Genomic DNA, 57,671 nt, shown 5'->3' on the forward strand with positions numbered 1-57,671 from the left:
AATGTTTCCAAGTTTTTCCAAATCGATTTTCTGCTAAATCCATAATGCTTCATTTTTATACATAGCAAAAATATAAGAATGAAAAAAGGGCGACAAGATAGAATCGCGGAGACGCTTACCTTTCACGTTTTTTCTTTTTCAAACAGTCCCTTTCAACTACGCTCGCTGCTACAACGAGCAATGTCCGAAAGCTTGTAACTGCCTGCGTCGGGTGGCTGCACTTCTCACTACCGCTGACACGTCCTACATCAGCATCATAAACCCAATGTGTATTCCGGCCACCGGCATTGACTGTCCCCACTTCCAAAACGCAGAAAAGATACATGTGGCATGGGGTATCAGCCACCTGCTGGATAACGTACCTTATAAGGACGGAACAAACTCCGCCTCTACTATACAATATGCAATAAACTCAAAACGTTGCAAATTTCCGTCCTCATTTGCCCTGTTTACATAAATAAAAACTATCTTTGCGTTTCAGAATCCCGAAAGACGAAAAGAAATGGAGCAAATAGACAACCTAAAAGAGCTTATCAATCAGGGGGATGTGGACACAGCGATTAAGCAATTGGACCAGCTTCTCCAGGACAGTTCTGTCGAAAAAGAGAAAGATACTCTTTACTATTTACGGGGAAATGCCTACCGAAAGAAAGGAGATTGGAAGCAGGCACTGGACAACTACCAGTATGCCATCGAGATCAATCCGGACAGTCCTGCCGTTCAGGCCAGGAAGATGGCAATAGATATCCTCAACTTCTACCACAAGGATATGTTCAATCAATAAAAGAGATGTATAATCAATAACCGTACTCAAAGATAACGTAATAAAATAAAGATTATGGCAAAAATCAAAGGAGCAATCGTAGTCGACACGGAGCGTTGCAAAGGATGCAACCTGTGTGTAGTGGCGTGTCCGCTCGATGTAATCGCCCTCAATAAAGAGGTAAACATGAAAGGCTATAACTATGCCTGGCAAGTGAAGGAAGATACCTGTAACGGATGCAGCTCGTGTGCAACGGTTTGTCCGGACGGATGTATTTCAGTGTATAAAGTAAAAGTAGAATAAAAGAAAAGAATATGGCAGAAGAAGTTGTATTAATGAAAGGAAACGAAGCCATCGCCCACGCAGCTATCCGTTGCGGTGCCGACGGTTACTTCGGTTATCCTATTACTCCCCAATCGGAAGTGTTGGAAACGCTTGCCGAACTGAAACCGTGGGAAACAACCGGCATGGTAGTACTCCAGGCGGAAAGTGAAGTGGCAGCTATCAATATGGTATATGGAGGTGCAGGTAGCGGAAAGAAGGTAATGACCTCCTCTTCAAGTCCGGGCGTGAGCTTGAAACAAGAGGGAATCTCTTATTTGGCCGGTGCCGAACTTCCTTGTCTGATTGTGAATGTAATGCGTGGCGGTCCCGGATTGGGAACTATCCAACCCAGCCAGGCTGACTACTTCCAGACAGTAAAAGGTGGTGGTCATGGAGACTACAAACTGATTGCCCTCGCTCCGGCATCCGTACAAGAAATGGCGGATTTCGTAGCATTAGGATTCGAACTGGCCTTCAAATACCGTAATCCGGCTATTATCCTTGCCGACGGTGTGATCGGTCAGATGATGGAAAAGGTTGTTCTTCCTGCACAAAAGCCACGCCGCACGGAAGCAGAAGTAATTGAACAATGTCCATGGGCTGCTACCGGAAAAGCAAAAGACCGCAAACCGAATATTATCACTTCCCTTGAATTGAAACCGGAAGCAATGGAAATCAACAACCTCCGTTTTCAAGCTAAATATCGTGAAATTGAAGAAAATGAAGTACGCTTCGAAGAGATCAACTGCGAAGATGCAGAGTATTTGATTATCGCTTTCGGTTCAATGGCACGTATTGGCCAGAAAGCAATGGAACTAGCTCGTGAAAAAGGAATTAAAGTAGGTATCCTTCGCCCGATTACACTGTGGCCGTTCCCAACCAAAGCAATTGCTGCATACGCTGATAAAGTAAAAGGTATGCTCGTTACGGAACTAAATGCCGGACAGATGATTGAAGATGTCCGTCTCGCTGTTAACGGTAAAGTAAAGGTAGAACATTTCGGACGTCTAGGTGGCATCGTTCCCGATCCGGATGAAATTGTAACTGCCTTGAAAGAAAAAATAATCAAATAACGAAACAATGAATCCCGATAAAATAAGAAACGTACTGAACATCCTATTTATGATATTGGCTGTTGCAGCCATCATCACCTACTTTGTAGCAAAAGATGATTTCAAAATGTTTATCTACGTATGCGGCGCGGCAATCTTTGTCAAGCTGATGGAGTTTTTTATACGGTTCACCAACAGATAAGGAGATGAAGTTATGACTAAAGAAGAAATAATCAAACCCGAGAATCTGGTTTACAAAAAACCGACTCTGATGAACGATAACGCCATGCACTACTGCCCGGGTTGCAGTCACGGTGTGGTACACAAACTCATTGCCGAAGTCATTGAGGAAATGGGTATGGAAGATAAAACTGTAGGAATCTCTCCGGTGGGATGTGCAGTGTTTGCCTACAACTATCTCGATATTGACTGGCAGGAAGCAGCACACGGACGTGCTCCTGCTGTGGCAACTGCTGTGAAACGCCTGTGGCCGGACCGCCTTGTTTTCACTTATCAGGGTGACGGTGACTTGGCTTGTATCGGTACAGCCGAAACAATCCACGCTTTGAACCGTGGTGAGAACATCACGATTATCTTTATCAATAATGCGATCTACGGTATGACAGGCGGCCAGATGGCTCCGACTACACTAGTAGGCATGAAGAGTTCGACTTGTCCTTACGGACGTGACGTTGAACTTCACGGTTACCCATTGAAGATTACTGAAATCGCAGCCCAACTGGAAGGAACTGCTTACGTAACCCGTCAGTCCGTACAATCCGTACCGGCTATCCGCAAGGCTAAGAAGGCAATCCGCAAGGCTTTTGAGAACTCCATGAACGGTAAAGGTTCCAACCTGGTAGAAATCGTTTCCACTTGTAGTTCAGGCTGGAAGATGACTCCGGAGAAGGCGAACAAATGGATGGAAGAACACATGTTCCCATTCTATCCGCTGGGTGATTTAAAAGATAAAGAATAACGCTAAAAGTCAACAGAACAATGAAAGAAGAAATAATTATAGCAGGATTCGGTGGACAAGGCGTATTGTCTATGGGTAAGATTCTGGCATATTCCGGTTTGATGGAAGGCAAAGAAGTGACCTGGATGCCGGCATACGGTCCCGAACAACGAGGTGGAACAGCCAACGTTACAGTTATTGTAAGCGATGACAAAATATCCTCACCGATTCTTAGTAAATACGACGCTGCCATCATTCTGAATCAGCCTTCACTCGAAAAGTTTGAAAGCAAAGTGAAACCCGGCGGTATCCTGATTTATGACGGTTACGGAATTATCAACCCTCCTACCCGTAAGGATATTAAGGTATATCGTATCGACGCAATGGATGCAGCCAACGAGATGAACAATGCCAAAGCATTCAACATGATCGTACTTGGCGGATTATTGAAGCTTCGCCCCATCGTAACGTTGGAGAATGTTATCAAAGGATTGAAGAAAACCCTGCCGGAACGCCACCATCACTTGATTCCTATGAACGAGGAAGCTATCAAGAAAGGGATGGAGTTAATCCGTGAGGTTTAATAAATTAAAAATTGAGAATTGAGAATTAAGAAATAATTGCTCGCCAAGTAAAGGATGCAACATATTTTTCAATTCTCAATTCTCAATTCTCAATTAAAGTAAGTATCTTTGCCTCCAATTATGAGACGAATCTTACTATTATATATATTACTTTCCGTTATAGGTTTGACGACTGTTCACGCACAGTTCGATAATGGTCGCCAGAGAGTAGACGAAAACGGATACGACCAATACGGAAATCAGGTAGACCCTGCCATGATTCCGGACAGATTGGATAGTGCAAATGTCGAAGTACAGGGATTGCCTCCAAAGTTGTATATGTGGCGTATCAAGAACCAGTTGGGCGACCGGACTATCATCCCGGCAGATACAGCCTTTCATCATTTCCAGAATTCAAACCTGACTGAAGGACTTACCGGACATTATAATTATCTGGCCAATATGGGTTCTCCCCGTATGTCACGCATCTTCTTTGACCGCCGTGACCCAGAGCCGACTATTTTCATGGAGCCTTTCTCCAGTTTCTTCATTCGTCCTACGGAATTTAATTTCACTAACAGTAACGTACCTTATACGAATCTGACGTATCACAAAGCCGGTAATAAAGTGAATGGGGAAGAGCGTTTCAAATCTTACTTCTCTGTCAATGTAAACAAGAAACTGGCTTTCGGATTTAATGTAGACTACCTATACGGACGAGGATATTACAATAATCAGAATACGGCGTACTTTAATGCAGCAGTTTTCGGTAGCTATATCGGCGACAAATATCAGATGCAGGCTATATACAGCAATAATTACCTGAAAACAAATGAAAACGGAGGTATTGAGGACGACCGCTATATCACTGCACCGGAAGAAATGGCGCAAGGTCAAAGAGAATATGAATCAACCAATATTCCTACCGTACTAAGTGCAACGACCAACCGCAACCATGACTTTTATGTCTTCCTGACCCAACGATATAATCTCGGATTCAGTCGTGACATACCACAGGCTGAAAATGACACCACTCCCGTCAAACAGGAGTTTGTCCCCGTTACCAGTTTTATACACACCATCCAAGTGGAACGGGCACGGCATAGCTTTAATTCTAATGACGACATGCGTGAAAAAAATTATTATCAGAATACTTACTTTGATACGGATAATCCTAATGTCAGAGACAGTACCACCTACGTCGGAATCAAAAACACCATAGGTATTGCGTTACTTGAGGGATTCAATAAATATGCCAAAGCCGGATTGACTGCATTTGCTTCCTATAAAATCAGCAAGTATACACTGATGAATATGGAAGGAAATCCGTTGCCTGATAAATACAACGAAAATGAAATATTTGTTGGAGGCGAATTATCCAAACGTGAAGGGAATGTGCTTCATTACCACGCTATCGGTGAAGTGGGATTGGCAGGAAAAGCAATCGGACAATTCAATGTAAAAGGAGATATTGACCTGAACTTCCCGTTGTGGAAAGACACCGTCAGTCTTATAGCCCGTGGTGAAGTCAGCAATAAACTTGCTCCTTTCTATATGCGCCATTATCATTCCAAGCATTTCATGTGGGACGACGATATGGACAAGGAATTCCGTACCCGTATTGAAGGGGAATTGAGCATTGCACGTTGGAGGACACGCCTGAAAGCAGGAGTTGAAAATATCAAGAACTATACTTACTTCAACCAGGAAGCAAAACCGGAACAGAACAGCGGAAGTATACAGGTATTATCTGCTAGCCTTAATCAGGACTTCAAGCTAGGAATCTTCCATCTGGACAATGAGGTGACCTGGCAGAAATCCAGTGACCAGACTGTACTTCCTTTACCTGATCTCTCGCTATATCATAACTTCTATATGCAGTTCAAACTGGCGAAGAAAGTACTTAGTGTGCAATTGGGAGCCGACGTGCGTTATTTCAGCAAATACAATGCACCTGCCTATATGCCGGCCATTCAGAATTTCCACCTGCAACCGACAGACGATCAGGTACAGATAGGAGGTTATCCGATTGTGAATGTATATGCAAACTTACATTTAAAGCGTACACGTTTCTATGTAATGATGTATCACGTGAACCAGGGCATGAGCAGTCCGAATTACTTTCTGTCTCCTCACTACCCCATCAACCCACGTGTGCTGAAATTCGGTCTTTCATGGAATTTCTATGATTAACAAAAACTATACGACTTATGGTATCACGCCCCAAATTGAGACTGTTCAGATATTTAGTGCCAGTGATTATTGTATTGGCATTTATCTTCTCTTTCCGTCAATGCGGTAAGCAAGAAAAACCTGCGGGACATCCGCGTGATTATGCTGCCATTGCCAAGGAGGGTATCATACGTGTAGCTACCGAATATAATTCCATCAGTTTTTATGTAGACAGTGACACCGTTTCCGGTTTTCATTACGAACTGATACAGGCATTCGCCCGGGACAAAGGACTCAAAACCGAAATAACACCTATTATGAGTTTCGAAGAGCGGTTGGAAGGATTAAGCGAGGGACGTTATGACGTGATTGCTTATGGCATATTAGCCACCAGCAAGTTAAAAGACTCTCTGCTTCTCACCTCTCCCATTTTCCTCAACAAGCAAGTGCTGGTGCAACGCAAAGAAATTGGAGAGAATGATTCACTCTATATCCGCACCCAACTGGATTTAGCCCAGCGAACACTTCATGTCGTAAAAGGCTCCCCCTCTATTTTGCGTATTCAGAATCTAGGCAATGAGATCGGAGATACTATCTACATCAAGGAGATTGATAAATACGGTTCCGAACAATTGATATCAATGGTAGCGCATGGAGACATCGACTATGCCGTTTGCGACGAAAGTATCGCACTGGCGGCAGCAGATTCGTTGCCGCAAATAGATATTAATACAGCCATCAGCTTCACGCAGTTCTACTCATGGGCAGTCAGCAAACAATCACCCGTTTTACTCGATAGTTTGAATACATGGCTGGATAAATTCCAAAAAGAGAAAGAATACCAGAAGATTTATAAAAAATACTATGACAAAGAATAACCTCATCACTTTACAGGTCAGAAGAAAACAATCAAAAACAGAATGTAAGATGGATATATTCATGTCTATTTCCAGAAATAAACTCCCAAAGACTTGACTTTCGCTTTCGAATGTCGTATCTTTACAGAGTTAATGATAAAGTAGTTTCAATTAAACTACACGCAAAGGAGGGAATCGCGATTCTCTCCTTTCTTTTTATCCATCCGGGAAAAACCTCTCCCCGCCCCGGCTTTTCTTTTCGCTTAGCCTGGTGGTTACGGTTCTTCAGCCGGAGGATCAGCAGTGTTCACCTTACTTCTTACCGAAATGGAGTATATATCCGCCCCCAACGGACGTTCTGTTTGCCAGAAACAGAGCCTCTGTTCAGGTAAAACAGAGCCTCTATTGAAATAAAACGTAATGTCTGTTTTACCACTGTCTCTGCTAAGTTAATAATCAATAAAGTTGCTCTTGACAAAAAATAGCTTTATCTTTGGGGTTTGTTTAAGCAGACACAATAGGTATATATTATGAGTGAAAAGATTATCAAATGGGGCTTCATTGGTTGTGGAGAAGTAACCAAGACCAAAAGCGGTCCCGCTTTCCAGAAAGTAGAACATTCGGAAGTCGTAGCCGTGATGAGTCGTGACGGTGCGAAAGCGAAAGCGTATGCCAAAGAGAGAGGAATCAAAAAATGGTATGACGATGCACAAGAACTGATCGATGATCCGGAAGTAAATGCCATCTACATTGCCACTCCTCCTTCCTCACATGCTACGTATGCCATTATGTCCATGAAAGCAGGCAAACCTGCCTATATTGAGAAACCAATGGCTGTGACGTACGAAGAATGCACGCGCATCAACCGCATATCCAATGAAACGGGAGTTCCCTGTTTCGTTGCTTACTATCGCCGTTATCTCCCCTATTTCCAGAAAGTAAAGGAACTGGTAGAGAACGGTACTATCGGTAATATTATCAATGTGCAAATTCGTTTTGCCCAGCCGCCACGCGATCTGGATTACAATCGTGACAACCTTCCCTGGCGTGTGCAGGCTGACATTGCCGGAGGTGGCTACTTCTACGACCTTGCTCCGCATCAAATTGATTTGTTGCAGGATATGTTCGGTTGTATCCTCGAAGCAAGCGGTTATAAGAGCAATCGGGGTGGACTTTATCCTGCTGAAGATACATTAAGCGCCTGTTTCCAATTTGATAGCGGATTGGTTGGTAGCGGTTCCTGGTGTTTCGTAGCCCATGACTCTGCCCGCGAAGACCGTATTGAAATTATCGGTGACAAGGGAATGATTTGTTTCTCTGTCTTTACTTATGAGCCTATCGGCTTACATACCGAAAAAGGACGGGAAGAAATCTGTATCGGTAACCCGGAACATGTGCAACAACCTCTTATTCAGGCAGTGGTCGATCACTTGTTAGGTAAGTCCGTTTGCTCCTGCGACGGAGAAAGTGCAACGCTCACTAACTGGGTAATGGACAAGATATTAGGTAAACTATAACCCGAAAAAAAGCAAAAAAAAGTATCATTTTCTTGCGAAGTTTACTGATACTGTTAAAAAATTAATAGGAATATTCCATTGTATATTGTTAGTTTTTTCTATCTTTGTAAAAAGAAGCAAAGGGAAAATGAAACTAACAATATATTTTTTGTGCCATGACTAGAGAAGACTTAATGCGGAAAGCAATCGAGCTCTCCAAAGAAAATGTTGAAAATGGTGGAGGTCCTTTCGGTGCTGTGATTGCCACGAAAGAGGGGGAAATAGTTGCAACAGGAGTAAATCGTGTTACGGCATCTTGTGACCCCACTGCTCATGCCGAAGTGAGTGCGATACGTGCCGCAGCTGCCAAACTCGGTACTTTTAATCTTAGCGGATACGAAATCTATACTTCCTGCGAACCTTGTCCCATGTGTCTCGGTGCGATTTACTGGGCGCGATTGGATAAAATGTACTATGGAAACAATAAGACCGATGCCAAGAATATTGGCTTCGACGACTCTTTTATCTATGACGAACTGGAACTGAAGCCTGAAGACAGAAAGCTTCCTTCCGAAATCTTATTGCATAATGAAGCCCTTACTGCCTTCAAAGCCTGGGCGGCCAAAGAAGACAGAGTAGAATATTAAAAAACCTCTCACTATTATTAACCTATTAATTACCCCTCAAATGAAAAGAAAAAGCCTTTTATTTGTTATGGCATCAGTATGCCTGTTCAGTTGTCAACAGCAAGAAGAACTGCAAGATCCCAGTAAAGAAGTGATCGACTTTTCTACTTCTATTGACCAAAGTATCAACAATGCTCTTACTCGTAACAGCAGTAGTTTGACACTTCCGTTAAAGAACAATTTCGCTGCCGGAGATGTCATCTCAATGTCCGTTGCCGAGCAGGATTATCATCCATTTGCCATAGGTATGGATAGCCAGACCTGGAACGAGGCAGGCACCGATTCGGAAACGGTTACTTTCTATGCTCATTATCCTGAATTGACCGACGAAGCAGCTACTACCAGATCATTGAGCAGCCGCTATCGTGAAATCAAGGGTGGCTTAGAATATTTGTTCGGTACAGCCCAAGCCAACAAAGGTTCTAAGAATGTTGCTCTTGCATTCAAGAGAATGACAACGCCCGTCGTTCTGCTCGACGAGAACAACCAGCCGTACGAAGGTAGAGCAATCGTTAAACTGTTCTTGAAGAACAAAGGTGTACAGGACTTGTTCAGCGGCAAAATCGAAGCTGACCCCAATGCAAAACCGGAATACATTGATATTCGGAAAGTATCTGAAGGTATCTTGACTAACTTGATTCCACAGATCATCAAAGCCGGCGAGAAAATAGGAACGGTTATCCTGGAGGACGGTAAAGAAGAACCTATCATCGCAGAGGAGGACATTACCATAGAAGCCGGAACTCCTGTTGCGGTAAAAATGTACGCAAGACGCGGAATCATTGACGAACGAACTCCACTATTCAGATAAGACTAAAGAATAAAAAGTGATACTAATAAAAATCCCCGGAACCGCTGTAGACACTCAGCATTCCAGGGATTTTTTACACACAAAAGTTATTATTGAAATTGAAAACTGTCTCTTTATTAGATTAGAAGCGCATACCTACGGTAAACAACACTTGACTGCGTGTATTCGTAACTTTCGTTGCTTCTGGTGAACCAATGATTGTACTACCATCTTCATCTGTAAATCCATTCACAAACGGATAGAAGTTTTCTTTATATGTAGAGTATTTATAAGCTAAATCAGCATAAAACATTGATCCGCGATAACCAATACCCAATGTATAATTACTCATTGATTTAGAATTGGCAAAGTCTGTATCTGTCTGAATAGAGTTAATAGCCAAATCTTTGAAAGCATCTTGATGGAAAGCCGCAGTACTATAATTATATCCTGCCCTAAAAGCAAACTGTGGAATCACTTTATACTCCAAACCAAGACGAACAGTACTAACCCCTTTCAACATAGATGTCGTACTATTTTCAAATTCATAAGCAGAAGAATTACCTTCGGTATCTTTAAATTTCATGGAAGAATAATCTTGATACTCATACTCTGCTCCCAAAGCCAAACTCTTACCCACCGTATATCCTAAACTTACATTATAAGTCCAAGGAGTTTGAAAATCGAAAGGAAGAATCATATCCCCTTTTCCCGGAAGATTATCCCATGATCTCACGTCATATCCTTTTATTTCTCCAGTTACAACATCCATCACATCCGATATAACTTGTGCACTCGTTTTATAATCCAAACTATAGAATATTGGCGTATGTATAGCTAATCCAACTCGAAAAGGCGAATATTCAAAAGGACGAATAATAGCCCCCAACTTCACGTCAAAGCCAGACCCCTTTATTCTATTCCAACTCTGCAAACTATATCCTTCATCGTTTCCATAATCCTCATCATAAAAAGTATACTTATTATAATCTACAGAATAAGCACCCAGCGTCAACCCTAAATATACCCGATCATTAAAATTAAACGATACATTAAAATCATATTGGTCAATTCCTCCGCGTTCTTCCGAACGAAAATTTGCATATCCATTATCTAACATTCCTTCAAAATGTCCAGGAGAGATATAAAGAGGATTACCATTTATATCCTTATACTGTACCTCCTTCCCTTGTTCATCCTTATAGGTATAAGGAATATTGTTTACCCCTCCTGTTTTGTCATGTATTGTAATATCTCTAATCAGCCCAGCATCAGCTCCAAGAATAGAAAGCCACCCAATACCATTATCCGTATAAGGCGAATCTCCCCATTTTTCAATGCCAGCTGCTTGAGATGCCATTAGATAGGTTTGGGAGTAAAGCCCCAAATTACCTTCCATGCGCATGTTGTTATTAAATGATTTCGCTTTATGATAGTTAAAACCGAAATTCACAAAACGCAGCGGAGTTTCATTACCAATCTTCGAAGAAAACACAAACCCGATGTTATTAAAATCTCCTTTAGTTAAATCGGAATTAAACTTTTTCCCCAAATACTGACTTTCATTCCCATAAAGAGAAAACCCAAATGAAGTCATTACATCACTACTACGATAAAGACCAATACCTGCCGGATTAGTCCCCATTGTAGATATGTCTCCTCCAAGAGCTCCCATAGCTCCACCCATACCCACAAATCGAGCAGTTCCATTTAAATCTTTTCCTGTTAATTTGGCACCATCATATATCGTTTGTGCCATTCCCCAAGGCGCTATCATCAACATCCCTAGAGCAATTAAAACACTTATCTTTTTCATTCTTGTAAAACCGTTTAATTAATACTTATCTTCTGGCACTGCCACTACGAGAGGAGCCTCCACCTGATGATGACCTAGAAGAACCACCACTCGAATAACTGCCCCGAGAACTACTACCACCTGACGAAGCTGGAGAATAACTACGTGAAGAAGAACGAGAAGTACCATAGGAAGAAGAACGGGTATTACTATTATTCGCTGGAGAATAACTACGCGGTGCTTCTGAACTACCACGACTATAAGTTGATCTTGCACTACTGCTCCTAGTAGTGGTTCCGGACGAACGCGAATAACCAGAAGAACCAGTCGAACGGGAAGATGAAGAACTTCCGCTACTTCTAGTACTACTTGGACGAGAATAAGTAGCACTGCTACGACTACTTGAGCCACTGCGTTCACCTGAAGTCCGTGTACCCACTACACGCCTGGAAGTAGTTCCCCTGCTATAAGTAGAACCAGAAGAACGAACAGAACTACCTTCTGAACGAACTGCAGAGCCTCCCCGAACAGAAGAACCACTGGAACGAACTGCACTCGAACCATAACGACGAACAGTGGAAGGATTCCTGTAACTGCTTTGTCCGGAAGAACGACGGTTTGTATAGGTAGGACCTGTCCAATGACCGCTTCCACCTCCGCCCCAGCCCCAGCTAGGACCACCGTGCCAGTGGTGATGATGTCCCCAATAGCCACCGCCATACCAGCCACCCCAGTGGCCGCCATACCAGCCGCCCCAATAACCCGGAGAATATCCCCAAGCGTAGTAAGGACGATTCCATCCCCAGCCATAGTTCCATCCCCAGCCGTAAGAGCCATAACGCCAATCCCACCAGAGTGGATTACTGAATGTCGGGAACGCATAAGCATACATACCGTCGGTATATACATTCCAGTCCCATGAATTCGGACCGTAAACTACATCCCAATACAACGGGCTGCTGATGCTGATAGCAAAACGAGGATTGCGGAAACGGATGATACGTTCAGCGTATTCATAGTCGTCTTCCGTACCATTGAATTCGCCTGTCACCCATTCTCCGTCCAAATCCGGATTAGATTTTTCTTTTATATATAAGGTATCATTATCCATTACGAATTCATTATCACGTGCATCGTAACGGCGGTTATATTCATCCACATCCCGTGTTCTTCCCTTACGGTCCTGAACCACTACTGTAGTACCCGGTGAAGTATAGATGTTGGTCACCTGTTTCTTCGTTTCCTTCTTAACCGGAGTTTCTTTCTTCTCCTGTTTGTCTTTTGAAGGAATGAAGTAAAGGTCGTCATCAACGCTTTGTGCCATCAAGCCTATCGGGAGGCACAAGGCAAATAGCAAGAAATAAACAATCTTTTTCATATCATCTCGGTTTATGTAATTACTTAAACTTATTCATGTTACAAAGATAAGGAAGAGATTTTTCGTCCGAGGGAGATTTTCCCCAAAGGATAATAGGGAAATCCCTATTTCTAACTATCTTTGTCCATTATTCACCAGAATTAAAAACAACTATGAAGTATTTTGAGTTCACATTCCGCACCCACCCTTGCACAGAAATCGTCACTGACGTACTGGCTGCCGTACTGGGTGAAGTCGGGTTTGAAAGTTTTGTTGAGTGTGAAGGCGGACTGACCGCATATATCCAACAGACAATCTGTGATGAAAACGCCATCAAGATTGCCATCACCGAGTTCCCCCTACCCGATACGGATATTACTTATACATACACCGAAGCGGAAGATAAGGACTGGAATGAAGAATGGGAAAAGAATTTCTTTCAACCCATCATTATCGGAAACCGATGTGTGATTCACAGCACTTTCCACCAAGATATTCCCAAAGCGGAATATGACATTGTCATCAATCCTCAAATGGCCTTCGGAACAGGACACCACGAGACTACCAGCCTCATCATTGAAGAATTGTTGGACAGCGAATTGAAAGATAAATCTCTGCTCGATATGGGCTGCGGAACTTCAATTCTTGCCATCCTCGCACGTATGCGGGGCGCACGCCCCTGTACAGCCATCGACATTGATGAATGGTGTGTACGAAACTCCATCGAAAATATCGAATTGAACCACGTAGACGATATTGCCGTTTCACAAGGAGATGCCTCGTCGCTTACAGGAAAAGGACCTTTCGACGTTATCATCGCCAACATCAACCGGAATATATTACTGAATGATATGAAGCAATATGTTGCCTCCATGCATACGGATTCCGAACTCTATATGAGTGGATTTTACGTAGACGATATTACCGCCATCCGCGAAGAAGCGGAAAAGAACGGATTGACTTTCGTTCATTATAAAGAGAAGAATCGCTGGGCAGAGGTGAAGTTTGTTTATAAAGGATAAGAGTCCTGATGGATGTAGAAAAAATAGTGACGGTATATGCTTGGGATAGTGACGCTATCCCAAGCATATACCGTCACTATTTGTATCGGATAGCGTCACTATCTTATAAGGAGAAACAAAGTTGTTACGCGAACTCTTTCTTTAGCTGTTGACACCATGCTTTTATTTTCTTTTCCGCCTGCTCGGACTGATTATCCAAATCGACAACTAAACCGCACCACTGCTCACCACGCAAAGCTTTGGAACGTTCGAAAGTATAACCTTCGGAAGAAGTAAAACCAACTAAAGTAGCCTCATCTTCTTCAAATACCTCCGCCAACAGACCGATTCCATCTGCAAAATTCTCCGGATAGCGTATCTGATCTCCCAGACCGAAAATAGCAACCTTCTTACCTTTTAATTTCATTGTCCGGAGTTCCGGCAACAGTTCATCCCAATAAGTAGGAAGTTCTCCATCAAACCAAGTGGAAGCACCCACAATGAAGCAGTCATAAGCAGCAAAGTCATTTTGCCAAGCCTGTTCAATAGGCACTGTCTCTATCTTTTCCTTACCGAATTCTTTCTGTATTTTCTCTGCCACCCAACTCGTTCTTTCGGCTTTGGTAGCATAAAATAAACCTATCTTTTTCATAATCCACACTATTTAATATTCCAATAATCTCCGGGCAGCCTCGTATATCTTGGCCTCATCCGGCAAAATTTCCTTTTCCAAAATCGGATTAAAACCGACAGGAGTAAAAGTAGAACCGACACGCTGCACCGGTCCATCGAGATAGCGGAACATCTCTCCACTAATCATAGCAGCAAGCTCCGCACCAAAACCGGAGAATACTTTATCTTCATGAACCACCAATGCCTTGCTCGTTTTCTTGACCGATTCGAATATCGCCTCTTTATCCAACGGAATCAAGGAGCGAATATCAATGACTTCCACTTTCCAGCCACCTTCTTTTTCCAATCGTTCTGCTGCGTGCAGACAGAAATGGGTGGTATTGCCATAGGTAATAATGCTTAAATCTGATCCCTCACGACGAATACGTGCTTTTCCGAAAGGTACTTCAAAATCTTCCGGCACTACTGCCGCTGCTTCTACCGAATTATACAATGCTTTCGGTTCAAGGAACAGCGTGAAGCCTTTGGATCGCATACTGGTACGAAGTAATCCGGCAGCATCATCCGCAAAAGACGGGCAGACAATACGTGCCCCCGGTAAAGTGGTCAAAGCTCCCTCCAGGTTTTGAGAATGATACAAGCCTCCACCGATATAGCCACCGGAAGCCAGACGCAGAGTTATATTCGGAGCGAATTTCCCATTGCTACGCCAGTACTCATGTGTACACTCCACATATTGTTCTACGGCAGGCCAGAAATAATCGGCAAACTCCGCTCCCTCAATCACCACATGAATTTTAGGATCAAAGCGACTCATTCCATTGGCGGTGCCTACAATATAATCTTCCGCAATCGGTGCACTGAATACACGGGCTTCGCCGAATTCCTGCTGCATACCTTTGGTTACATTAAACACGCCTCCTTTTTCCCTGTTTGCCACATCCTGTCCCCAAATAAAGGTATCGGGATTATAGCGGAATTCAGCTTTCAATGTTTCATTAATGGCATTGACCAGAAAAGTCTTCTCCCCTTCCGCCTCATGTGTACCATCTTTATATTTCTGTGGCTGATAAGGTTCGGGCATTACAAAATCATAAATGCTTTTAGGATCGGGATCGGGAGCAGCCAAAGCCTTCCGGTTGGCAGCAGACAATTCTTTCTTTGCATCAGCTTCTATTTGTTGCAGTTCTTCCTCGGTCAGACGTTTATAACGCAGCAGCATCCGGCGGAACTTCATCAAGGGATCAGCATCTTTCACATATTCCAATTCATTCTCATCCCGATACAAGGTGTGTTTATCTGAATTGGAGTGCGAACCGATCCGGACACAATTCGCCTGCACAATAACCGGATTACGGGTACTGATAGCATATTCCCGCGCTTCGGTCATAGCATTCATCGAATCGAATACATCCTTTCCGTTACAATAGATAATCTTCAGGTTCTTGAAGCCCGAGAAGTTTTCGGCTACTTTACGGTTGGCAGTCTGTTCCGATTTGGGTACGGAAATACCATACCCATTATCTTGTATTACAAAAATCACCGGAAGACGTTCGAGGCTGGCACCATTGATAGCTTCGTAAACGAATCCTTCGGAAGTAGCCGACTCTCCGTGAGAAGTGATAGCTACGCCTTTATGTCCATAATATACCATTGCTCTGGCCACACCTGCTGCGTGAAGGTCGTGTGTACCAGTAGCAGAGGAGATGTTTTCAATGTGCCATTCCGGTTTGGCGAAATGGTTCGACATGTGACGTCCTCCGCTACCCGGGTCCGTTGCTTTGGAAATACCGTTCAGGATAACTTCTTCAGCGGTCATTCCGGCGGAAAGCACGGTTAACATATCCCGGTAGTATGGGAACAGGAAATCTTCACCGAGGGTGAATACCTGACCGACAGCAAGTTGAATACCATCATGCCCTGCATAGGGAGCATGATAAGACCAACCCAAAGATTGCAACAGGTAAGACGGTGCCTTTTCGTCCAAGGCACGCCCCAATGTCATCAGATGATACCACTTTTTCAGGGTTTCTACATCTGTAGTTTTTATATCATATTTCTTTTTCATGAGTAATGAAGTTCTTAATGAATGAAACAATCAGTTATCAGCCTTTCCAATTTTCGAGATAGTCGGCTATAAAATGCAGGAAGTTACCTCCCAACATTCCATCTACTACCCGATGATCGTAGGACAAAGACAAGTACATTTTATGCCGGATTGCAATCGTATCACCCTCCGGAGTTTCTACAACAGCAGGTTTCTTCTCAATATATCCTACTCCCAGGATAGCTACTTGCGGCTGATTAATGATTGGCGTACCGAACAGGCTCTTGAATGTACCAAAATTGGTTATCGTAAATGTACCCCCATCAATATCTTCCGGCATTAATTTGTTATCCCTTGCTTTCAAGGCCAGAGAATCGATGGCAACAGCCAACCCGTTCAGATTCAGATGATCGGCATCATGCACCACAGGAACAATCAGATTTCCATCATTCAAAGAGACGGCAATACCGACATTAATATGCTTTTTGAAAAGAATATTGTATCCATCTACCGATACATTCACCTGTGGATAGGCAGCCAATGCTTTTGCCACGGCTTCCGTTATCACAGGCATATAAGTCAGTCTCACTCCTTCGCGACGGAAGAAAGCGTCTTTATTCTTTTCACGCCAACGTACCAATTTGGTAACGTCTACTTCTACTACATTGGTCACGTGAGGAGATACTTTCTTAGACATAACCATGTGGTCGGCAATAATCCGGCGGACACGATCCATCTCTTTTACTTCGACTCCAGGCATTGCTACAGGAGCAACCTTCGGACTTGCCTGTTCAGAAGAAACAGCAACTGATGTTTTGCTTGCGGCCGGGGCAGCAACAACAGATGCCGGCTTCGGTTCAACACTACCTCCTCTTTTCTTCTTTTCAATATAATCTTTTATATCTTTCTTACTCAATCGCCCTTCATAACCAGTTCCTTGTATAGCATCCAGCTCTTCTTTCGGAATTTTAGCTTCCCGCGCCAACTGAATCACAACAGGAGAGTACCAACGTTCTTCCTCTGCAACAACAGGTTTCGATGCAGTATTCGCTGATTCGTTTTTAGCAGTTTCCGCTGATGATGGTGATGATGGTGATGTTTCAGAAACATTTGCAGCAACCTGACCAGCATCGGCTTCCTCTCTTACAACTCCTTCGCTTACCGGCTCCGTTCCTGAAGATTCTTCTCCATCCAAATCAATTATAGCGACTACTGTTCCTACAGCAACCGTATCGCCCTCCTTATATAAAATCTCCACCACTTTTCCCGCTACGGGAGAAGGGATCTCCGCACTTACTTTGGCAGTATTCACTTCAAAAAGCACATCGTCTTCCTGAATCATATCACCTACCTTTACAGACCAAGAGACGATTGTCCCTTCGGTTATACTCTCGCCCAACTTAGGCATTTTTATTTCGAATTTTGACATAGACAGTAAATTTATTATTCAACCTTGATATATTACAACAACGGGCTGAAATAGAAAGTTTTAAGTTAAGTAAATTTTAACCGGATGCTGACAAAGCCAGCCCGGACATCAACGACTATATATCCACTCTTTCTGAATATATTTCCCTTCCCGGAGCTGATTAACAGCCTCTATTTCCTTCCCGGTAAAAGCACTGACAGATTGGGACTTACTGAAATACTGAAAAGCCTTCTCTTTAAAATCAGTTACAGTTCCCTCCGGTAAATAACTCCGAATATTGGTTACCTCACTCCGAACGGAAGGAACGGCATATACTGACGATAAAGTTTCATCATCAACCATCGGTTCCGGATTCAAAGCTTTATGCAATGCTGTCAGATCCGTATCATACAATAAAGTGCAATGATACAACACCCGATTCTTATGTACGCATTGCGCACTCCCTGATATTTTCAATCCATTCAGATAAATCCCCAGTCGTTCGCCTCCTTTTGCCATCAGGCCTATAGAGTTCAGGAAATCCAATGTCCGTTGCAAGTACGTAACAAATTCCGGCAATCGGGGAGCCGTTTCTATAAAAGTCAGATTGATATTGCCCAAATCATGGTACACCGCTCCCCCACCCGAAAAACGACGGGCAATATGTACTTGTTCCTGTTCCGCCCATTTCTTATCGACTTCCGACCGCAACCGCTGATGCTTACCTATTACCACAGAAGGAGTATCCTGCCAAAGCATGAAAATATTTTCATTTCCCTGCTTCAACAGATACTCTTCTGCTGCCAAGTGAAAGTAAATATCAGTAAACGGACTATAGATACATCGAATCATAGATCAAGCGGAATAAGAGTTAAAACATAATTTCGTGATAAATCTCTCCAACCGTAGGATGTGGAAACACAGTCTTCTGGAATTCCTCCACCGTGTACCCTCTCTGAATAGCAATACCTGCTATCACAATAAGTTCTGATGCCGGATTTCCCAACATGTGACAACCGATAATCTTCCCATCTTCATCCTGAATCAGCTTACAGAGTCCGTTTCCCTGTTCATTCTCCGCAACGAACCGTCCGGAATAAGCCATCGGTAATTTTGAAACACGGTAAGGAACTCCTGATTTTACCAGTTCTTCTTCCGTCTTTCCCACTCCCGCCACTTCAGGGTTGGTATAAACGACTCCCGGAACACAATCGTAATTCATCCGGTCTTCCACTCCTAAAATATGATTGATGGCGACTTCCGCTTCACGGATAGCAGTATGCGCCAATAAAGAGTAGCCTGTAATATCACCACACGCATATACACGAGGATGTGAAGTCAACAGATGTTCGTCTACTTTCACTCCATTCCGATGCAGTTCTATATTCAGCTTGTCCAGTCCTACCTTGGATAGATTTGCCTTACGTCCTACACTAAGCAAGATCTTCTCCGCTTCAATAGTAGACGTCTTGCCTTCTTTTTCTATCACAACTCCATGAGGATTTACTTCCACCACTTTCGTATTCAAATAGAAAGTGACTCCCCGTTTGGCATATTCGGCACGAAGCATACCACTGGTTTCCTTATCCATCGCTCCCAGAATCTCCGGCATCATTTCTACCACATGTACTTTCACGCCCATACTGTTGAAGAAAGAAGCAAACTCCATCCCGATCACTCCGCCACCAATAATGACCAGTGTCTTAGGGAGTTCCTTTATCTCCAAGGCCTCCTTGGAAGTCCAATAGCTGATTTCTGACAGCCCCGGTATGGGAGGAATCACTGTATCAGAGCCGGTACATACCAGCAAATATTTCACGGAATAGGTTTCTCCGTCACAAGTGATTTGTATTTTCCCCTCTTTCTCTCCTTCTATCAGAGCTTCCTTTTCTATAATAGCCACTCCGTAAGAACTCACAGTCATCTTCACACCGCCCGTCAACATTTTTACTGTTTTATCTTTACGGCTCATAATCTTGGATAAATCGAACGAAGGAGATTCGGCAGAAACGCCGTATTTGGAAGCACTCTTGATGCTATCCAGTATTTTAGCAGAATATAACAAAGTTTTAGTAGGAATACACCCCTCATTGAGACATACTCCCCCCATTGCCTTTTTCTCAAAAAGAACGGCCTTTAATCCGTTGGCCCCTGCCCGTTCGGCAGCTGTGTACCCGGCCGGACCACCACCAATAATAGCTATATCAAAGTTCATAATCGTTTTTTTTTAGTAATAATACGATTATAACAAATATGAGAAGAGATAAGTTGTAGGGAAAAGAAATACCCGTTACTTAATTGTCAGCTTTTTAAGTTCCTCTAACGAGCCATTGAACACATTCAAATCTACGTCTTCTTTAATGCCGGGGACACTTCCTACATCCGTATGTTGCCAAAAGTGCCATTTTCCCTGATACCGCACAGAGTCCACATAATAATGGGCAATCCAGTAAGGGTATGCATTGAAGATAGAGTCGTCCAGATAACGGGTTTTAAATTTATAAGAGGTATAAAGAATAGGCTTCACTCCATAATGAGATTCCACCCGGTCGAGCCAGCGTTTGATGCCTTGCTGTAATTCCTTTTTTTCCTTCCGCCCGGTCACTTCTACATCAAGTACGGGAGGTAAATCACCGGAAACAAGTTTTACCGTGCGAATAAAGAAGTCCGCCTGTTTCAAAGCATCCGTGCTTGGAATATAAAAATGATAAGCGCCACGGATAAATCCATGATTACGGGCATTGGCAAAATTTGCCTCAAATGTGGTATCGTTATGATCTCCTCCTTCTGTTGCCTTCATAAAGACAAAATGCAAAGGAGTAGCCGTCTCTTTATTCTGCAACAGCTTCTTCCAGTCAATCTTTCCCTGATAGTGAGAAATGTCAATACCATGAATATCATATCCGTCAGGGATGCAGACACCATATTCCTTTAAGCCATGGCAAGGTTTCCATCGATAAGCATAAGGGCGGATAAAGAAATAATAGAAAGCGACGGAGAAACAACCGACAATTATCACTGCCAGAATATTACGAAGCCAGGTAGGCATCACAGTTCGATGCTTCACCTGTTCCTTTTTTGAGGTACGGGAAGTCTTGGAAGAAGAAGTCGTTCCCTTTCTTTTGGTAGTGGAAACAGTTCTTTTCTTCTGTACGGCAGACATCGGGTTGTTGCGTTGCGGCATTTACTTTAAACGATCAATGTTTTTAGAGATAGGCACGGATTACACGGAATACAGGGTTATAAGAAATAACTAAAAACCGTATTAATCCGCGTAATCCGTGCCTGAAAGAACCCTTCATTGCAACTGTTGTATCAACAACTGCTCTGAAGTGTATTTATTTAGCTTGTTCCAGTTGCAAAGTCTTAGTTGCCTGGTCGCAAACTTCTGTAGGACCGAAGTATTGGATCGGACCCGGATATACATAATCCGTTTCGATAGCCCAACGTTCGCGCTGTGAAGCAAATGCTTTGAAAGGAGCACCATCCAGTTTTACCAATGCTTTCTGGATAACCGGCTTCATTTCACCGTGACGACGTTCCATGTTCATCATCATAGTAATAGGCACACCACCAGCAATCCATTCGGCAGCAGGAGCTGTTGTGTTACGTACAGAAGACATATAACCAGTCTTACCGTTAGCAATCAACATAGAAGCTGTGTAACCCAAAGAGTAGCAATAGTCAGCGTCAAAGTTTGACGGAGCAGCACAACGTCCTTCATAACCGAAGAAGTGGTGTTGAGCAGCAAATTTACCAACATACTTGCCTTCTTCTTTCCATGCAGCCAACTTAGTAGCTACCATTTCAGACAACAGTTTTTCAGTTTCGATCAATGATACCTGAACGTTTCCGTGCGGGTCACGATCCAAAGTCAACTGACGGGCAACACCTTCCGGCAGACTAGCATAAATAGCAGAGTTTTCCGGAGAAAGTTTGCGGATGATATAATCACGTTGGTGAGATTTCTTAATCTGACCGAATTCTTCAGCATTAGCAGCCAGGAAGTCATTCAATTCAGCAATCAGACGTTTCATGGCAGGAATGAACTCTACCAATCCTTCCGGAATCAAAACTGTACCGAAGTTGTGTCCTTGTGCTGCACGGTCTGCTACCACTTTAGCGATAGATGTTACTACATCGTCCAAAGACATATCTTTTGCTTCCACTTCTTCTGAAATGATACATACGTTAGGCTGTACTTGCAAAGCACATTCCAGTGCGATGTGAGAAGCCGAACGACCCATCAATTTGATGAAGTGCCAGTATTTACGTGCAGAGTTACAGTCACGTTGGATGTTACCGATTACTTCAGCATAAGTCTTACAAGCTGTATCGAAACCGAAAGAAGTTTCAATCATATCGTTCTTCAAGTCACCGTCAATTGTTTTCGGGCAACCGATTACCTGTACACCATACTTCTTAGCAGCATAGTATTCAGCCAATACACAAGCATTTGTATTAGAGTCGTCCCCACCAATAATAACCAGTGCCTTGATGCCCAGTTGTTTGATGATTTCAAGTCCTTTTTCAAACTGGCTTTCAGCTTCCAGCTTCGTACGTCCGGAACCGATGATATCGAAACCACCTGTGTTACGGTATTCGTCGATGATATCAGCAGTCAGCTCCATATAGTTGTGATCTACCAGACCACCAGGACCCAGAATAAAACCATATAATTTGTTTTCCGGGTTCAATTTCTTGATACCATCGAACAAACCGGAGATTACATTGTGTCCGCCCGGAGCCTGACCACCGGAAAGAATTACACCTACATTCATAGCGGGAAGAGCAACAGCTTCACCAGCTTCGAATGTAATCAACGGCATTCCATACGTGTTCGGGAATAATGCTTTGATAGCTTCCTGATCGGCTACAGATTGAGTAGCAGCACCTGCTACAGCCTTAACAGCTCCTGATGCCAATGCTTTCGGAAGTTTGGGCTGGTAAGCAGCCCTTGCGATTTGCAATGCACTTTTAGTCATTTTCTTTAATTTTTTATTTAAAGGTGTTAGTAAGTTTCTTGTCAAACTTGAAAAGCGTTGCAAATTTCGCATTTTTTTCCGAATTATAAAAATTCTTCTTCTGTTGTTTTTAAGACAAAAGAAAGAAGAAAGAAAAATTAAGGCTATCTCCCGACGTAGGAGATAGCCTTTACGTTTTCTTCAGCGAGCTAATTTATAATATAATTCTAGGGATTCTGCTCCCAGCCTCCGCCAAGAGCCTTATAAAGTTGAACCACCGCAATCAACTCGTCACGAATGGCATTACTCAATCCGATTTGGGCATCAAAGTATCCACGTTGGGCATCCAACACATCCAGATAGTTGATGACTCCATTGATGTACTGTAATTGTGCCAGGTCCATGTAGCTCTTGGCTGAACGTTCCAGATTGGCACGAAGTTCGTACACTTCCTTAATCTTGTTGAAGTTGACAATCGCATTACGTGTTTCCTTGAAAGCTTCCAGTACGGATTTCTCATAACTATGTACTTCAGCCTCATAAGCAGCCTTTTTCGCTTTCAATGCCGCACGGTTCTTTCCCCAACCAAAGATAGGAGTTAATAAAGCTCCTTCCATAACTGCATAGGGAGATTTCAAGAGTTCCGACAAAGAAGTACTTTCACTACCGAAACCACCTGTCAGGGCAAGACGCGGGAACATATTCGTATAGGCCACTCCTACTTTTGCATTGGCAGCAATCAATTTCTGCTCTGCCTGACGAATGTCGGGACGGCGTTCCAACAAAGTAGACGGCAACCCTACAGGAAGTGTTTCCGGAGAATTAAACTCCTGAAGCAAACGGGAACGGGCTATCTTATTAGGATATTCACCCGCAAGATAAGCAATATCGTTCTCTTTCAGGGAGATTTTACGTTCCAAGTCAGGAACCAAAGTGGCCGTACGTGCCAACTCCACTTGTGCCTGTCGATAGGAAGTCTCGGAAGTCAATCCACCGGCAAACCGGATACGCGCCAGGCGCACCCCTTCTTCACGGGCTTTCAATGTCTGTTTGACAATATCAAGCTCTGTATCCAAAGCTACCAGTTCATAGTAAGCCTGTGCCACTTCAGCCACAATCGTCATCTGCAATGCACGTTGTGCTTCAATAGATTGCAGATACTCGGCAATGCTGGCCGAACGCGCCCAACGCAGATTTCCCCAAAGATCGACTTCCCACGAAACGAGGAATTGTGCTTCAAAGGTATCCGATCTCTTGAAAGCATCTCCTCCATGATTCTCGAGTTCGCGTTCCCCTGTCACTTTTCCTTTAATATCCGGAAGCAATGCAGCCGTAGAAATTCGTTTCTGCGCAGCCATTTCTTTCACACGGGCAGCAGCAATCAGCATATCTTTATTATGATCCAATGCACGCTCTATCAGACTTCTCAATGTAGCATCTGTATAAATATCCCTCCAGTCCTGGTCACCGAAGCTAACCGAATCCTGTGATCTTTCCAAGCTGTCGGGTAAATGAAGATCAGGACGGACATAGCTTTTCCCTACCTTGCAGGAAGTCAGTACTCCGGCAAGTAACAGGATAGCAATATATAGTTTCTTTCGTTTCATTATTTCTTATGTTTTAAGATTTTCGACTTTGTTTTATACACCATCACAAAGAAGAACGGCACAAGAATGATACCAAATACGATGGCAAATATCATTCCGAAAAATACACCTGTACCGATTGCCTGCCGGCTTGCCGAACCCGGACCACTTGCCAGTACCATCGGAAGCATACCGAGCACAAAGGCAAGAGAGGTCATCAGAATCGGACGGAAACGCAATTTGGCTGCGTATATGGCCGATTGCACCAAGTCTTCACCTTTATCTACCTGCACCTTTGCGAACTCTACAATCAAAATTGCATTCTTAGCGGCAAGTCCGACCAACATAACCAAGCCAATCTGGAAATAGACATCGTTTTCCAATCCGCAAACCCATACTCCCAAATAGGCTCCCAAAGCAGCCACAGGTAAAGAAAGCAACACAGCAATAGGCACTGTCCAACTTTCGTATTGTGCAGCAAGGAAGAGGAAAACGAACAAGAATACCAGTGCCATCACCATACCCGTCTGACCTCCCGCCTGCTTCTCCTGATAGGAAAGGCCGCTCCATTCCAGTCCGATATTATCGGGAAGATGATCGCGGGCAATCTGTTCCATGATCTCCATCGCCTGTCCGGAACTATATCCTTGCGCAGCTGCTCCACGAATAACGGCCGTAGTAAACATATTGAAACGTTTGATACTTCCCGGTCCTGTGGTATATGATGCATTTCCCAGAGAAGTCAATGGTACCATCGCTCCATTGGAGGCTTTCACAAAAAACAAATTAATATTGTCTTTGTGTTCGCGATAAGGAGCTTCTGCCTGAATATAAACCTTATATATACGGTTGAACATATTAAAGTCGTTCACATAAACCGAACCGGTATAAGCCTTCATGGTAGAAAACACATCAGCCAAAGGTACACCCAGCATCTTCACTTTGTCTCGATCCACATCAAAATAGAGTTGTGGGATTTCCGACTGCAAAGAAGATGACAAGCCCGCCAACTCTTTGCGTTTGGATGCGTAGTACATTAATGTATCTGTCGCGTCTACCAAATTATCAAAAGTGGCTTCTCCACGAGCTTCCAGCTGCATCTCAAAACCTCCCGAACTACCGAGCCCCGGAATAACCGGAGGAGTGGACAGATAGACTTTACATTCCGGATATTCCTCAAGATGTTTCTCTACCGTATGCATGATCTTCTCAATAGTGGTACTCTTCCGTTCCTCCCAAGGTTTCAGGATCACCGTCAGTTCTGCACGTCCCTGGTTACTTCCGACACGAGGACTACTTCCCGTTACATTCTGTATATACTCAATGTACGGGTTCTTTTCCAGATAAGCAATGGCACGCTCTGTCACGATACGGGTACGTTCCAGAGTAGCCCCTTCCGGCAGTTCCAATTCAATCTTGAAATATCCCTGATCTTCCACAGGTAAGAAACTGGTCGGAATAATGCGATGAATCAACATGATAGCAATCAACACCATACCAAAAGCACTCAAAACTCGACGAGGATGCTTAATTGTACGAGTTACGGCAGCTACATACTTATTACTACCGATACCCAGCCATTCATTAATCTTCCGGAAAACGATATTCTTTTTCTTCCCGCTATCCGGTTTCAGAATCAGCGAACACATCACCGGACTCAATGTCAGAGCCACGACCGTAGAAATAAGCACGGATACTACAATTGTCACCGTAAACTGGCGATACAACTGTCCTGTAATCCCACTTAAAAAGCTAACCGGGACGAACACAGCCGCCAATACCAGCGAAGTGGCAATCAAAGCACTGGCAAGTCCGTTCATCGCTTTTTTCGTAGCTTCATAAGGACTTAGGTGCTCCGTTTCCATGATATGTTCCACACCTTCCACCACCACAATCGCATCATCCACCACAATACCGATCGCAAGGATCAATCCGAGCAATGTCAGGATATTCAATGAGAAACCGAAAATCAACATGAATCCGAAAGTACCGATCAATGAAATAGGCACCGCCACTACCGGAATCAACGTTGCACGCCAGCTCTGCAAGGATAAATAAACTACCAGAACCACCAATACCAACGCTTCAAACAACGTCTTATATACTTCATGGATAGATTCGGAAATATAAGTCGTCATATCGAACGGAATCTCATAGCTCAATCCCTCCGGAAAGTTCTTACTAATCTCATCCATTGCCTCTTTTACTCTCTCGGCCACTTCCATCGCATTAGCACCCGGTAACATATAAATACCAAGCACGGCAGCATTTTCACCGTTGATACCACTCTCTGTATTATACGAAGAAGCTTCCAGCGATACACGTGCCACATCTTTCAATCGAATGATAGAACCATTCGCATTGGCACGTACTACGATATCTTCAAATTGTCCTACAGTGGAAAGACGTCCCTGTGTCGTGATAGGAATCGTGATATCCAATCCTTGTACAGGCTGTTGTCCCAGCACACCCGCTGCTGATTCACGATTCTGATCTTTCAATGCATTCTGCAAATCCTGTACGGTCAGTCCGAAGTTTGCCAGCTTATCCGGCTGCGCCCATATCTGCATGGCATAATAACGGCTACCGATATTGGATACACGTCCCACTCCGGGAATACGGCGAATCACATCGAGCACATTGATGGTAGCAAAGTTACTCAAGTAAATCTCATCGAACTTTGGGTCGGTAGAAGTCAAACAAAGCGTCATCAACTGACTGGGAGCCTGTTTTTCTACCGAAATACCATTCTGAATCACTTCCGCCGGCAAACGGGATTCTGCCAGTTTCACACGATTCTGAATCTCAACAGCTGCCAAATCCGGATCAGCAGATACATCAAAAGTAACTGTTGCCGAAAAACCTCCGGAGTTAGAACTATTTGATTCCATATAAAGCATCCCCGGAGTACCATTGATTTCCTGCTCAATCGGGGTAGCTACTGCCTGTGATACAGTAAGTGCACTCGCACCCGGATAAGAAGCACTAATCTTCACCACCGGAGGAGTAATCTGCGGGTATTGATCCACCGGAAGCATCGTCAGACCAATAATACCGACAATCACAATCACGATGGAGATTACAGCCGAAAAGACCGGCCTATCTATAAAAAAAGTAACTTTCATCGTTTATTCTCCTTTCGCGTTATCCTTCGTTCCGGTAACATTTTCTTTCGCCCCGGCCACTTCATTTTTTGTCGCAGTTATACTATCCTGGGCTTCTGCATCCGGTTGGCTCACCCGTACTTTCATACCCGGAGTCAACTTATGGAACCCTTCTACAACTACCATTTCTCCTTCTGCCAATCCTCTTTCTACCACCACATTATTCCCGACTTCCGGTCCTAATTCGATAAAACGTTTCTCTACTGCATTATCCCTGCGCATGGTATAAATATATGCTCCACCCTTTTCGATGGTAACGGCTTTCATTGGAACAACGAGTGCTCCTTCACGAACATCCAGCAACAATTTCACCTTTGTAAACTGTCCCGGCAACAATACTTGTTTCGGATTAGGCATTTCTGCACGTACAGAGAAAGTGCCGGTTTGAGGATCCACCTGGGGTTCGGCAAAATCCACGTATCCTTTGAATGGATAGACTGTGTTATCTGCCAATGTTATGGTAATATTGGGCTGCCAGGAACGGGTAGAATCCTGCTGTCCCAAATTAATATTTCTTTCTTTACTCTTCAGATAATCGAGTGCCGTCATACTAAAATCAACCAACACCGTATCACTCTTCACAATAGTAGCAAGCAATGATTTTCCCCCGGGTCCCACTAACGTACCCAAATCCACATTTCTTTCACTAATGTGTCCCGACAAAGGCGAACGGACAATGGTGTAGCCCAGCTCCAATTCAGCCTGTGCCAAATCCGCCTCACTCATGGCTACCGTTGCCTCAGCACTTTCATAAGCAGCTTCCGCATTATCCAAATCCAACTGGCTTGCAGCATTCTGCTCAAACAACGGACGGATACGTTTTAAATCACGCTCCGCCTTCAAAGCCTGCGCTTCGTCTTTTTTCAACTGCGCTCTGGCCTTATCAGCTTTGGCACGATACTGGTCCTGATTAATGACAAACAAAACCTGATTCTTATTGACATATGTACCTTCGGCAAAAAGCATATTTTCCAGATAGCCTTCCACCCGGGCACGGACTTCGACGAACTGTTGGGCACGAATACGCCCTACATACTCCCCGTATATCTCTACATCATCTTTCACTACCGGTTCTACAATGACTGTCGGCATTTCCGGCGCAGCCTTCTGAGGTCGGGTCAGTATCCAATACACACCCAACACAAGTACCACACATATAATAGCAGCAATGGTTCTCTTTCTCCTCAGTTTCAACTCATGTTTCGAAAAGAATAATCTCATATCGAATCTTATTATTTAATTTAACTTATGTTTGTTCTATACTCTTTCTTGCAATTAGTATGCCAAAATTCATTACACCTATTATTTACTGGTATTCAGTCTATTATATTTTGCCTTAAGAAATGTAGAAATGTAGAATCCACCAGATAAAATGTAGAAATTATCCACATTTCCGACTTTTGGAACATTTTTTTTAATTCCCATTTCAACAACTAAACAAATTATGCTCTACATTTGTATTATATTAAACATCAATACTAGACCATGTCCTAATGAAAAAACAAATCTTTTCAACATTAGTTTTATCAATTGGCATCTTATTGCCTTTTTCTTTGCATTCTCAGGAACAAAGAAAAAAGGTAGGTGTCGTTCTAAGCGGCGGCGGTGCTAAAGGAATGGCACACATCAAAGCACTGCAAGTGATCGAAGAAGCCGGAATTCCTATTGATTATATAGCCGGCACCAGCATGGGAGCTATCGTAGGCGGTCTTTATGCCATCGGTTATACTCCGGAACAATTGGATAGCATGGTACGAAAACAAGATTGGACATTCCTATTGAGTGACCGTATCAAAAGAAGTGCCATGTCATTAACAGATCGTGAGCGATCTGAAAAATATACAGTCTCTATTCCTTTCACCAAAACTCCCAAAGATGCCGCTACCGGAGGAATCATGAAAGGACAGAATCTGGCTAATCTATTTTCAGACCTTACCGTAGGGTATCATGACTCTATCGACTTTAATAAACTTCCCATTCCTTTTGCCTGTGTAGCAGCCAATGTTGTTAATGGAGAACAAATTGTATTCCATGACGGAATACTCTCTACTGCCATGCGTGCCAGTATGGCTATCCCCGGTGTATTTACTCCGGTACGGCAAGACAGTATGGTATTAGTGGACGGTGGCATTGTAAACAACTATCCGGCAGATGTTGTGAAAGCCATGGGGGCCGATATTATTATCGGAGTAGACGTACAGAATGCTCTGAAGAAGGCTGACAAGCTCAATAGCGTCCCCGACATTCTGGGACAAATTGTAGATATCACCTGTCAGTCTAACCATGAAAAAAATGTAGATCTCACAGATACCTATATCCGTGTCAATGTAGATGGATATTCATCCGCCAGTTTTACTCCAGCCGCCATTGATACCCTGATGCGTAGAGGCGAAGAAGCAGCAAAAGCCCAATGGGGTTCATTGCTTGCTTTGAAAAAGAAAATAGGAATAGCCGAAGATTATACCCCGAAACAACATGGTCCTTATTCTTCTCTTTCTAATGCGCGTACGGTTTATGTGACGGACATCTCATTTTCCGGTGTAGAGGTGGATGATAAAAAATGGTTGATGAAGAAATGTAATCTGAAAGAAAACAGCGATATTTCCACTCAACAAATAGAACAGGCCCTGTATCAGTTACGTGGCAGTCAGTCCTACTCCAGTGCCAGTTATACGTTGAAAGAGACACCTGAAGGTTATCACCTCAACTTCCTGTTACAGGAAAAATATGAAAGAAGAATCAACCTGGGCATCCGTTTCGATTCGGAAGAGATCGCATCTTTGTTGGTCAATGCAACAGCAGACCTCAAAACTCGTATTCCTTCCCGCCTGGCTCTTACCGGTCGGTTGGGTAAACGATATGCTGCCCGCATAGACTATACGCTGGAACCAATGCAACAGCGTAATTTCAACTTCTCGTATATGTTCCAATACAATGATATCAATATTTACGAGGAAGGCGACCGTGCCTATAATACAACTTACAAATATCATCTGGCCGAATTCGGCTTCTCTGATGTATGGTACAAGAATTTCCGTTTCGGACTCGGTCTTCGTTTTGAATATTACAAATACAAAGATTTCTTGTTCAAGAAACCTGAAATTTCCGACCTGAAAGTAGAATCCGAACACTTTCTAAGTTATTTTGCCCAAGTGCAATATAATACCTATGATAAAGGACGTTTCCCTTCTAAAGGAAGTGACTTCAGAGCCGCCTATTCACTCTATACGGATAATATGGCACAATACAACGAACACGCTCCATTTTCAGCACTGAATGCTTCGTGGGCAAGCGTCATTCCTGTAACCCGCCGTTTCTCTATCATTCCTTCCATTTATGGACGTATCCTGATCGGAAGAGATTTTCCCTACCCGCTGCAAAATGCCATTGGCGGTGACGTACCTGGTTTCTATATTCCACAGCAATTACCATTTGCCGGGGTTACCAATCTGGAATTGATGGATAACACCATTATGATTGCATCTATTAAGTTCAGACAACGCATGGGAGCCATTCATTATCTTACACTGACGGGTAACTACGGACTAACAGATAGTAATTTCTTCGATATATTGAAAGGCAAGCAATTATTCGGTATCAGTGCAGGCTATGGAATGGACAGTATCTTCGGGCCATTGGAAATATCATTGGGATATTCCAATCAGACGGACAAAGGAAGTTGCTTTGTGAATTTAGGGTATTACTTCTAATGTAATACAGTATTTTCGAAAAGCAAAAGAGGAGACCGCTTCACAGTGACCTCCTCCTTCTATACTCTATATGAACATGCCCCAAAGGGTTTATTGGAAAAGGAGCATATTCAAAAGGGTTTTATCTTAAAATGAATAATTAAAAACTTATTATACTGCCATCAACTTGACAAACGGTATCAAAGTCATATCAACGATCTTCACAGACAGTTGATATTTGGGGAAATGTGCATCAAAATAAAATCTGATGCATGGGGCCAATTAGGTAAAGAAGTACCTCTGTACTTTTTTCTAATCGACTAAGGCAGGGATTCAATGCTACAAATGAATCTAAGCCCCTTACTATAAAACATCTTAGATACTACCACCCTTACCACCGCTATGTGTCGGATTATAAGTAACCGTTTTATATTGATGGTCCGTACCGGTATAACGAGTTGCTGTAATCGAAACAGACTTTGCAGTACCCTTAAACTTTACATTAGCCGTCAACGTGGTAGTACGGACTTTTGCATAGCAAGTATAACTCATGGTAGTATATCCGTTTACATTTACAGTGTTATAAACACGTTCAGTTTCCGTAATGCCAGATACCGATCCCATTAATGAGAACATACGAGTTTTCATAAAAGCAACCATTGCATTCACCGTTTTTGTATCTTCAGCACTAGCACCAGCTCCTAATTGCGATTTAACTTCAGCAACAAGACCAGCATCATTCTTATCATAGTCCCAACCAGACTTTTCCTTATATTTCAGTTCAATGCCAGCCACCGCTTTAGCATTCTCGCTATTATCACGACTAGCTTGTCCTAGAATATTAGTTGTCACAGTTTCATTACTAATCTTGCTATATACTTTATTCTCTATAGCATAAGCAGAGAAGTGATCGACTTCGGCTGTATATGCAGTGACAGCTCCACTTTCTGTAGTAGAAGATATATTTTTAATTACATTTCCATTATTATCTTTTGCATCCCCCCATTCTCCTGTATTTGGATTCTGATAAGTAAGTATCATATCAGCATCAGCGAATGTTATTCCAGGGATAGGATTAGGAATAGAAATCGTAACAGACTTCTTAAATTTCAAACCAGACGGTTCAAATTTAGCAGCAGCTAAAGGTATGCTTTTAGGTACATCTCTATTCACGTCCTCTGCCTTTACTTCAGTAGTTACTTCTTCAGGAGCAGGAACAAAGGTTGTCACACTAATGTTGACTTTACCATCTTCAACAATTCCTGCTTGTTGTTGAGATGCCTCAATTGCATCTTCCGGTATTGTCAGTTCGACTTTCACGAGCGGTTTATCCTCTACCACTTCTTCCGGAGCAACTTCTCCCGGCTTTTCAATTGCCTGATTCGATTCACTATTATCCTCTACTTTAGTTTCTCCTGTAGCCTCTATTGACACAGCAGTTTTCGGACTCTCCTTTGTCAAAGCCAGAGCTACCGTTACCACACTACGATTCTCTGCATTATTTGCAATGACAACTGACGTTTTCTGTGAAAGATATCCATTAGAAGACGCTTCAATACTATAAGTACCTGTAGCACTTTCTGTAACAGAGAACTTACCATTCGAGTCGGTTGTGTAATTTTTACTACCCACTTTTACCTTTGCCCCATCCATTGCTGCTCCTCCGGAAGTCACCGTCCCCATAATGTAATACTCTACAACCGGTTTCGGAGTTTCAACAACTTCCCCTTCTGCCGGTTTCGGATCGTCATCATCATCGTGACAGGCTACTGTCGCAAAAGTTAACATACCCAAGGCTATCGCCATGGCACCCACATAAAACCATTTTACACTTTTCATAATGTTCAAATTTGTTAAAAATACTAGTTTAAATATCAATCATGTTTCACTTCTCACTCGTTCTAATCAAATAATATCGAATATAATCCGGCTGCCAGAAGTGTGAATTCTCTGCCGACTTAGGTTCAACACTATAACTTTCGCCCAATGAACGATGAGCGTATTCATTCCCGCTACGCATATCATACTGAAAAGCAAAATATTCGGGAAGCATCACCCGTAGCAGATGTCGCCTGCGTTTCTTTCCCGGTAATGGAATAGAGAAATTAAACCCTGCATTCGTTGCTCCATCTGTGTACATACCATATATACCTACAATATATTCGCCGAAATAGCGTGAAAGAGTTCCGCGTACTCCATAATCTCCATAAATAAAGCGGGCCCCTTCTACTTTCACCAAGGTATTCACTTCCGGCACATAATATCCTACGCTAATCTGTCCATTGACTCTTTTCCACTTACTCATTTTCCAGTCACTGCCATAGAAATGGGAAGAACCGGTAATTCCTCCTCCACCTTCTACCGTCCACCTGCCGTTTGCTGAAAAATAGCCGATTCCTGCAGCAAGTCCCTGACGGTCATTAGAGAAACTACCGCCAGTGAGGTATCCTTTCCAATGGTTAGCCAAGCGAAAATCCTGACGCAAAGCCATGAATCCCAAGCGAACGCAGTTCCACTTACCATCTTCATTACTTACAATAGGCAAAGAAACCTGCATCCGTAGCGAAGCTCCTTTCCATAATTGCATTTCCAGGGCAGGTTGCAACTCGAGTGCCGCCTTATACAACTTATAAGTTACATTATTGACTAACATCACGTTGGGATATATCACAAAATCTACCTTACCGAAAGAACTTTCTTTTCGTTTTACACCTTTCAGCTGACGCACAGCAGTTCCGGTAGAAGTAGTCATCCCCATCTTACGATACACTTCATCCAACGTACATTCACCGGACTGACATTTTTGAATCAAATCTGCAGGGATAGTTATACATAATTGTGGTAGGGCATTATCTAATATAAGTAGCTGCAAAGTCGGTATTTCCGGTATAGCAACCAAATGGCGTATAGCAATACCGATTCCATTATAAATACCTCTATAGGCAGAGGTCTCAAAAGCCGCAGTTATCGTGTCCCTTTTCTCCACAACTGAAATATTCTCCATTTCCAATTCTTTCAGTGTCTCACTCACACGAACTGGCTGTGCCTGTAACAAAGAAATACCACAGAGAAAAACAGCAGTCACACTAACAATCCTTTTCATCTTCTTTTAATGTATTAATGTACATTCATACCGCAGACCAGCGGAAACACACGTAAATTCACGAGTAAACACATTGACGGACAAATGCTTCCAAAAGCGCATGGCAGCCCCCATATTCCATCCATGCGTATCATATTCCACCATCAATTTCAATTCTTTGCAAAAAGAAGGCGTGTAACGGACACCTCCGAAAGGTCCTTTATTAAATACCCGGCAATCGCCTTGATGAATATACCATCCGGCTGTGACAGCCAATTGATCTCCTGAACGAAATCCGATAGTCTTTGTCAACACACCATAATAAGCTCCCCAATATGGAGTCTTCTTCTCAGTCAAAAGATCATCTCCACCAATCACAACAGCCGGAAAATAGCGGCTTTCTTTTATTGGACGAATGCGAATCGTATTAGAACGGTCCTGATTATGATAACCCGTTCTGCCTGTGCCGGTTGTCATTTTGAGTAATGTCATCCGATAAGTGAATTCGATAAAAGAGAAAAGAGTCATATCTACAAAATAGTTCATGGTAGGGAAACTGAAAACCGATGGAGTAACCTGTTCTGGTAAGAAATTGACTCCTCCCGTAAATGTACCGGTCTCTTGCATTTCAGCGGTAGGTATCATCAACTGCCCCGTTGTTCCCATGGAATATTGCGCATGAATCAGACCGCTCATCGGAATGAGTATCAGAAATAGAATACTACCTTTTAACGAAATAAATGGCTTATTCCTAAAAGCCGCTTTAGTTTGTTTCATCTTTATTTGTATGTTATACTTTTAAATAGAGATATTCTCAAAACTTTTTTGATTAATCCACTATTTTTACCTTATATAATTCTGTTACTTCTTAGGTAACAGTAAACACACAATCGAGACCAACCGGAATGAGAACAGAGAAAAACATCGACAATTACAGTGAGAGAAGAGCTTTTGCCTTTAGCGAAGGGGAAAATTCTTTTTAAAACAGGACATATAAATCATTGGGCATGAAGATATAATTATTTCATGTTCGGATTTTTTTTTGCCGTATGCATCAGATAAAACGAAAAAAAATGGGAGAATATTTGTTTGCTATTTATATTTTTGTCTATCTTTGCGTCATATTTGATTCCGTTACCTAAGAAGTAACAGATACATTTAAATGCTGATTATTAAAGTTTTGTCTATATATCACCTGCCTGCATTGCAATCTCTAACGTAAGATAAATTCTTTCTATTTACTTCTGTACGTTCTCTTAATCCAAAGCCTTTCAGATATATTTGTGTGGTTTTAATAGATTTGTGCCCCAACGATTCACTTATCATTTCAATAGAAACTCCGCGGTATTTGGCAGTAGTGGCCCAAGAATGTCGGAAAGTATATGAAGTGACAGGCGAATTTAAGCGCAACGCTCTCGCCAAATCCTTCAAACAATTATTAAATCTACGAAGAGCAGACTGATATTCCTTATATGCTTTTTCATCTTTTCGCTTCTTATCACTATGTAAAATATCGAATAAATAGTCGGGACAATCAGGAAGAGCAGGTTTATTGCTTCGAAGCTGATTCATCATCTCCTTTGCACTTTCGAGAATTTCCAGGCTCATTGGTGTTTTAGTCTTGATACGATTATATTGAAGCACATTCCGGTCTAAAGCCGACTTCTCTAAATGCGCCAAATCTGCGAATGACATTCCACAAAACTGAAACATTAAAGCGGCAATCGTCTGCGTACGACGCAAACGTTCGGATTTCGGATCCTCATATAGAAGTTTGTGTAACTCGGTCACAGACAATGCTTTCTTTTGCCGGATATCCACGCCTGTATAAACATCATGAAACAACCGGGGAACATAAGGGGCACTTCCCGCTTCTACTCCCCGATTGTAGATACTACGAAGCATACGCATATAAGTAGAAATCGTATTGAGCTTTAATCCGGACTCGTAAAGATGCTGTCCATAGCAACGTAAACATTCTCGCGTGACTTGCCTGAACGATATGTTCAATGTTCCACAAAACTTACTAAAAGAAAAAAGAGCATTCTTATAAACATGAGCGGTAGAATATCGCCCTTCTTTCCGCAAACGCTCAATGTACGCTCCGGCACATTGGCTAAATCCATTTTTATTAATTTTTTGCATCATTAGTTATTTTAGATTATACAATAAATTAAGAGAAAGAACAAAAATAACCTACTTTATGATTGCAGCTATTATAAAAAAGAAAAATAAGAGAAACACCGTCATTCACGTGAAAGTTATTCTTGTACTTCGGTGAGAAAACAAGTGAAACCGATACAAAAACGAGGGTATCCAAAGAGGGCTGTACAAAGCGCTGAAACGCCTGCCAGTAAAGGGGGAAAAGCCAACGAAAACCAGTAGAGTAAAGTAGAGAAGAGAAAAGTATTATTTCTGTTATAAATAATAGCAATAATATAGGGCAGAGAAAATGGCTTTGGTTGCTACCGCTGTCGGTCCGGATCACTTTGTCGGTGCCGTTTCTATTCCCGTGTCCCTCATGAGTTGTTCGTCCGGCAGATGACCGACTCTCGTCCGGCAGGTTGTTGATGCTCGTCCGGTGGGTAACGGATATTCACACGGTAGATAACGTACGTTTGTCCGTTAGGTAAATTCTATATTATTTCTCGGGCTACCGCTTCACTAAAAATAACATTTGGCTCATACATAACCAACATTGGTTAAGTAAGTGACTTACCCTATCAACTGTTGAACTAAATAAATTACTCATTAGTGATCCGAAATGAACTAAATAGGAATTTATTGAAACGCAGATTAACAAGTAAATCATATAAATACTATTCAGGATCACAATCAAACCGTTATTCCATCAATAATAGCCTGTGAAATTATTTAAATGAAGAGATAGAGTTAAGAAGATGAAGGCCTGAATAATGTTTTTCCCTATATTATTCGCTAGAATCAAAGAAAGTGCCTATCTTTACCGCAAGTATTTTTATTATTCACCATTAAATGTAAAGATTATGGCAAGTAGAAGAGAACTCAAAAAGAACGTAAACTATATCGCAGGAGAATTATTCACCGAGTGTTTAATCAACAGTATGTTTATCCCTGGCACAGACAAGGTAAAAGCAGATGAACTGATGGCAGAGGTACTGAAGATGCAGGATGAGTTTGTCACTCGCATCAGCCACACAGAACCGGGCAACGTGAAAGGTTTTTATAAGAAATTCCGTGCTGATTTTAATGCAAAGGTAAACGAGATTATTGAAGCTATAGGGAAATTGAACTAACAACAGAATGAAAAAAGCAATTTATAGCTTTATCTATTACCGCCTGTTAGGATGGAAGACAAACGTTACGGTGCCTAATTATGATAAATGCGTGATATGTGCCGCTCCACACACAACAAACCTTGATTTATTTATTGGAAAACTATTTTATGGTGCTATAGGCCGTAAGACAAGTTTCATGATGAAAAAAGAATGGTTTTTCTTTCCACTTGGAGTTTTTTTCAAAGCAGTTGGCGGAATTCCCGTCAACCGTAGCCGAAAAACTTCGCTAGTAGATCAGATGGTTCATAATTTTGCTAAATATAAAAAGTTTAATTTGGCTATCACTCCCGAAGGAACCCGCAAAGCGAATCCAAACTGGAAAAAAGGTTTTTATTTTATAGCTTTGAAAGCACAGGTTCCTATCGTCCTGATTGGTATTGATTACAGCAAGAAAACGATTTCGGCAACGAAAGCTATCATGCCGTCAGGAGATATTAATAAGGACATGAGAGAAATCAAACTTTATTTCAAGGATTTCAAAGGAAAACATCCGGAGAATTTTGCTCTTGGAGAAATATGATTTAAGTATTAGGTATTAAGTATTAATCGTAGCTTTTGATATACTTATCCGCACGGCTTAATACTTAATACTTAATACTTATTACTTAATACTTAGTTATCATGGAGTCTATCCGTATTTCTATCATACAAACCGATATTGTTTGGGAAAATAAACAAGAAAATCTCCGTTTGCTCCACGAAAAGCTGCAAAGTCTTCGTGGAATAACGGAGATTGTTGTTTTACCGGAGATGTTTTCCACCGGATTCAGCATGCAGAGTAAAATGCTGGCAGAGCCGAACTCCGGAGCAACCATTACAATACTCAAACAATGGGCTGCCCAATTTCAGCTAGCCATTTGTGGAAGTTATATAGCAACTGAAAACGACCAGTTCTATAATCGGGCCTTCTTCCTGACACCGGAAGGAGAAGAATTCTATTATGACAAACGTCACCTGTTTCGTATGGGAAGGGAAGCCGAACATTTTTCGGTCGGTGACAAACGACTTATCATCCCCTATCGTGGATGGAATATCTGCCTGTTGGTTTGCTATGATCTCCGTTTTCCTGTATGGAGCCGGAACGTAAACAACGAGTACGACCTTTTAATATATGTAGCCAACTGGCCTATCCCCCGCCGTCTGGTTTGGGACACTCTGCTCCGGGCGCGTGCTTTGGAAAATCAATGCTATGTATGCGGTGTCAACAGGGTGGGTATAGACGGATATCAGCTTACATATAATGGAGGAAGTAGAGTTTATTCTGCTTTCGGAGAAGAAATCGGCTCATTTCCAGATGAAAAGGAAGGAATAGCTACTGTGAGTCTTAATCTGAACACTCTCAACCAATTCAGAGAGAAGTTCCCGGTATGGAAAGATGCAGACGAATTCCATCTGTAACATTGGCAAAATAACAAATGTTAAAAACAGATTCTTGCAGCAACAATACCTAGAACTCGGTAGTTAATTATATAGACTTCTTTTGTATCTTTGTCGTGAAAATACAGTCGTAAGGACGCTAATCTTACATAACTTAATTAACAACTTTATGAAAACAAATCTTAGTTCTCAAATCAGTCTCCACCGGGTCTCCCCCAGATACTACAGACCGGAGAATGCATTTGAAAAATCAGTCTTGACAAGACTCGAAAAAATCCCTACGGACATCTACGAATCCGTAGAAGAAGGTGCTAACTATATTGCGCGCGAAATAGCACAAACCATCCGCGAGAAACAAAAGGCAGGACGTTTCTGTGTATTGGCTCTTCCCGGAGGAGATTCACCCAGCCACGTATATACCGAGCTTATCCGTATGCATAAGGAAGAGGGACTTAGCTTCCGCAATGTGATCGTATTTAATATGTATGAGTATTATCCGTTGTCTCCCGATGCAATCAACAGTAACTTCAATGCTTTGAAGAGTATGCTGCTGGATCACATCGACATTGACAAGCAGAATATATTCACTCCCGATGGAAGCATTGCCAAAGATACCATCTTCGAATATTGCCGTCTGTATGAACAACGCATTGAAAGCTTCGGAGGTATTGATATTGCTTTGTTAGGGATTGGTCGTGTAGGTAACATTGCGTTCAACGAACCGGGTTCCCGACTGAATTCTACCACTCGTCTGATTTTGTTAGATAATGCATCACGAAACGAGGCATCCAAGATTTTCGGAACGCTGGATAATACGCCGATCAGCTCCATTACAATGGGAGTAGCTACTATTCTTGGCGCAAAGAAAGTTTATCTGCTTGCATGGGGTGAAAACAAAGCAGCTATGATTAAAGAGTGTGTGGAAGGTCCGATCACTGACACAATTCCTGCTTCTTATCTGCAAACTCACAATAATGCACATGTAGCTCTTGATCTTTCAGCCGCTATGAACCTGACACGTATCCAACGTCCATGGTTAGTCACTTCTTGCGAATGGAATGATAAATTAATCCGCAGTGCAATCGTTTGGTTGTGTCAGTTGACCGGCAAACCGATTTTGAAGTTGACAAATAAAGACTATAACGAAAACGGTTTGAGTGAACTTCTGGCACTTTACGGTTCTGCGTACAATGTAAATATCAAAATCTTCAATGATTTGCAGCACACCATTACCGGATGGCCGGGCGGTAAGCCTAATGCTGATGATACCTATCGTCCGGAACGCGCAAAACCGTATCCGAAACGTGTGGTCATCTTCTCTCCGCATCCGGATGATGATGTTATTTCAATGGGTGGTACGCTTCGCCGTTTGGTAGAACAAAAGCACGAAGTACACGTAGCTTACGAAACTTCCGGTAATATCGCCGTAGGTGACGAAGAAGTAGTTCGTTTCATGCATTTTATCAATGGATTCAATCAGCTCTTCAATAATAGCGAAGATTTGGTTATCAATGAAAAATATATAGAAATACGCAATTTCCTGAAGGAGAAGAAAGACGGTGATATGGACAGTCGTGATATTCTGACTATCAAAGGTCTGATTCGTCGTGGTGAAGCCCGTACAGCTTGTACTTATAATAATATACCGCTGGAACGTTGCCACTTCCTCGATCTGCCATTCTATGAAACAGGTAAGATTCAGAAAAACCCAATCAGTGAAGCAGACGTAGAAATTGTACGCAACTTGCTCCGTGAAATAAAACCTCACCAGATTTTTGTTGCTGGTGATTTAGCCGACCCACATGGAACTCACCGTGTATGTACAGACGCTGTATTTGCTGCTGTCGATCTTGAAAAAGAAGAAGGTGCCAAATGGCTAAAAGACTGTCGTATCTGGATGTACCGTGGTGCGTGGGCTGAATGGGAAATCGAGAATATTGAAATGGCAGTGCCTATCAGTCCGGAAGAACTTCGTGCAAAACGTAACTCTATCCTGAAACATCAGTCGCAAATGGAAAGTGCTCCGTTCCTGGGTAACGACGAACGTTTGTTCTGGCAACGTAGCGAAGATCGTAACCGTGGTACAGCTACTTTGTACGATCAATTGGGATTGGCTTCTTACGAAGCAATGGAAGCATTTGTAGAATATGTTCCATTATAAGAGTAATCATTCTTAATTAAGAGAATATAAAACAATGAAAGAAGAGTGGGAAGTTTCGATACTTCTCGCTCTTTTTTGTTTATTTTTGCGGGGAGAATTAAACGCGGATTAACGCAGATTTTCGCAAAGAAAAATAGAATAAAACAATCTGCGATAATCCGTGATAATCTGCATTTAGCAAAAAAGCAACAAGTATGAAGAAAATAATAGTATTTTTTCTAGGCCTTACATTCTGTGCAACTTTTCTTTTTGCGCAGGATATTGAAAGAAATGTAAAAGAGCGGCTGACGGATTACTTCAACCAATATACCGCAACAGCCAAAATCAGCACTCCTAAACTGAATAGCTTCGATATTAATTACGACCGTAAGACGATTGCAATCTATGCATCGGAGAGTTTCGCCTACCAGCCTTTCCGTCCGGAAACTGTAGAAAACATTTATAATCAAGTTAAAGAATTGCTTCCGGGTCCCGTTCATTATTACCAACTCACCATTTATGCGGATGGGAAACCCATTGAAGATTTGGTACCTAATTTCTACCGGAATAAGAAAAAGGATAAGGAGCGGTTATCCTTAAATGTAGATTATAAAGGAGCTCCCTGGGTGAAAAACACTTCACGTCCTAATGAAATCTCACGCGGACTACAAGACCGCCACATTGCAATCTGGCAAAGCCACGGCAACTATTTCAAAAATGATAAAAACGAATGGGGATGGCAACGTCCCCGATTATTCTGCACCACAGAAGACATGTTCACTCAATCTTTTGTCCTTCCTTATGTAATTCCAATGCTGGAAAATGCAGGAGCGATTGTCTATACTCCCCGCGAACGAGATACACAAAAGAATGAAATCATTGTAGATAATGATACCCCCAATGCTTCCCTTTATTTGGAAATGGGGGGTAAAAAGATTAATTGGGCAAATGCTCCGGTAAAAGGATTTGCTCAGAAGAAAACAATCTATAAAGATGGAGAAAATCCTTTCACTGACGGAACCTGTCGTTTTATTCCGACAGAGAGAAAGAAAAAGAAGAATAAAGACCAGGTATTTGCCGAATGGGTGCCTACTCTGCCGGCAACAGGCAAGTATGCTGTTTATGTTTCCTACCAGACATTACCCAACAGTGTAAGCGACGCCAAATATCTGGTATTTCATAACGGTGGAGTTACCGAATTCAAAGTAAACCAAAAGATAGGTGGAGGCACATGGGTTTATCTCGGCACTTTTGAATTCGACAAAGGGAACAATGACTACGGTATGGTGGTTCTTAGTAACGAGAGCAGCGAACATGGAGTTGTATGTGCCGATGCAGTACGTTTTGGAGGAGGAATGGGAAACATTGCCCGCGGAGGAAGAATCAGTGGGCTACCGCGTTACTTGGAAGGAGCACGCTATTCTGCTCAATGGGCGGGAATGCCATACGAAGTATATGCCGGACGAAAAGGTGAAAACGACTATACAGACGATATTAACACACGCTCTAACGTTATCAATTATTTATCGGGCAGTTCCGTCTATAACCCACAACAGTCGGGTCTGGGCATACCTTTGGAAATGACGATGGCATTACACAGTGACGCCGGATGCAGCAAAACAGACGAACTGATCGGATCACTCGGCATTTACACCACCGATTTCAATAATGGCAAACTGAATGCAGGAACAGACCGGTATGCCTCACGTGATCTGGCAGACATTCTGCTGACACAGATTCAGAAAGATATTTATTCAAGCTACAGCTTGCCGTGGACACGCCGCAGCATGTGGAACCGGAATTATAGCGAAACACGTCTTCCGGCTACACCTTCCACGATTATTGAATTACTCTCCCACCAGAACTTCGCAGATATGCAGTTAGGACATGATCCGAACTTCAAGTTTACAGTGGGGCGTGCCATTTACAAAGGTATTTTGCAGTTCATTACCAACCAGCACGATAAAGAATACATTGTTCAGCCTCTGCCTGTGAGCAATTTCGCCATTCAATTTGGAAAGAAAAAGAATACATTAGAACTTTCATGGAAAGGCGAAGACGATCCGCAAGAACCGACTGCACGACCACGGGAATACATTGTATATACCCGCATCGGTTATGGAGGTTTTGACAATGGCACTTTAGTCAGCAAAACGTCCCACACCGTTAAGATAGAACCGGGACTTGTTTATTCATTCAAAGTAACTGCTGTAAACCGGGGTGGGGAAAGTTTTCCTTCTGAAATCCTTTCTGTCTATAAAGCCAAACGTGAACAGGGAAAAGTAATCATCATCAATGGCTTTGACAGAATCAGCGGTCCGGCGGTCGTTAACACTTCTGATAAAGCTGGATTCGATCTAATGCAAGATCCCGGCGTTCCGTATATATCGAATATTTCATTTTGCGGAGCACAAACCGGCTTCGACCGTACACAAGCCGGTAAAGAAGGAAAAGGAAGTCTGGGACATAGCGGAAACGAATTAGAAGGAATGAAAATTGCAGGAAACACGTTCGACTATCCTTTTATTCACGGAAAAGCAATTCAGGCAGCCGGAAAATATAGTTTCGTATCATGCAGCGACGAAGCAGTAGAGAACGGATTGGTTACATTAGAAGATTATCCAGTAGTAGATTATATTTTGGGACTGGAAAAAGAAGATCCTGCAAGTAAAGCATATTACAAGACATTCTCTTCGGCTATGCAACGGATTATGACCAGTTATTGCCAAGCGGGAGGTAACCTGTTTGTCAGTGGTGCTTATGTAGGAAGTGATATGAGTGGAACACAAGGAAACCGGGAGTTTACGGAGAAAATACTGAAATATGGTTATCAAGGTAGCCTGACGGATAAGAGTTCGAATCAGATTAAAGGATTGGGCCGTACTATTACAATCCCACGTCTGCCTAATGAAAGCAGTTATGCTGTACCTGCTGCCGATTGTATTGTTCCCGTAGATACTGCCTTCCCCGTATTTACGTATGCACCCGGCAATCAGAGTGCAGGTATTGCCTACAAAGGGAACTACCGCACTTTTGTATTGGGCTTTCCTTTTGAAAGCATCCAGTCGGAAGCGGATCGGGCAACCATTATGGCAGGCATCTTGGGATTCTTTACTCAAAAATAAAAAATATCCTTTTTTTTAATCCGTTTCTCATTTTAAATTCTATCTTTGCTACTATAATAACCTTTAAAACTAAAAAACAATGTATACTATACAAGCAAATCCCAGCGGTACACGCAGCATAGAAGTATCTAATGAAAACTTGAGAACGATTGAAAAATATGCCCTGTTCCGTCATCTTATCGACAGTACCGGTATTGTAGATGAAGCAGTTCTGGATAAGTTGAAACTAAATATCCGCTCCCTTATCGCCAGTCAGGAGGAAGACAGTAAAGACTTGCTGGACCTTTGTATTGACGTGATTTATCACAATAATATGAAGGCATTCGGCTTGCAACAGCTCATCAAGCTTTATCTTACCTGGCTCTCCAGTCCGGAAGCGGAAGAAGAGGAGGAATAATGATTACGGTAGATACCTGCGGAATAACAGCATACAGTCCGCTGATTCCTGCAATAAAAGCGATGTGCACTGCCTCTCCGGGTGAAACAATAGAGATTATCATGAACCATGCTGATGCGTTTCAGGATCTAAAGGAATATCTGTCCGAGCAAGGTATCGGCTTCCGTGAAATCTATGACGGAGAACAAATGACATTACAGTTCACAATCAACGGGAAGTTTTAAGAAAACACTCCAATGATTGGAAGAAAACATCCTGATGATTGAAGTTAAACATCTCAATGAATAAAAAAATCATTGGGATGTTTTTTATTATCCGTATCTTTGCAGCATGAAAGAATATCGATTGACCGACTGGTTACCCACTACCAAAAAAGAAGTTGAACTTCGCGGATGGAATGAATTGGATGTCGTTCTATTCAGTGCTGATGCTTATGTGGATCATCCTTCTTTTGGTGCTGCCGTTATCGGACGCATTCTCGAAGCGGAAGGTTTGAAAATAGCCATCGTTCCCCAACCTAACTGGCGTGACGACCTGCGCGACTTCAAGAAGTTGGGACGTCCACGGCTATTCTTCGGTATCTCCGGCGGATGCATGGACTCAATGGTTAATAAATATACCGCCAACAAACGCCTACGCAGTGAAGATGCTTATACTCCGGACGGCCGACCGGATATGCGCCCGGACTATCCTTCTACAGTTTACAGCCAGATACTAAAGAAACTTTTTCCGGATGTTCCGGTAGTCATTGGAGGAATCGAAGCTAGTTTAAGGCGATTGAGTCATTACGATTATTGGCAGGACAAAGTACAAAAGAGTATTTTGTGCGACAGCGGAGCAGATCTGCTCATCTACGGAATGGGAGAAAAGCCTCTTGCAGACCTGGTGAAAAATATGAAAAGCCTGCTCACCACTGAAGAACCTGTACTGACAAGTAGCAAATTTAGAACAATTATCGGATCTGTGCCCCAGACAGCCTATCTTTGTCGTGCAACAGAATGGACATCTGCCGAAGATGACCTTCAACTTTATTCACACGAAGAATGTTTGGCAGATAAAAAGAAACAGGCTAGTAACTTCCGACATATCGAAGAAGAATCCAACAAATATTCGGCTTCACGAATCACACAAGCAGTAGGGAATAAGATAGTCGTAGTCAATCCTCCCTATCCTCCGATGAGCCAGAAAGACCTCGATCATTCGTTTGATTTACCATATACCCGTCTGCCTCACCCCAAATATAAAGGAAAACGGATTCCGGCATACGATATGATTAAATTTTCCATCAACATTCATCGGGGATGTTTTGGTGGTTGTGCATTCTGTACCATTTCCGCCCATCAGGGAAAGTTTATTGTCAGTCGAAGCAAAGAGTCTATACTGAAAGAGGTAAAAGAGGTTATTCAATTACCCGATTTCAAAGGATATTTAAGTGATTTGGGCGGTCCTTCCGCTAATATGTATCAGATGAAAGGGAAAGATGAAGCTATTTGCAAGAAGTGCAAACGACCGTCATGTATTCACCCGAAAGTTTGCCCGAATCTAAATACAGATCATCGTCCCCTACTGGATATTTACCGTGCAGTAGATGCCTTGTCCGGAATCAAAAAATCGTTTATCGGTAGCGGTGTACGCTATGACCTGTTACTTCATCAAAGCAAAGATGAAACTACCAACCGTAGCACTGCCGAATATACCCGTGAATTGATAGTCAATCATGTGAGTGGCCGGTTAAAAGTGGCTCCGGAGCATACCAGTGACCGGGTATTATCTATAATGCGCAAACCTTCTTTTGAGCAATTTGAAACATTCAAAAAGATATTCGACCGCATTAACCGGGAAGAAAATCTGCGTCAACAACTGATTCCGTATTTTATCTCTTCGCATCCCGGATGCAATGAAGAAGACATGGCGGAACTTGCCGTTATCACCAAACGTCTGGACTTCCACCTGGAACAAGTGCAGGACTTCACTCCTACTCCGATGACAGTGGCTACCGAAGCCTGGTATAGCGGATTCCATCCATACACGCTAGAACCGATATTCAGTGCCAAAACCCAACGGGAGAAACTTGCACAACGCCAATTCTTTTTCTGGTACAAACCGGAAGAACGAAAAAACATCATCAATGAGTTGAGACGTATCGGACGTTCAGATTTGATAGACAAGTTATACGGAAAAAGAAAGGACATGGAAAGAGGGAAAGGAAAAAGATAGAATGAAATAAATTATAAATCAAGCATAAGGCATGATTATGAATCAATTATAACTTGTGATCTTATTGGCTACTTTTAAGTTAGCGCTCTCCAATTGATATGTATTTGATTACCTAGTAAGTTTTCGTTTGACAATAGTCAAACGATAGTTCAACAACTGTCAAACGAAAACTCATTAGTCAATCGAAAAAATAATATAGGTAAGAGAAAGAAATAAAAGCTACATAGTAATGAGTTGTTGCCAATGATAGCATCTTCAACTCATTTATGCTTCCTTTACCGGCAAAGCCACAATCTCCTGCAACACACTGACCGCCGTTTCCACATTAGTAACATCCTTAATCAGCATACTCCGTCTGCCGTTCTGTTCACGCAAATCACAACGACGAGTATATTTCATCATATAGTCTATCACTTTACCAAAAGCCTTACTTTGATAGAACGGACTATCCGGATTGGAAACAAAAAACAAGGTCATCCGCCCACCTTTCAGGAAGATTTTCTCTGCACCCAAACGGGCTGCAAGACGGCGTAGAGGCACAATACGGAGTAGTTCTTCCGTTTCCCGGGGAACCGGTCCGAAGCGGTCTTCCAGACGAGCACGGAAAGCTTCCACATCTTTGTCCAATGTCAGTCCATCCAGTTCGCGATAGAGCAACATACGTTCGCTGCTGCCTGTTACGTAGTTGGCAGGCAACAATAGTTCGAGGTCGCTTTCTACCTGACACTCGTCTACAAACTCTTCTCCACTAATTTGTCCTTCGCCCTTGATTTCATCCGCATACAGTTCTGCAAACTCGTCTGTCTTTAACTCATGGACAGCTTCAGTAAGAATTTTCTGATATGTCTCATATCCCAAATCGGCAACAAATCCGCTTTGTTCGGCTCCAAGCAGATTTCCGGCTCCACGAATATCCAAATCCTGCATGGCGATATGAATGCCACTTCCCAAATCACTAAAGTTTTCAATTGCTTGAAGACGTCGCCTTCCTTCGGCTGTCAAACTACCTAACGGAGGAGCCAGCAGATAACAAAAAGCTTTTTTATTACTACGTCCTACCCGTCCACGCATCTGATGGAGATCACTCAATCCAAAGTTTTGCGCCTGATTGATAATGATAGTGTTGGCATTCGGAATATCAATACCACTTTCGATGATTGTAGTTGCCAAGAGTACATCATAGTCGTAGTTGACAAAATCCAGAATAATCTTCTCCAGCTCTGTCGGTTCCATCTGTCCATGTCCAATCGCTACACGGCAATCCGGGATATGACGTTCGATCATCGCTTTCAATTCCGGCAAGTTCGCAATCCGGTTATTGACAAAGAAGACTTGACCGTTGCGGCTCATCTCAAAATTGATGGCATCCGTTATCACTTCTTCATTAAAAGTATGCACTTCGGTCTGAATCGGATAGCGGTTGGGTGGCGGAGTAGAAATCACACTCAAGTCGCGTGCACCCATCAATGAAAATTGAAGGGTACGGGGAATTGGAGTAGCAGTCATAGTCAGTGTATCCACATTCACTTTCAACTGGCGCAGCTTTTCTTTGACAGAGACACCGAATTTCTGTTCTTCGTCCACAATCAACAATCCCAAGTCTTTAAACTGGACATCTTTTCCCAAGATACGGTGGGTACCTATCAGAATACCGACATCTCCATCTTTCAATCCCTTCAATACAGCTTTGGTCTGTGCGGCAGTACGTGCGCGGCTTAAATATTCCACCCGACACGGCAAGCCTTTCAGACGTTCACGGAAAGTCTGAAAATGCTGGTAAGCAAGTACTGTTGTCGGAACCAGAACGGCTACTTGTTTATTATCGGCAACAGCTTTGAAAGCCGCACGAATCGCAACTTCTGTTTTTCCAAATCCTACATCGCCACAGACTAGACGGTCCATCGGGCGGTCACTTTCCATATCTGCCTTGACATCAATCGTCGCCTTACTCTGATCCGGTGTATCTTCATAAATAAAGGATGCTTCCAGCTCACGCTGCAAGAAACTATCGGGACTGTAAGAGAAACCTTTTTCCTGACGACGCTGCGAATACAATTTTATCAAATCGCGGGCAATGTCCTTGATTTTACTCTTCGTACGTTCTTTCAGTTTCTCCCATGCACCTGTACCTAATTTGTTAAGCCGGGGAGCCTCTCCTTCTTTACCTTTATATTTGGAAACCTTATGCAGGGAATGAATAGAGACGAACACCACATCTTCATTTTGAAACACCAGTTTCAAAACCTCTTGCGTAGTGTCACCATTCGGAATACGTACCAAGCCGGAAAAACGTCCGATACCATGATCCGTATGCACCACATAGTCTCCCGGAGTGAACTGATTCAGTTCTTTCAAGGATAGTGCCACTTTTCCCGAACGGGCTTTATCACTTTTCAGATTATATTTATGAAAACGATCAAACAACTGATGGTCTGTGAAGATACAGAGCCGCAGTGTGTTATCTACAAAACCTTCGTGAATGGTACGTTCTACGGGAGTAAAATTAATCTTATCACCCCGATCTTCAAAAATAGCTTTGATACGATCTGTTTGCTTCATGCTGTCACTGCAGATATAAAGCGAATAGCCTTTTTCCAGATAATCCTTAAAAGAAGAAGCTACCAGATCGAAATTCTTATGAAAGATAGGCTGGGCAGATGTATTGAAAGTAACGCTGGCATTGGGCGTTCCGGTCGGTTTATTACCAAATTCCAACCGGCGGAAATCGAGTGCCCGTACAGTAAACTCGCTGCCGTCTATCAATTTCCCTTCCAATGTAATGCCACCATTCTCTTCGGCCTCCTGAACGGCTATTGCCTGTGGAGTCAGCGCCTCATCGTGTACCACCTGGATTCGCTCGCGCAACCAAAGAAAATCGCGCATCGCCAAGGTAGTCTCTTTCGGGATAAAATCCAGAAAAGAAGTCGTTACATCTCCTGTCACCGCCAAATCGGGAACGATAGACACTCCATCTTTCTTCTCACGGGATAATTGAGACTCCACTTCAAAGGTACGAACACTTTCCACTTCATCACCAAAGAAATCGATGCGATAAGGATATTCCGAAGCAAAAGAGAAAACGTCGATAATACTACCGCGAACAGCATATTGTCCCGGCTCATATACGTAGTCTACATATTCAAAACCATAACTATGCAACACATCGGTGATGAAAGTGGTATCCACTTTCTCTCCTACATTCAGCTTCAGCGTTTTATTACTCAATTCCTTGCGCGACACCACTTTCTCCGCCAATGCATCCGGGTACGTAACGATACATAATCCCTCTTCCCCCTTTTGCAAGCGGCTAAGTACTTCTGTACGCAAAATCTCATTGGCCGCATCTTTTTGTCCATACTTGATGGAGCGACGGAATGAAGATGGAAAGAACAATACTCTTTCCGTACCCAATATCTGCGTCAAGTCGTGATAGAAATATCCGGCTTCTTCAAGATCACCTAAAATAAATACAAACGGGCAACCACCCTCTTGCACCAGTACAGAAGAAAAAAGAGAAGCGGCGGATGCACACAGTCCTCCGCAAAAAACAGTCTGAACGGAAGTGTCCTTCAACAAGCGCTTCATTACTGCCATATTGGGATGGGCAGCATATTGTTGTTGCAACTCAGTTATTGTCATACCTATAAAATTTCCCCGCAAAATTACAAAAAAGATTGGGAGTATGCACCCAAAGAACAGAAGTATTATAATAAGGTATCTGCCGTCTTATTCCGCATGGGGCATGAAACACGTTAAATTTTCCTTAGTTCAGCTATAACTAAAGGAAAAAGAACTACTTTTGTTTCTAAATTTTATAGTATCTATATGCAGACATCGGATAGCATTGTAATTATCCCCACCTATAATGAACGGGAGAACATAGAAAATATCATCCGTGCCGTTTTCGGCCTTCCCCAAGTATTCCATATTCTGGTCATAGAAGACGGCTCTCCGGACGGAACGGCAGCCATCGTAAGAAAACTGCAACAAGAATTTCCCGAACAGCTTTTCATGATAGAACGTAAAGGAAAACTGGGACTGGGTACTGCCTACATTACTGGATTTAAATGGGCACTGGAACACGCATACGAGTATATTTTTGAAATGGATGCAGACTTCAGTCATAATCCGAATGATTTACCCCGTTTGTATCAGGCTTGTTCGGAACAAGGAGGAGATGTATCCATCGGTTCCCGTTATGTCAGCGGAGTGAATGTAGTGAATTGGCCGATGGGACGGGTATTGATGTCATACTTTGCCTCTAAATATGTGCGGTTTATCACCGGAATACCTGTACATGACACCACTGCCGGATTTGTTTGCTACCGCCGCCAGGTGTTGGAAACAATCGATTTAGATCATATTCGCTTCAAAGGATATGCCTTTCAGATTGAAATGAAATTCACTGCTTACAAGTGTGGTTTCAAAATTATCGAGGTTCCCGTTATCTTCATTAATCGTGAATTAGGGACTTCTAAAATGAATAGCAGCATCTTTGGAGAAGCCATATTTGGTGTGATAAAATTAAAAGTAAATAGTTGGTTCCATAAATTCCCACAAAAGAAATGAAACGTACACTGATTCAAAACGCCGTTGTTGTCAACGAAGGAAGAAAAGTTCTGGGTTCAGTAGTAATCGAGAATGAAAAGATAGCCGAAATATTGGTTGGCGGAGAAAACGCAACTGCCCCCTGCGACGAGATAATAGACGCAACCGGGTGTTATCTTTTGCCGGGTGCCATCGACGAACATGTGCATTTCCGCGATCCCGGACTGACTCATAAGGCAGATATCACCACAGAAAGTCGTGCTGCGGCAGCAGGAGGTGTCACCTCTATCATGGATATGCCCAATACCAATCCGCAAACTACCACATTGGAGGCTTTGGAGGAAAAATTTGTTCTGTTGGGTGAAAAGTCAGCAGTCAACTATTCCTGCTATTTCGGAGCAACGAATAATAACTATACCCAGTTTGCACAACTGGATAAACACCGGGTTTGTGGAGTGAAGTTATTTATGGGTTCAAGCACCGGCAATATGCTGGTAGACCGGATGGCCAGTCTGCGTAATATATTCGGTGGAACCGATCTGCTCATCGCTGCTCATTGCGAAGATCAGGGAATTATCAAAGAAAACACGGATAAATATAAGAAAGAATACGGAGACGACGTACCTTTGGCTCTTCATCCGCTCCTTCGTTCGGAAGAAGCTTGCTATCGTTCATCCGAACTGGCAGTGCAGTTGGCACGTGAGACAAACGCCCGCCTGCACATCATGCATATTTCCACAGCTAAAGAGTTGAGCCTGTTTTCTAATGTACCTTTGGTACAAAAAAAGATCACGGCAGAAGCCTGTGTTTCTCATCTGCTCTTTACGGAAGAGGACTACCAGACACTGGGTGCCCGCATCAAATGCAACCCTGCCATTAAGACAGCGCAAGACCGGAAAGCTTTGCGAGAGGCTGTCAATAGCGGTTTGATTGATGCTATTGCCACAGATCATGCCCCACATTTACTTAGCGAAAAAGAAGGCGGTGCCTTAAAAGCAATGTCCGGAATGCCGATGATTCAGTTCTCACTCGTCAGCATGTTGGAGTTGACAGAAAAAGGAGTGTTTACTATCGAAAAAGTAGTAGAAAAGATGGCTCATGCTCCTGCGCAGATGTATGAGATACAAAACAGAGGATTCATTCGCAAAGGCTATCAGGCTGACCTGGTATTAGTCCGTCCCGGAAGCGAATGGACTGTAACAACCGATTGTATTCTAAGCAAATGTAAATGGAGCCCATTAGAGGGACACACATTCGACTGGAAAGTAGAGAAAACATTTGTAAACGGACATCTGTTATATAACAACGGAGAAATAGACGAGACTTATCGCGGACAGGAATTAAGATTCAGATAAACAGCAGCTCGCCTTCAACAAGCCTATGAGTACCATTTTATCTTATAAAATACATACAGTCACTCCCTACATCAACTGGATTTACTTTTTCCATGCATGGGGGTTCCAGCCACGTTTTGCAGCCATCGCCAACATTCACGGATGTGATGCCTGCCGTGCTTCGTGGCTGACAACTTTCCCGGAAGAAGAACGTAATAAAGCTTCCGAAGCAATGCAGCTATTCAAAGAGGCCAACCGGATGCTCGATCTGCTTGACCGGGATTATGAAGTAAAGACCATCTTCAAGCTTTGCAAGGCAAACTCTGACGGGGATAACCTGATTATTGAGAAAGAAAAAGACCGGTTCATCACTTTTCCTTTACTGCGCCAGCAAACGCCGAAAAGAGACGGTAGTCCTTTTCTTTGTCTAAGTGACTTTATCCGCCCGATCTCTTCCGGCATCCCGGATACCATCGGTGCTTTTGCCTCTTCCATTGATGCGGACATGGAAGGATTGTACGAACAGGACCCTTATAAACACCTGCTTGTCCAAACCCTCTCCGACCGACTGGCAGAAGCAGCAACAGAAAAGATGCATGAATATGTGCGCAAAGAAGCGTGGGGATATGCCAAAGACGAGAATTTAGGCATAGCGGACTTACTGGTCGAAAAGTATCAGGGCATTCGTCCTGCTGTCGGCTACCCGTCTTTACCGGATCAATCTGTCAACTTCCTGCTGGATGAACTGTTGGACATGAAGCAGATAGGCATTTCGCTGACCGAAAACGGAGCTATGTACCCGCACGCTTCTGTTTGCGGGCTTATGTTCTCACACCCGGCTTCCGAATACTTCTCCGTCGGAAAGATTGGAGAAGACCAATTGGAAGATTATGCCCGCCGTCGGGGAAAAAGTATCGAAGAAATGTGTAAGTTTCTGGCAGCTAATCTCCAATAGTCCTTATTCCCCTGTGATTTTTCTCCTTTTCTCACGACTAACTAACCAGAAAAGTAATCATAGATTCCATGAGAGAACAAACAGCAGAGGTTAGCGCCCCTATTGAACAAGAGTTTTTGTCGGTGATCCGCGAATATGAACGGGTGATCTACAAGGTATGCTATCTGTATGCCAATCCCAATGCTCCTCTCAATGATCTGTATCAGGATGTGGTATTGAACCTTTGGAAAGCCTATCCCAAATTCAGAAAAGAATGTAAGGTTTCCACCTGGATTTACCGTATTGCCCTCAACACCTGTATCAGCTTCTATCGTAAAGAAAAGAATGTGCCGGAAATAGTCAGCCTCACCAGAGATACCGACTGGGCCATAGAAGCACACGACCCGATCAACGAAATGTTGAAACAGCTTTATCAGATGATTAACCAACTGGGACAACTCGACAAATCAATTATCCTGCTTTATCTCGAAGACAAAAGTTACGAGGAAATAGCAGAAATCACCGGACTGACGGTTACCAATGTAGCGACCAAACTAAGTCGCATCAAAGACAAACTTAAAAGAATGAAAAAGGAGGAATAAGATATATGGAACTGGAAGAACTTAAAAAATCTTGGAATGCCCTGGATGAACACTTGAAAGACAAAGAGTTCATCAAAGAAGAAGAGCTTGAAAAGCTGATAAGGCATGCGGACAAAGGTATCCATGCCATTGCCAGACTGAACATCAAGCTTATTCTGATTTCTCTGCCGATACTGATCTTATTTTTAGCGGAGGTACTGTTGCACAACAGATTGAACCCGATCTATATCATTATCATTTTCGCATGGATTCCTGCCCTTTGCTGGGATATCGTCACCACCCGTTTCCTCCAACGGACACAAATAGACGAGATGCCTTTGGTAGAAGTAATCAGCCGCGTGAACCGTATCCATCGATGGACCATCAGGGAACGATTGATTGCTATTGCCTTTCTCCTGGTCCTGGCTATACTTTCATTTATCTACTGGCAAGTGTGGCAATATGGAATGGGGATGATCGCTTTCTTCATCCTGTTATGGGGCGGAGGACTGGGATTGATCTTATGGATTTACCGCAAGAAGTTCTTAAATCGTATCCACGAAATCAAAAAGAATTTAAGCGAACTGAACGAATTAATGTAAAAGAATCCAACCTGAATAATTCATACTAAGTAGTAAGGAGTGTGCTTACCCCACCACGGTAAGCACACTTTTTCCATTCACTTTCTTATGTACCTGCACCTGAACAGAAATCCGTTCACTCATCTCCTGCACATGAGAGATTACTCCTATTTTCCGCCCCTGCATCTGTAATTGTTCCAATGCTTCCATCGCTGTACGCAAACTTTCCGCATCCAAAGAGCCGAAACCTTCATCAATAAAAAGAGATTCAACTTTCAGATTATTACTTGACAAGGAAGACAAACCTAAAGCCAGTGCCAAAGAAATCAGGAACGATTCACCTCCTGAAAGAGAGTACACGGTCCGTATTTCATCACACATATCGCAATCTATTACCTGAAGTGCCAACGTATCGGGTACCTGTTGCAGCTTATAGCGTTTAGAGAGATAGGATAAATGTTGATTGGCATGAAGCAGCAACAAATTCAAAGTATAACTTTGAGCAATCACTTTAAATTTCGCTCCATCCGCACTGCCAATCAGTTTATTCAATTTTGCCCAACGTTCGGCAACAGTTTGTTTCTCTGCCAGTTCCTTCGCAATCTGTTCCACAGTCAGTTTATTCTTTGCTTGTTGTAGCAGGCGGGCTTCCATAGTAGAAAGGGCACGTTCTATATTCAGGTTTTCTTCCTGTTGCTTCTTTATTATTTCGGGAAGCAGTTCGGGAGACTCTATCTTTTTATACTGTTCCTGCAACTCTCCTATAGCTAGTGCAATTTGCTTCATCTCTCCTTGCAAACCGGAAAGCCGGTTGTGTACCGCCTCTACTTCTTTACGTGCTTTCTCCAAAGCGAGATTCAGTTCTTTCTCTCTTTTTGCTACGGCAGCTTCCGCTTCATCCGCACTTTTTCCTTTCAATAGCTGCGAACGTTCCTGACGAAGCACATTCAGCGCTTTCTCTATCACTTCAAATCTCTTTAGTTCGGCCGAAGCAGCATTCTGTAAGATTACCAGCTGTTCTTTGGCAGACGATACTTTCTGCATAGCCAAACGACAGAGAGAAACATTCTCACGGAGGGCTTCACAATGTGCACGCATCTTTTTAATTTCTTCATCGCTGCGCTGCCATTCTGCATAAAGATTGCGATATTCCAAAATACGTATTGCCAGTTCCGCCAAACGGTGTTGTATTTGCTCTTCGTTTCCGGCTTCAATCCCTGCTTTATATAATGCTGCCAACTGTTCCGCGATCTGTCCGTCCACCGTTTTTTGATGCGCCAAATCACGTTGCAGAGCAATGCTCCGGTTATTCATCTGCTGATAGTTGGTTGATGCTACATTATACTCCTGCTCTATACTCCGGAAAAGAGTATCTACCACCTCCTGTTCCTGATGATAAGGATGCGCTGTGCTACCGCAAACCGGACAAGCCTCCCCTTCCTGTAATTGCCGGCGCAATGCTTTCACGTCTTTTCCCACTGCCATACGTGCATTTTCGTAAAGACGTTGAGTAACTTTCAATGCGGTTTCTTGCTCCGTCAATTGTTTCAGACAATTGGCCACTTCTTTCTCCAGTCTTTCTATTTCCGTCTTTGCTTTCGTCTGCGTTTCCGTTAATTGCCGGATATTCTGCTGACGAGTCAACTCTTTTTGCAACTTCACCTGTTCTTCGGCCAATAACGGATATCCGAAAGAATTTAAGCGCAACAAACGTTCCTCATTCGTACTGGTAGCGGCAACCAGTTTACTTTCTTCTTGCCGTAGAATCTCTTCCACCTGTTCAAGTTGCAGTGCTTCTTCTATCCCTACATGGCTTAATAAGCGGTTCAGAGAAGAATAAGACACCTGTAATTGTTCCGCAGCCACTCGCATTTTTTGTTCCTGCTCCGCCACCTGCCTGTTAGCCGCTTGTAAAATCTGCTGCGACTGTATATAGCTGCTTTGTTGAGACTGTATCTGTACATCCAATTGACGTGCTTTCTTCAAGTCCGGCTGTATGGCCTCCCATTGTGCCTTAAAATGCACCAATCCTTCCTCTTGGGAAGCCAATGCACCCTGCAGAACTTTCTCCCTAGCCTGTTCCTCCTGTTCTTCCTGCTGCTTTTTCTTACAAAGTTCTTCCTGTATTTTTAATGAACGAACCACATTCAGTTGTTCATTCTGTTCTGCCAGCAGTTTAATCCCTGCCGCACGCTTTTCAGTCGATAGTTCTTTCTCTTTTTGCAGAGCAAGCAGCTCTTCTTCCGGCATCAATTCGATCACATTCATCCGATTCTGAATCAAGGTCACCTCTTCTTGTGCCGCCTTATTCCGGGCATAGACCTCTTGAGAAATCCGGGAATACACACCGGTTCCTGTCAACTTCTCCAGTAATTCTGCTTTTGCCGCCCCTTTTGATTTCAGAAATGTAGCAAAATCATTTTGTGCCAATAATACTGTACGGGTGAACTGTTCATACGTCAGGCCAACCAACTCCACCAACTGAATCAACAACTCTTTCTTGGTACCTTGAAATTCTTTCTCCGTATCCAGTTCTTTCACTTCCAGCGTTTGTGACTGCAAAGAACCGTTTATCTTGTTTCTTGTCCGCCTCACCGACCAACGAGAACGGTAACGCCGTCCGTCAATACCTAAAAAATCGACTTCCGCATAACCATCACTTGTCCCCCGGCGCAGCAAATTTCTAACATCAGACTGATTAATCTGATTGTCTCCCACATCTGCCAGGTTCAC

General features: G+C 42.9%; 43 protein-coding genes and 2 pseudogenes (1 of these 45 only partly in view). 26 read left to right on the forward strand and 19 right to left on the reverse strand.

Going from position 1 to position 57,671, the window contains the following annotated elements; genetic code table 11:
* Positions 1–97 precede the first annotated feature (97 nt).
* The 12 genes and pseudogenes from KQP79_RS13305 to KQP79_RS13360 form a co-directional block, all read left to right on the forward strand.
* Positions 98–382: pseudogene (locus KQP79_RS13305) on the forward strand (DUF6078 family protein); the annotation flags it as partial.
* Between the two features lie 120 nt (positions 383–502).
* Positions 503–784, forward strand: a complete 282-nt coding sequence (locus KQP79_RS13310; protein WP_004307591.1) for a tetratricopeptide repeat protein — start codon at positions 503–505, stop codon at positions 782–784.
* Positions 785–838: 54 nt separating this feature from the next.
* Positions 839–1,066 (forward strand): ferredoxin family protein, encoded by a 228-nt coding sequence (locus KQP79_RS13315; RefSeq protein WP_004297419.1) that lies wholly within the window; start codon positions 839–841, stop codon positions 1,064–1,066.
* An 11-nt stretch (positions 1,067–1,077) separates the two neighbouring features.
* A complete protein-coding gene (locus KQP79_RS13320; RefSeq protein ID WP_004297418.1) occupies positions 1,078–2,160 on the forward strand; it encodes a 3-methyl-2-oxobutanoate dehydrogenase subunit VorB in 1,083 nt (360 codons plus the stop codon).
* Between the two features lie 7 nt (positions 2,161–2,167).
* Positions 2,168–2,341 carry a hypothetical protein gene (locus KQP79_RS13325; RefSeq protein ID WP_004297417.1) on the forward strand — a complete coding sequence of 58 codons (174 nt, stop codon included), beginning with the start codon at positions 2,168–2,170 and terminating at the stop codon, positions 2,339–2,341.
* Positions 2,342–2,353: 12 nt separating this feature from the next.
* Positions 2,354–3,118, forward strand: coding sequence for a thiamine pyrophosphate-dependent enzyme (locus KQP79_RS13330; protein ID WP_004297416.1), 765 nt, complete (start codon positions 2,354–2,356; stop codon positions 3,116–3,118).
* A gap of 20 nt (positions 3,119–3,138) precedes the next feature.
* Positions 3,139–3,681, forward strand: coding sequence for a 2-oxoacid:acceptor oxidoreductase family protein (locus KQP79_RS13335; protein WP_004297415.1), 543 nt, complete (start codon positions 3,139–3,141; stop codon positions 3,679–3,681).
* Positions 3,682–3,801: 120 nt separating this feature from the next.
* A complete protein-coding gene (locus KQP79_RS13340) occupies positions 3,802–5,853 on the forward strand; it encodes a putative porin (RefSeq protein ID WP_032843310.1) in 2,052 nt (683 codons plus the stop codon).
* Between the two features lie 17 nt (positions 5,854–5,870).
* Positions 5,871–6,710: a transporter substrate-binding domain-containing protein gene (locus KQP79_RS13345; RefSeq protein WP_004307595.1), complete on the forward strand. Its 840-nt coding sequence runs from the start codon at positions 5,871–5,873 to the stop codon at positions 6,708–6,710.
* A 509-nt stretch (positions 6,711–7,219) separates the two neighbouring features.
* Positions 7,220–8,206, forward strand: a complete 987-nt coding sequence (locus KQP79_RS13350) for a Gfo/Idh/MocA family protein (RefSeq protein ID WP_004297399.1) — start codon at positions 7,220–7,222, stop codon at positions 8,204–8,206.
* A 155-nt stretch (positions 8,207–8,361) separates the two neighbouring features.
* On the forward strand, positions 8,362–8,832 hold the full coding sequence (locus KQP79_RS13355; protein ID WP_004297398.1) for a nucleoside deaminase: 471 nt from the start codon (positions 8,362–8,364) through the stop codon (positions 8,830–8,832).
* Between the two features lie 40 nt (positions 8,833–8,872).
* Positions 8,873–9,682 carry a fimbrillin family protein gene (locus KQP79_RS13360; RefSeq protein ID WP_004307597.1) on the forward strand — a complete coding sequence of 270 codons (810 nt, stop codon included), beginning with the start codon at positions 8,873–8,875 and terminating at the stop codon, positions 9,680–9,682.
* A 121-nt stretch (positions 9,683–9,803) separates the two neighbouring features.
* Here the strand turns inward: KQP79_RS13360 and KQP79_RS13365 are convergent, their stop codons facing one another.
* Positions 9,804–11,477, reverse strand: coding sequence for an OmpP1/FadL family transporter (locus KQP79_RS13365; protein WP_032855853.1), 1,674 nt, complete (start codon positions 11,475–11,477; stop codon positions 9,804–9,806).
* A gap of 25 nt (positions 11,478–11,502) precedes the next feature.
* Positions 11,503–12,834, reverse strand: coding sequence for a hypothetical protein (locus KQP79_RS13370; protein WP_004307599.1), 1,332 nt, complete (start codon positions 12,832–12,834; stop codon positions 11,503–11,505).
* A 152-nt stretch (positions 12,835–12,986) separates the two neighbouring features.
* On the opposite strand from KQP79_RS13370, the gene prmA reads away from it, so the two are divergent.
* Positions 12,987–13,835: a 50S ribosomal protein L11 methyltransferase gene (prmA, locus tag KQP79_RS13375; protein ID WP_004307600.1), complete on the forward strand. Its 849-nt coding sequence runs from the start codon at positions 12,987–12,989 to the stop codon at positions 13,833–13,835.
* Between the two features lie 124 nt (positions 13,836–13,959).
* On the opposite strand, the gene KQP79_RS13380 is transcribed toward prmA, so the two are convergent.
* From KQP79_RS13380 to KQP79_RS13425, 10 genes are all read right to left on the reverse strand, one after another.
* Complete coding sequence (locus KQP79_RS13380; protein ID WP_004307602.1) at positions 13,960–14,466, reverse strand: flavodoxin; 507 nt, start codon at positions 14,464–14,466, stop codon at positions 13,960–13,962.
* 12 nt (positions 14,467–14,478) lie between these two features.
* Positions 14,479–16,515 carry a thiamine pyrophosphate-dependent enzyme gene (locus tag KQP79_RS13385; RefSeq protein ID WP_004309003.1) on the reverse strand — a complete coding sequence of 679 codons (2,037 nt, stop codon included), beginning with the start codon at positions 16,513–16,515 and terminating at the stop codon, positions 14,479–14,481.
* 37 nt (positions 16,516–16,552) lie between these two features.
* Entirely contained in the window at positions 16,553–17,923 is a 1,371-nt protein-coding gene (locus KQP79_RS13390; RefSeq protein ID WP_004309004.1) for a dihydrolipoamide acetyltransferase family protein, read from the reverse strand.
* Between the two features lie 108 nt (positions 17,924–18,031).
* On the reverse strand, positions 18,032–18,754 hold the full coding sequence (locus tag KQP79_RS13395) for a biotin/lipoate A/B protein ligase family protein (RefSeq protein ID WP_004309005.1): 723 nt from the start codon (positions 18,752–18,754) through the stop codon (positions 18,032–18,034).
* A 19-nt stretch (positions 18,755–18,773) separates the two neighbouring features.
* Positions 18,774–20,117, reverse strand: coding sequence for a dihydrolipoyl dehydrogenase (gene lpdA, locus KQP79_RS13400; protein WP_004309006.1), 1,344 nt, complete (start codon positions 20,115–20,117; stop codon positions 18,774–18,776).
* 75 nt (positions 20,118–20,192) lie between these two features.
* Positions 20,193–21,086 carry a glycoside hydrolase family 25 protein gene (locus tag KQP79_RS13405; RefSeq protein ID WP_004309007.1) on the reverse strand — a complete coding sequence of 298 codons (894 nt, stop codon included), beginning with the start codon at positions 21,084–21,086 and terminating at the stop codon, positions 20,193–20,195.
* Positions 21,087–21,240: 154 nt separating this feature from the next.
* Positions 21,241–22,887, reverse strand: a complete 1,647-nt coding sequence (locus tag KQP79_RS13410; RefSeq protein WP_004307609.1) for a diphosphate--fructose-6-phosphate 1-phosphotransferase — start codon at positions 22,885–22,887, stop codon at positions 21,241–21,243.
* 206 nt (positions 22,888–23,093) lie between these two features.
* Positions 23,094–24,473, reverse strand: coding sequence for an efflux transporter outer membrane subunit (locus KQP79_RS13415; protein ID WP_004297381.1), 1,380 nt, complete (start codon positions 24,471–24,473; stop codon positions 23,094–23,096).
* On the reverse strand, positions 24,473–27,577 hold the full coding sequence (locus tag KQP79_RS13420) for an efflux RND transporter permease subunit (protein ID WP_004297380.1): 3,105 nt from the start codon (positions 27,575–27,577) through the stop codon (positions 24,473–24,475). Before KQP79_RS13420 ends, KQP79_RS13415 begins: the two co-directional genes overlap by 1 nt.
* A 3-nt stretch (positions 27,578–27,580) precedes the next feature.
* Positions 27,581–28,837, reverse strand: coding sequence for an efflux RND transporter periplasmic adaptor subunit (locus KQP79_RS13425; protein WP_004297379.1), 1,257 nt, complete (start codon positions 28,835–28,837; stop codon positions 27,581–27,583).
* Between the two features lie 272 nt (positions 28,838–29,109).
* Between KQP79_RS13425 and KQP79_RS13430 the strand changes: the two genes are divergently transcribed.
* Positions 29,110–31,326, forward strand: coding sequence for a patatin-like phospholipase family protein (locus KQP79_RS13430; RefSeq protein WP_004297378.1), 2,217 nt, complete (start codon positions 29,110–29,112; stop codon positions 31,324–31,326).
* A gap of 354 nt (positions 31,327–31,680) precedes the next feature.
* Here the strand turns inward: KQP79_RS13430 and KQP79_RS13435 are convergent, their stop codons facing one another.
* From KQP79_RS13435 to KQP79_RS13450, 4 genes are all read right to left on the reverse strand, one after another.
* Positions 31,681–33,144 carry a carboxypeptidase-like regulatory domain-containing protein gene (locus KQP79_RS13435; RefSeq protein ID WP_004297377.1) on the reverse strand — a complete coding sequence of 488 codons (1,464 nt, stop codon included), beginning with the start codon at positions 33,142–33,144 and terminating at the stop codon, positions 31,681–31,683.
* A 46-nt stretch (positions 33,145–33,190) separates the two neighbouring features.
* Positions 33,191–34,408, reverse strand: coding sequence for a hypothetical protein (locus KQP79_RS13440; protein ID WP_004312016.1), 1,218 nt, complete (start codon positions 34,406–34,408; stop codon positions 33,191–33,193).
* A gap of 6 nt (positions 34,409–34,414) precedes the next feature.
* Positions 34,415–35,164: a YjbH domain-containing protein gene (locus KQP79_RS13445; RefSeq protein WP_004297375.1), complete on the reverse strand. Its 750-nt coding sequence runs from the start codon at positions 35,162–35,164 to the stop codon at positions 34,415–34,417.
* 414 nt (positions 35,165–35,578) lie between these two features.
* Complete coding sequence (locus KQP79_RS13450; RefSeq protein ID WP_004312018.1) at positions 35,579–36,532, reverse strand: tyrosine-type DNA invertase cluster 3b; 954 nt, start codon at positions 36,530–36,532, stop codon at positions 35,579–35,581.
* 860 nt (positions 36,533–37,392) lie between these two features.
* On the opposite strand from KQP79_RS13450, the gene KQP79_RS13455 reads away from it, so the two are divergent.
* The 8 genes from KQP79_RS13455 (at position 37,393) to KQP79_RS13490 (ending at position 46,960) form a co-directional block, all read left to right on the forward strand.
* Complete coding sequence (locus KQP79_RS13455; RefSeq protein WP_004306027.1) at positions 37,393–37,662, forward strand: hypothetical protein; 270 nt, start codon at positions 37,393–37,395, stop codon at positions 37,660–37,662.
* A gap of 7 nt (positions 37,663–37,669) precedes the next feature.
* On the forward strand, positions 37,670–38,224 hold the full coding sequence (locus KQP79_RS13460; RefSeq protein WP_004297371.1) for a 1-acyl-sn-glycerol-3-phosphate acyltransferase: 555 nt from the start codon (positions 37,670–37,672) through the stop codon (positions 38,222–38,224).
* A gap of 101 nt (positions 38,225–38,325) precedes the next feature.
* Entirely contained in the window at positions 38,326–39,102 is a 777-nt protein-coding gene (locus KQP79_RS13465; protein WP_004297370.1) for an amidohydrolase, read from the forward strand.
* A 148-nt stretch (positions 39,103–39,250) separates the two neighbouring features.
* Entirely contained in the window at positions 39,251–41,242 is a 1,992-nt protein-coding gene (locus KQP79_RS13470) for a glucosamine-6-phosphate deaminase (protein WP_004297369.1), read from the forward strand.
* Between the two features lie 194 nt (positions 41,243–41,436).
* Complete coding sequence (locus KQP79_RS13475; protein ID WP_004312021.1) at positions 41,437–44,346, forward strand: xanthan lyase; 2,910 nt, start codon at positions 41,437–41,439, stop codon at positions 44,344–44,346.
* Between the two features lie 79 nt (positions 44,347–44,425).
* A complete protein-coding gene (locus KQP79_RS13480) occupies positions 44,426–44,743 on the forward strand; it encodes a hypothetical protein (RefSeq protein ID WP_004297365.1) in 318 nt (105 codons plus the stop codon).
* On the forward strand, positions 44,743–44,967 hold the full coding sequence (locus KQP79_RS13485) for a sulfurtransferase TusA family protein (RefSeq protein WP_004306023.1): 225 nt from the start codon (positions 44,743–44,745) through the stop codon (positions 44,965–44,967). Before KQP79_RS13480 ends, KQP79_RS13485 begins: the two co-directional genes overlap by 1 nt.
* A gap of 106 nt (positions 44,968–45,073) precedes the next feature.
* Entirely contained in the window at positions 45,074–46,960 is a 1,887-nt protein-coding gene (locus KQP79_RS13490; protein WP_004312022.1) for a YgiQ family radical SAM protein, read from the forward strand.
* Between the two features lie 264 nt (positions 46,961–47,224).
* Here KQP79_RS13490 and mfd read toward each other — a convergent pair whose 3' ends face one another.
* Positions 47,225–50,599, reverse strand: coding sequence for a transcription-repair coupling factor (mfd, locus tag KQP79_RS13495; protein WP_008774907.1), 3,375 nt, complete (start codon positions 50,597–50,599; stop codon positions 47,225–47,227).
* Positions 50,600–50,785: 186 nt separating this feature from the next.
* Here mfd and KQP79_RS13500 point away from each other — a divergent pair, with 186 nt between their 5' ends.
* The 4 genes from KQP79_RS13500 to KQP79_RS13515 all read left to right on the forward strand — a co-directional run bounded on the left by KQP79_RS13500 (position 50,786) and on the right by KQP79_RS13515 (position 54,378).
* Entirely contained in the window at positions 50,786–51,529 is a 744-nt protein-coding gene (locus KQP79_RS13500) for a polyprenol monophosphomannose synthase (protein ID WP_004306020.1), read from the forward strand.
* The gene (locus KQP79_RS13505; protein WP_004312024.1) at positions 51,526–52,863 is read left to right on the forward strand and encodes a dihydroorotase; all 1,338 of its coding nucleotides are present in this window, start codon (positions 51,526–51,528) and stop codon (positions 52,861–52,863) included. The genes KQP79_RS13500 and KQP79_RS13505 overlap by 4 nt, the downstream gene beginning before the upstream one ends.
* Before the next feature lie 25 nt (positions 52,864–52,888).
* Positions 52,889–53,797, forward strand: coding sequence for a vitamin B12 dependent-methionine synthase activation domain-containing protein (locus KQP79_RS13510; protein WP_004297356.1), 909 nt, complete (start codon positions 52,889–52,891; stop codon positions 53,795–53,797).
* 68 nt (positions 53,798–53,865) lie between these two features.
* Positions 53,866–54,378 carry an RNA polymerase sigma factor gene (locus KQP79_RS13515; RefSeq protein ID WP_004297355.1) on the forward strand — a complete coding sequence of 171 codons (513 nt, stop codon included), beginning with the start codon at positions 53,866–53,868 and terminating at the stop codon, positions 54,376–54,378.
* A 72-nt stretch (positions 54,379–54,450) separates the two neighbouring features.
* Here the strand turns inward: KQP79_RS13515 and KQP79_RS26025 are convergent.
* Positions 54,451–54,495 (reverse strand): annotated as a pseudogene (locus tag KQP79_RS26025) (hypothetical protein); the annotation flags it as partial.
* Between the two features lie 509 nt (positions 54,496–55,004).
* A protein-coding gene (locus tag KQP79_RS13525) for an AAA family ATPase (protein ID WP_004312025.1) crosses the window boundary here: on the reverse strand, positions 55,005–57,671 show its 3' portion. 201 nt of this gene lie beyond the right edge of the window; only the last 2,667 of its 2,868 coding nucleotides appear in the window; its start codon lies beyond the right edge, outside the window; its stop codon occupies positions 55,005–55,007.

The organism is Bacteroides sp. DH3716P, from assembly GCF_025914115.1.
GTDB classification, from domain to species: domain Bacteria; phylum Bacteroidota; class Bacteroidia; order Bacteroidales; family Bacteroidaceae; genus Bacteroides; species Bacteroides ovatus.

Excerpts from the sequence above, each read along its gene's own strand:
- KQP79_RS13415 (WP_004297381.1), bottom strand. The coding sequence starts at position 24,473 with ATGAAACGAAAGAAACTATATATTGCTATCCTGTTACTTGCCGGAGTA.
- KQP79_RS13485 (WP_004306023.1), top strand. The coding sequence starts at position 44,743 with ATGATTACGGTAGATACCTGCGGAATAACAGCATACAGTCCGCTGATT.
- KQP79_RS13320 (WP_004297418.1), top strand. The coding sequence starts at position 1,078 with ATGGCAGAAGAAGTTGTATTAATGAAAGGAAACGAAGCCATCGCCCAC.
- KQP79_RS13345 (WP_004307595.1), top strand. The coding sequence starts at position 5,871 with ATGGTATCACGCCCCAAATTGAGACTGTTCAGATATTTAGTGCCAGTG.
- KQP79_RS13480 (WP_004297365.1), top strand. The coding sequence starts at position 44,426 with ATGTATACTATACAAGCAAATCCCAGCGGTACACGCAGCATAGAAGTA.
- KQP79_RS13490 (WP_004312022.1), top strand. The coding sequence starts at position 45,074 with ATGAAAGAATATCGATTGACCGACTGGTTACCCACTACCAAAAAAGAA.
- KQP79_RS13360 (WP_004307597.1), top strand. The coding sequence starts at position 8,873 with ATGAAAAGAAAAAGCCTTTTATTTGTTATGGCATCAGTATGCCTGTTC.
- KQP79_RS13445 (WP_004297375.1), bottom strand. The coding sequence starts at position 35,164 with ATGAAACAAACTAAAGCGGCTTTTAGGAATAAGCCATTTATTTCGTTA.
- KQP79_RS13325 (WP_004297417.1), top strand. The coding sequence starts at position 2,168 with ATGAATCCCGATAAAATAAGAAACGTACTGAACATCCTATTTATGATA.
- KQP79_RS13475 (WP_004312021.1), top strand. The coding sequence starts at position 41,437 with ATGAAGAAAATAATAGTATTTTTTCTAGGCCTTACATTCTGTGCAACT.
- KQP79_RS13410 (WP_004307609.1), bottom strand. The coding sequence starts at position 22,887 with ATGACTAAAAGTGCATTGCAAATCGCAAGGGCTGCTTACCAGCCCAAA.
- KQP79_RS13315 (WP_004297419.1), top strand. The coding sequence starts at position 839 with ATGGCAAAAATCAAAGGAGCAATCGTAGTCGACACGGAGCGTTGCAAA.
- lpdA (WP_004309006.1), bottom strand. The coding sequence starts at position 20,117 with ATGAACTTTGATATAGCTATTATTGGTGGTGGTCCGGCCGGGTACACA.
- KQP79_RS13460 (WP_004297371.1), top strand. The coding sequence starts at position 37,670 with ATGAAAAAAGCAATTTATAGCTTTATCTATTACCGCCTGTTAGGATGG.
- KQP79_RS13310 (WP_004307591.1), top strand. The coding sequence starts at position 503 with ATGGAGCAAATAGACAACCTAAAAGAGCTTATCAATCAGGGGGATGTG.
- KQP79_RS13390 (WP_004309004.1), bottom strand. The coding sequence starts at position 17,923 with ATGTCAAAATTCGAAATAAAAATGCCTAAGTTGGGCGAGAGTATAACC.
- KQP79_RS13430 (WP_004297378.1), top strand. The coding sequence starts at position 29,110 with ATGAAAAAACAAATCTTTTCAACATTAGTTTTATCAATTGGCATCTTA.
- KQP79_RS13330 (WP_004297416.1), top strand. The coding sequence starts at position 2,354 with ATGACTAAAGAAGAAATAATCAAACCCGAGAATCTGGTTTACAAAAAA.
- KQP79_RS13335 (WP_004297415.1), top strand. The coding sequence starts at position 3,139 with ATGAAAGAAGAAATAATTATAGCAGGATTCGGTGGACAAGGCGTATTG.
- KQP79_RS13395 (WP_004309005.1), bottom strand. The coding sequence starts at position 18,754 with ATGATTCGATGTATCTATAGTCCGTTTACTGATATTTACTTTCACTTG.
- prmA (WP_004307600.1), top strand. The coding sequence starts at position 12,987 with ATGAAGTATTTTGAGTTCACATTCCGCACCCACCCTTGCACAGAAATC.
- KQP79_RS13350 (WP_004297399.1), top strand. The coding sequence starts at position 7,220 with ATGAGTGAAAAGATTATCAAATGGGGCTTCATTGGTTGTGGAGAAGTA.
- KQP79_RS13500 (WP_004306020.1), top strand. The coding sequence starts at position 50,786 with ATGCAGACATCGGATAGCATTGTAATTATCCCCACCTATAATGAACGG.
- KQP79_RS13365 (WP_032855853.1), bottom strand. The coding sequence starts at position 11,477 with ATGAAAAAGATAAGTGTTTTAATTGCTCTAGGGATGTTGATGATAGCG.
- KQP79_RS13425 (WP_004297379.1), bottom strand. The coding sequence starts at position 28,837 with ATGAGATTATTCTTTTCGAAACATGAGTTGAAACTGAGGAGAAAGAGA.
- KQP79_RS13470 (WP_004297369.1), top strand. The coding sequence starts at position 39,251 with ATGAAAACAAATCTTAGTTCTCAAATCAGTCTCCACCGGGTCTCCCCC.
- KQP79_RS13450 (WP_004312018.1), bottom strand. The coding sequence starts at position 36,532 with ATGCAAAAAATTAATAAAAATGGATTTAGCCAATGTGCCGGAGCGTAC.
- KQP79_RS13370 (WP_004307599.1), bottom strand. The coding sequence starts at position 12,834 with ATGAAAAAGATTGTTTATTTCTTGCTATTTGCCTTGTGCCTCCCGATA.
- KQP79_RS13420 (WP_004297380.1), bottom strand. The coding sequence starts at position 27,577 with ATGAAAGTTACTTTTTTTATAGATAGGCCGGTCTTTTCGGCTGTAATC.
- mfd (WP_008774907.1), bottom strand. The coding sequence starts at position 50,599 with ATGACAATAACTGAGTTGCAACAACAATATGCTGCCCATCCCAATATG.
- KQP79_RS13505 (WP_004312024.1), top strand. The coding sequence starts at position 51,526 with ATGAAACGTACACTGATTCAAAACGCCGTTGTTGTCAACGAAGGAAGA.
- KQP79_RS13340 (WP_032843310.1), top strand. The coding sequence starts at position 3,802 with ATGAGACGAATCTTACTATTATATATATTACTTTCCGTTATAGGTTTG.
- KQP79_RS13455 (WP_004306027.1), top strand. The coding sequence starts at position 37,393 with ATGGCAAGTAGAAGAGAACTCAAAAAGAACGTAAACTATATCGCAGGA.
- KQP79_RS13380 (WP_004307602.1), bottom strand. The coding sequence starts at position 14,466 with ATGAAAAAGATAGGTTTATTTTATGCTACCAAAGCCGAAAGAACGAGT.
- KQP79_RS13405 (WP_004309007.1), bottom strand. The coding sequence starts at position 21,086 with ATGCCGCAACGCAACAACCCGATGTCTGCCGTACAGAAGAAAAGAACT.
- KQP79_RS13385 (WP_004309003.1), bottom strand. The coding sequence starts at position 16,515 with ATGAAAAAGAAATATGATATAAAAACTACAGATGTAGAAACCCTGAAA.
- KQP79_RS13515 (WP_004297355.1), top strand. The coding sequence starts at position 53,866 with ATGAGAGAACAAACAGCAGAGGTTAGCGCCCCTATTGAACAAGAGTTT.
- KQP79_RS13440 (WP_004312016.1), bottom strand. The coding sequence starts at position 34,408 with ATGAAAAGGATTGTTAGTGTGACTGCTGTTTTTCTCTGTGGTATTTCT.
- KQP79_RS13355 (WP_004297398.1), top strand. The coding sequence starts at position 8,362 with ATGACTAGAGAAGACTTAATGCGGAAAGCAATCGAGCTCTCCAAAGAA.
- KQP79_RS13465 (WP_004297370.1), top strand. The coding sequence starts at position 38,326 with ATGGAGTCTATCCGTATTTCTATCATACAAACCGATATTGTTTGGGAA.
- KQP79_RS13435 (WP_004297377.1), bottom strand. The coding sequence starts at position 33,144 with ATGAAAAGTGTAAAATGGTTTTATGTGGGTGCCATGGCGATAGCCTTG.
- KQP79_RS13510 (WP_004297356.1), top strand. The coding sequence starts at position 52,889 with ATGAGTACCATTTTATCTTATAAAATACATACAGTCACTCCCTACATC.